The 57671-nt window shown below is 70.8% G+C and carries 50 protein-coding genes (1 of these 50 only partly in view); 36 read left to right on the forward strand and 14 right to left on the reverse strand.

What is annotated here, in order from left to right; genetic code table 11:
* The 3 genes from RUR_RS09220 to RUR_RS09230 form a co-directional block, all read right to left on the reverse strand.
* Window positions 1-627, reverse strand: a 627-nt coding sequence (locus tag RUR_RS09220) for a phosphopantetheine-binding protein (protein WP_283134527.1), incomplete at its 3' end; no start/stop codon positions are given.
* The gene (locus RUR_RS09225) at window positions 627-2336 is read right to left on the reverse strand and encodes a fatty acyl-AMP ligase (RefSeq protein ID WP_283134528.1); all 1710 of its coding nucleotides are present in this window, start codon (window positions 2334-2336) and stop codon (window positions 627-629) included. The genes RUR_RS09220 and RUR_RS09225, both read right to left, overlap by 1 nt.
* Window positions 2337-2350: 14 nt before the next feature.
* Window positions 2351-3571 carry a phytanoyl-CoA dioxygenase family protein gene (locus RUR_RS09230; protein ID WP_283134529.1) on the reverse strand — a complete coding sequence of 407 codons (1221 nt, stop codon included), beginning with the start codon at window positions 3569-3571 and terminating at the stop codon, window positions 2351-2353.
* 697 nt (window positions 3572-4268) lie between these two features.
* On the opposite strand from RUR_RS09230, the gene RUR_RS09235 reads away from it, so the two are divergent.
* The 4 genes from RUR_RS09235 (at window position 4269) to darG (ending at window position 11282) form a co-directional block, all read left to right on the forward strand.
* Complete coding sequence (locus RUR_RS09235) at window positions 4269-7223, forward strand: ATP-binding protein (protein WP_283134530.1); 2955 nt, start codon at window positions 4269-4271, stop codon at window positions 7221-7223.
* Window positions 7224-7438: 215 nt separating this feature from the next.
* Entirely contained in the window at window positions 7439-9118 is a 1680-nt protein-coding gene (locus RUR_RS09240) for a DUF885 domain-containing protein (protein ID WP_283134531.1), read from the forward strand.
* 419 nt (window positions 9119-9537) lie between these two features.
* The gene (darT, locus tag RUR_RS09245; protein ID WP_283134532.1) at window positions 9538-10230 is read left to right on the forward strand and encodes a type II toxin-antitoxin system toxin DNA ADP-ribosyl transferase DarT; all 693 of its coding nucleotides are present in this window, start codon (window positions 9538-9540) and stop codon (window positions 10228-10230) included.
* Window positions 10227-11282, forward strand: a complete 1056-nt coding sequence (darG, locus tag RUR_RS09250; protein ID WP_283134533.1) for a type II toxin-antitoxin system antitoxin DNA ADP-ribosyl glycohydrolase DarG — start codon at window positions 10227-10229, stop codon at window positions 11280-11282. Before darT ends, darG begins: the two co-directional genes overlap by 4 nt.
* A 419-nt stretch (window positions 11283-11701) precedes the next feature.
* Here the strand turns inward: darG and RUR_RS09255 are convergent, their stop codons facing one another.
* Both RUR_RS09255 and RUR_RS09260 read right to left on the reverse strand, forming a co-directional pair.
* Window positions 11702-12247 carry a hypothetical protein gene (locus RUR_RS09255; protein ID WP_283134534.1) on the reverse strand — a complete coding sequence of 182 codons (546 nt, stop codon included), beginning with the start codon at window positions 12245-12247 and terminating at the stop codon, window positions 11702-11704.
* A gap of 340 nt (window positions 12248-12587) precedes the next feature.
* On the reverse strand, window positions 12588-14327 hold the full coding sequence (locus RUR_RS09260) for an IclR family transcriptional regulator domain-containing protein (RefSeq protein ID WP_283134535.1): 1740 nt from the start codon (window positions 14325-14327) through the stop codon (window positions 12588-12590).
* Between the two features lie 97 nt (window positions 14328-14424).
* Between RUR_RS09260 and RUR_RS09265 the strand changes: the two genes are divergently transcribed.
* From RUR_RS09265 to pcaDC, 7 genes are all read left to right on the forward strand, one after another.
* Window positions 14425-15234 (forward strand): CoA transferase subunit A, encoded by an 810-nt coding sequence (locus RUR_RS09265; protein WP_283134536.1) that lies wholly within the window; start codon window positions 14425-14427, stop codon window positions 15232-15234.
* Between the two features lie 23 nt (window positions 15235-15257).
* Window positions 15258-15980 carry a CoA-transferase subunit beta gene (locus RUR_RS09270; RefSeq protein ID WP_283134732.1) on the forward strand — a complete coding sequence of 241 codons (723 nt, stop codon included), beginning with the start codon at window positions 15258-15260 and terminating at the stop codon, window positions 15978-15980.
* Window positions 15981-16352: 372 nt separating this feature from the next.
* Window positions 16353-17534 (forward strand): thiolase family protein, encoded by a 1182-nt coding sequence (locus RUR_RS09275; protein ID WP_283134537.1) that lies wholly within the window; start codon window positions 16353-16355, stop codon window positions 17532-17534.
* A 17-nt stretch (window positions 17535-17551) separates the two neighbouring features.
* Complete coding sequence (pcaH, locus tag RUR_RS09280) at window positions 17552-18295, forward strand: protocatechuate 3,4-dioxygenase subunit beta (RefSeq protein ID WP_428846984.1); 744 nt, start codon at window positions 17552-17554, stop codon at window positions 18293-18295.
* Window positions 18292-18846, forward strand: coding sequence for a protocatechuate 3,4-dioxygenase subunit alpha (pcaG, locus tag RUR_RS09285; RefSeq protein ID WP_283134538.1), 555 nt, complete (start codon window positions 18292-18294; stop codon window positions 18844-18846). The genes pcaH and pcaG overlap by 4 nt, the downstream gene beginning before the upstream one ends.
* A gap of 329 nt (window positions 18847-19175) precedes the next feature.
* Window positions 19176-20594, forward strand: a complete 1419-nt coding sequence (pcaB, locus tag RUR_RS09290) for a 3-carboxy-cis,cis-muconate cycloisomerase (protein WP_283134539.1) — start codon at window positions 19176-19178, stop codon at window positions 20592-20594.
* A 25-nt stretch (window positions 20595-20619) separates the two neighbouring features.
* Window positions 20620-21864, forward strand: a complete 1245-nt coding sequence (gene pcaDC, locus RUR_RS09295; RefSeq protein WP_428846985.1) for a bifunctional 3-oxoadipate enol-lactonase/4-carboxymuconolactone decarboxylase PcaDC — start codon at window positions 20620-20622, stop codon at window positions 21862-21864.
* A gap of 472 nt (window positions 21865-22336) precedes the next feature.
* Here pcaDC and RUR_RS09300 read toward each other — a convergent pair whose 3' ends face one another.
* The 3 genes from RUR_RS09300 to RUR_RS09310 are packed head-to-tail and all read right to left on the reverse strand — an operon-like array spanning window position 22337 to window position 24584.
* Complete coding sequence (locus RUR_RS09300) at window positions 22337-23545, reverse strand: MAB_1171c family putative transporter (protein ID WP_283134540.1); 1209 nt, start codon at window positions 23543-23545, stop codon at window positions 22337-22339.
* Window positions 23538-24122 carry a hypothetical protein gene (locus RUR_RS09305; protein WP_283134541.1) on the reverse strand — a complete coding sequence of 195 codons (585 nt, stop codon included), beginning with the start codon at window positions 24120-24122 and terminating at the stop codon, window positions 23538-23540. Before RUR_RS09305 ends, RUR_RS09300 begins: the two co-directional genes overlap by 8 nt.
* 24 nt (window positions 24123-24146) lie before the next feature.
* Window positions 24147-24584: a helix-turn-helix domain-containing protein gene (locus RUR_RS09310; RefSeq protein ID WP_283134542.1), complete on the reverse strand. Its 438-nt coding sequence runs from the start codon at window positions 24582-24584 to the stop codon at window positions 24147-24149.
* A gap of 202 nt (window positions 24585-24786) precedes the next feature.
* Here RUR_RS09310 and RUR_RS09315 point away from each other — a divergent pair, with 202 nt between their 5' ends.
* The 15 genes from RUR_RS09315 to RUR_RS09385 all read left to right on the forward strand — a co-directional run bounded on the left by RUR_RS09315 (window position 24787) and on the right by RUR_RS09385 (window position 41746).
* Window positions 24787-26085 carry a chymotrypsin family serine protease gene (locus RUR_RS09315; RefSeq protein ID WP_283134543.1) on the forward strand — a complete coding sequence of 433 codons (1299 nt, stop codon included), beginning with the start codon at window positions 24787-24789 and terminating at the stop codon, window positions 26083-26085.
* Window positions 26086-26439: 354 nt separating this feature from the next.
* Window positions 26440-27684 carry a chymotrypsin family serine protease gene (locus tag RUR_RS09320; RefSeq protein WP_283134544.1) on the forward strand — a complete coding sequence of 415 codons (1245 nt, stop codon included), beginning with the start codon at window positions 26440-26442 and terminating at the stop codon, window positions 27682-27684.
* A gap of 500 nt (window positions 27685-28184) precedes the next feature.
* Entirely contained in the window at window positions 28185-30314 is a 2130-nt protein-coding gene (locus tag RUR_RS09325) for a hydantoinase/oxoprolinase family protein (RefSeq protein ID WP_283134545.1), read from the forward strand.
* A complete protein-coding gene (locus RUR_RS09330) occupies window positions 30311-32500 on the forward strand; it encodes a hydantoinase B/oxoprolinase family protein (protein ID WP_283134546.1) in 2190 nt (729 codons plus the stop codon). The genes RUR_RS09325 and RUR_RS09330 overlap by 4 nt, the downstream gene beginning before the upstream one ends.
* Window positions 32500-33345 (forward strand): DODA-type extradiol aromatic ring-opening family dioxygenase, encoded by an 846-nt coding sequence (locus RUR_RS09335; protein WP_283134547.1) that lies wholly within the window; start codon window positions 32500-32502, stop codon window positions 33343-33345. The genes RUR_RS09330 and RUR_RS09335 overlap by 1 nt, the downstream gene beginning before the upstream one ends.
* Window positions 33342-33593, forward strand: coding sequence for a hypothetical protein (locus RUR_RS09340; protein ID WP_283134548.1), 252 nt, complete (start codon window positions 33342-33344; stop codon window positions 33591-33593). The genes RUR_RS09335 and RUR_RS09340 overlap by 4 nt, the downstream gene beginning before the upstream one ends.
* Window position 33594: 1 nt before the next feature.
* A complete protein-coding gene (locus RUR_RS09345; protein WP_283134549.1) occupies window positions 33595-34191 on the forward strand; it encodes a MarR family winged helix-turn-helix transcriptional regulator in 597 nt (198 codons plus the stop codon).
* 43 nt (window positions 34192-34234) lie between these two features.
* On the forward strand, window positions 34235-35773 hold the full coding sequence (locus RUR_RS09350; RefSeq protein ID WP_283134550.1) for a sugar ABC transporter ATP-binding protein: 1539 nt from the start codon (window positions 34235-34237) through the stop codon (window positions 35771-35773).
* Complete coding sequence (locus tag RUR_RS09355; protein ID WP_283134551.1) at window positions 35770-36744, forward strand: ABC transporter permease; 975 nt, start codon at window positions 35770-35772, stop codon at window positions 36742-36744. Before RUR_RS09350 ends, RUR_RS09355 begins: the two co-directional genes overlap by 4 nt.
* Before the next feature lie 27 nt (window positions 36745-36771).
* Window positions 36772-37746, forward strand: a complete 975-nt coding sequence (locus RUR_RS09360) for a sugar ABC transporter substrate-binding protein (RefSeq protein WP_283134552.1) — start codon at window positions 36772-36774, stop codon at window positions 37744-37746.
* A 7-nt stretch (window positions 37747-37753) separates the two neighbouring features.
* Window positions 37754-38575, forward strand: coding sequence for an IclR family transcriptional regulator (locus RUR_RS09365; protein WP_283134553.1), 822 nt, complete (start codon window positions 37754-37756; stop codon window positions 38573-38575).
* 4 nt (window positions 38576-38579) lie between these two features.
* Window positions 38580-39326: a dienelactone hydrolase family protein gene (locus RUR_RS09370; RefSeq protein ID WP_283134554.1), complete on the forward strand. Its 747-nt coding sequence runs from the start codon at window positions 38580-38582 to the stop codon at window positions 39324-39326.
* Entirely contained in the window at window positions 39323-40171 is an 849-nt protein-coding gene (locus RUR_RS09375) for an alpha/beta fold hydrolase (protein ID WP_283134555.1), read from the forward strand. The genes RUR_RS09370 and RUR_RS09375 overlap by 4 nt, the downstream gene beginning before the upstream one ends.
* A 10-nt stretch (window positions 40172-40181) precedes the next feature.
* The gene (locus tag RUR_RS09380) at window positions 40182-41063 is read left to right on the forward strand and encodes an alpha/beta fold hydrolase (RefSeq protein ID WP_283134556.1); all 882 of its coding nucleotides are present in this window, start codon (window positions 40182-40184) and stop codon (window positions 41061-41063) included.
* On the forward strand, window positions 41060-41746 hold the full coding sequence (locus RUR_RS09385; RefSeq protein ID WP_283134557.1) for a class II aldolase/adducin family protein: 687 nt from the start codon (window positions 41060-41062) through the stop codon (window positions 41744-41746). The genes RUR_RS09380 and RUR_RS09385 overlap by 4 nt, the downstream gene beginning before the upstream one ends.
* Window positions 41747-42017: 271 nt before the next feature.
* Here the strand turns inward: RUR_RS09385 and RUR_RS09390 are convergent, their stop codons facing one another.
* From RUR_RS09390 to RUR_RS09400, 3 genes are all read right to left on the reverse strand, one after another.
* Entirely contained in the window at window positions 42018-42272 is a 255-nt protein-coding gene (locus tag RUR_RS09390; RefSeq protein ID WP_283134558.1) for a hypothetical protein, read from the reverse strand.
* A 211-nt stretch (window positions 42273-42483) separates the two neighbouring features.
* Window positions 42484-42861 carry a hypothetical protein gene (locus tag RUR_RS09395; protein WP_283134559.1) on the reverse strand — a complete coding sequence of 126 codons (378 nt, stop codon included), beginning with the start codon at window positions 42859-42861 and terminating at the stop codon, window positions 42484-42486.
* Complete coding sequence (locus tag RUR_RS09400) at window positions 42858-43433, reverse strand: PadR family transcriptional regulator (RefSeq protein ID WP_283134560.1); 576 nt, start codon at window positions 43431-43433, stop codon at window positions 42858-42860. The genes RUR_RS09395 and RUR_RS09400 overlap by 4 nt, the downstream gene beginning before the upstream one ends.
* Window positions 43434-43588: 155 nt before the next feature.
* Here RUR_RS09400 and RUR_RS09405 point away from each other — a divergent pair, with 155 nt between their 5' ends.
* The 6 genes from RUR_RS09405 to RUR_RS09430 all read left to right on the forward strand — a co-directional run bounded on the left by RUR_RS09405 (window position 43589) and on the right by RUR_RS09430 (window position 51553).
* On the forward strand, window positions 43589-44833 hold the full coding sequence (locus RUR_RS09405; RefSeq protein WP_283134561.1) for an ROK family transcriptional regulator: 1245 nt from the start codon (window positions 43589-43591) through the stop codon (window positions 44831-44833).
* A 229-nt stretch (window positions 44834-45062) separates the two neighbouring features.
* The gene (locus RUR_RS09410; RefSeq protein ID WP_283134562.1) at window positions 45063-46001 is read left to right on the forward strand and encodes a carbohydrate ABC transporter permease; all 939 of its coding nucleotides are present in this window, start codon (window positions 45063-45065) and stop codon (window positions 45999-46001) included.
* Window positions 45994-46800 (forward strand): carbohydrate ABC transporter permease, encoded by an 807-nt coding sequence (locus RUR_RS09415; RefSeq protein ID WP_283134563.1) that lies wholly within the window; start codon window positions 45994-45996, stop codon window positions 46798-46800. The genes RUR_RS09410 and RUR_RS09415 overlap by 8 nt, the downstream gene beginning before the upstream one ends.
* A 12-nt stretch (window positions 46801-46812) precedes the next feature.
* Window positions 46813-48078 carry an ABC transporter substrate-binding protein gene (locus RUR_RS09420; RefSeq protein WP_283134564.1) on the forward strand — a complete coding sequence of 422 codons (1266 nt, stop codon included), beginning with the start codon at window positions 46813-46815 and terminating at the stop codon, window positions 48076-48078.
* A 23-nt stretch (window positions 48079-48101) separates the two neighbouring features.
* Window positions 48102-49310 (forward strand): glycoside hydrolase family 15 protein, encoded by a 1209-nt coding sequence (locus RUR_RS09425; RefSeq protein ID WP_283134565.1) that lies wholly within the window; start codon window positions 48102-48104, stop codon window positions 49308-49310.
* Entirely contained in the window at window positions 49307-51553 is a 2247-nt protein-coding gene (locus RUR_RS09430) for a glycoside hydrolase family 31 protein (protein ID WP_283134566.1), read from the forward strand. Before RUR_RS09425 ends, RUR_RS09430 begins: the two co-directional genes overlap by 4 nt.
* A gap of 60 nt (window positions 51554-51613) precedes the next feature.
* Here RUR_RS09430 and RUR_RS09435 read toward each other — a convergent pair whose 3' ends face one another.
* Together RUR_RS09435 and RUR_RS09440 are read right to left on the reverse strand one after the other, a co-directional pair.
* Complete coding sequence (locus RUR_RS09435; RefSeq protein WP_283134567.1) at window positions 51614-52261, reverse strand: response regulator transcription factor; 648 nt, start codon at window positions 52259-52261, stop codon at window positions 51614-51616.
* Window positions 52249-53511 (reverse strand): sensor histidine kinase, encoded by a 1263-nt coding sequence (locus tag RUR_RS09440; protein WP_283134568.1) that lies wholly within the window; start codon window positions 53509-53511, stop codon window positions 52249-52251. Before RUR_RS09440 ends, RUR_RS09435 begins: the two co-directional genes overlap by 13 nt.
* A 219-nt stretch (window positions 53512-53730) precedes the next feature.
* Here RUR_RS09440 and RUR_RS09445 point away from each other — a divergent pair, with 219 nt between their 5' ends.
* The 3 genes from RUR_RS09445 (at window position 53731) to RUR_RS09455 (ending at window position 56186) form a co-directional block, all read left to right on the forward strand.
* Complete coding sequence (locus tag RUR_RS09445) at window positions 53731-55194, forward strand: alpha/beta hydrolase (protein ID WP_283134569.1); 1464 nt, start codon at window positions 53731-53733, stop codon at window positions 55192-55194.
* 112 nt (window positions 55195-55306) lie between these two features.
* Window positions 55307-55621 carry a hypothetical protein gene (locus RUR_RS09450; protein WP_283134570.1) on the forward strand — a complete coding sequence of 105 codons (315 nt, stop codon included), beginning with the start codon at window positions 55307-55309 and terminating at the stop codon, window positions 55619-55621.
* Window positions 55614-56186: a TetR/AcrR family transcriptional regulator gene (locus RUR_RS09455; protein WP_283134571.1), complete on the forward strand. Its 573-nt coding sequence runs from the start codon at window positions 55614-55616 to the stop codon at window positions 56184-56186. The genes RUR_RS09450 and RUR_RS09455 overlap by 8 nt, the downstream gene beginning before the upstream one ends.
* On the opposite strand, the gene RUR_RS36765 is transcribed toward RUR_RS09455, so the two are convergent.
* Window positions 56174-56959 carry a GbsR/MarR family transcriptional regulator gene (locus RUR_RS36765; protein WP_428846986.1) on the reverse strand — a complete coding sequence of 262 codons (786 nt, stop codon included), beginning with the start codon at window positions 56957-56959 and terminating at the stop codon, window positions 56174-56176. The genes RUR_RS09455 and RUR_RS36765 overlap by 13 nt on opposite strands.
* 462 nt (window positions 56960-57421) lie before the next feature.
* Between RUR_RS36765 and RUR_RS09470 the strand changes: the two genes are divergently transcribed.
* A protein-coding gene (locus RUR_RS09470) for a cytochrome P450 (protein WP_283134572.1) crosses the window boundary here: on the forward strand, window positions 57422-57671 show its start. It continues 941 nt past the right edge of the window; only the first 250 of its 1191 coding nucleotides appear in the window; the start codon lies at window positions 57422-57424; its stop codon lies off the right edge, out of view.

The raw sequence follows: 57671 nt of genomic DNA on the forward strand, positions 1-57671 counted from the left end.
TTGCTCCAGCCGGGCCGTGATCTCGTCGGTGGGCGCGGATGCGCCGGCGGTGAGGTCGGTGTGGGGGAGCGGATGGGGCCCGGGTGGGTGGATGCGCCGGTAGGGGCCTTGGTCGTCGGCGGGGTAGTCGGTGCGCAGGGTTTCGTGGCGGGTGACGACGTCGGTGAGGGCGGCGGTGAGGGCGCCGGTGTCGAGGTCGCCGGTGAGGGTGATGCGGCCGGCGAGGGTGTAGGCGGTGGTGCCGGGGGTGAGCTGGTCGAGGAACCAGAGTCGTCTCTCGGTGGAGGAGAGGGGGATCCGGTCGGGGTGTTCGCCGGTCCAGACGGGTTCGGCGGTGTCGCGGGCGGGGTCCCGGTCCGCCGAACGGCCGGAGTCGGCCAGCGTGTGCGCGAGGGTGGAGATCGTCGCGTCGGCGAGCAGGTCGGCGATCGAGATCGACAGGCCGAGGGCGGATTCCACGCGGTGCTGGAGGTTGACGGCCGCCAGGGAGTCGAGGCCCAGGCTGATCAGGGGAACGTTCGGGTCGACTCGGTGCGGCGCGATCTCCAGCAGCTCGCCTACGGCCGTACACAGCTCTCGCTCGATGTCGGCGAGCGGGGTCCCGCCGGGGACGATGTCGGCGTTCATCAGGCGGCGCCCTCCTCGGGCTCGTCCGTGGGGAGTACCGGCAGTTCGCCCGCGAGATACATCCGGCGGCACAATCCGCGCTGGAGCTTCCCGTTGGAGGTCTTCGGTACGGATCGGCTCCGGACCAGCGCGACGGCGTGCGGCCGCAGGCCGTGCTGCTCCGCGACGGCCTGCCGGATCGCCGCACGCACGTGTTCGATCTGCGCCGGGTCGCAGCGGGGGGAGAGCTCGGCCACCACGGCCAGTTGCTCGCCGCCGTCCACCTCGACGGTGAACGCGGCGACCCCGCGGGGGCGTAGCATCGGGTGCGCCGACTCGACGGAGCCCTCGATGTCCTGCGGATAGTGGTTGCGTCCCCTGATGATGAGCACGTCCTTGGACCGGCCGGTGATGAACAGCTGGCCGTCCCGGAGGAACCCGAGGTCGCCGGTCCGGAGGAACTCGCCGTCGGCACCGTGGACGCGGGTGTGGAGGTCCGCCTGGCTGCCGGCGTTCCAGTAGCCGCGGGTCACGCTCTCGCCCGCGACGACGATCTCGCCGATGTGCCCGTCGGGCACCGGCTTCGCGGTGGTCGCGTCGACGACCCGCACATCCAGCTCGGGCGGCGTCTCACCGCATCCGACGAGCCACACCTCGCCGGTGTCGGACGGCCGGAAGACGTCCTCCTCCAGCGACCGGGCGGAGGTGCGCACCTCGACCGGGTGGGCCTGCGGGGGACCGCCGGAGACGAACAGCGTCGCCTCGGCCAGCCCGTAGCAGGGGTACCAGGCCCGCCGGCGGAAGCCTGACGGTGCGAATCGCTCGGTGAAACGGTCCAGAGTCCGCTTTCTGATCGGCTCGGAACCGGAGAACGCCACCGACCAGGTGCTCAGGTCGAGCGGTTCGCCGGCTCCTTCGCGGTACCGGGACACGCACAACTCGAAGGCGAAGTCGGGTCCGCCGCTCACCGTCCCGCCGTACCGCGAGATCGCTTCGAGCCATCCGAGCGGACGCTGGAGAAAGTCCAGCGGAGACATGAGTACGGCGGGGAAACCCAGGTAGAGCGGTTGCAGGATCCCGCCGACCAACCCCATGTCGTGGTACGGGGGCAGCCAGCTCACGCAGACCGACTCCGGGGTAAGCCCCATGCTTGCGGCGATGACGGCGGAGTTGTGCATCAGGTTGCCGTGTGTGACGACGACGCCTTTGGGGTCTCCGGTCGAGCCGGAGGTGTATTGGAGGAAGGCGATGTCGTCCGGGCGGGGCGGCGGGCCGGGAAGGTCCTCGTCGCCGGGGGCGATCTCGTCGGCGGCGATCCGGGGTATCCGGCTCAGCGGGCCCTCTCCGGCCTGCGCGGCGACGAGGGCGAGCACCGGGCCGTCGGCGATCAAGGCGCTCGGCCGGGCGTCGCCGACGATGCCGAGCAGCCGGGTCAGGCTTCGCTCGTTGGTGGGCGGATAGACGGGTACGGCGATGACCCCGGCCTGCAGCGACGCGGCGAACGCCGTGATGTAGTGCGGGCCGGGCGAACACATGATGAGGACCCGGTCACCGGGCCGCGCCACCTGCCGGAGTCTGATCGCCATGGTGCGGGCGGAACGTTCCAGGTGGGAGTAGGTCAGTTCCGGCGATCGGGCGTCGAAGGGGAATGTGTAGGCCGCGCGGCCGCCGTGCTCGCTCGCCCGGGTGCGGATGACGTCGACCAGGGTGCCGGGCCGGGAAATGCGCATCGTGACATCAACACCTAGTCTCTAAACCATTCCGTCTGCTGAAGGGCCACCGTGAAGTCACCGTCGATGACGAGGGCTCCCCGGCCGAACGCGTCGATCGGATCCGCCTTGCCGCCGGTGATCATCAGGTAGTCGTGGAGGGTCGAGGTGATGGTGACGCTGGCGTCCTCGTCGCCGCCCGGCACCGCGAGGCAGCGGCTGCCGGAGACCTGGACCTGCCAGCGGTGGTTTCCGGATTCGGAGACGATGCGGTATTCGATCACCGCGTTCTCCCCGACCGCCTTTTCCGGCCGGAAGGAGTCCTGCATGTTGTTGAAGATTCCGGCCAGGACGGTGTGCTCCCGGTCGTAGGGCTCCTGGGGCGGGATCCGGACGAACGGGGAGGCGGGGAAATCGGGGAGTTCGCCGCCGGTGCGTTCGGTCGTGCGCAGGCCGGGCGGGGTCTTGATCCAGTCGGTGGAGGACCAGTCCCGGGAGAGTTCGTCCCAGCCGGGCACCGGCCCGTGCAGATGGGGGAGCAGCGCGTCGGCGGGGATCTCCTGTGCGGACGACTGCCAGCGGTAGTCCCCCGACAGCCGCAGTCGTTCGGTCGTGTTCGGCAGCGCGGCGTGCGCGGTGAGGCAATGGAAGATCAGGACGTCGCCGACCCGGTAGTCCGTCGTCGCCCAGGCGTCGTCGCCGGGATCCACCCGGTGCAGCCGGGGGACGACACCTTCGTTCTGCGAGCCGGTGAGGATGGCGAGCCCGCCGAGCTCACGTGGGCAGTCCACGAAGGGGATCCACGACGTGAACATGTCGGGAACGCCTTCGACCACGAAGTCCTGATGGGCGTAGATGCCGGGTGTCGTGCCGAGACGGGTCGGCCAGACGATCCTGCCGATCTTACGCGGATGGGGGAACACGTCGGACCCGAAGAGGTTCCGCATCACCGTGGTGAGCGCCGGCTGGTGGATGAGCGCGTGAAAGTACTCAAGCCGCTGCAGGGCGATGTATCCGCCGAAGAAGTTGCTGTTCTTGAAGTCTCGGGCCGGCGGTTCGAGCGGGGCCTCGTCCGGGGGATGGCCGTCGCGCAGCCAGCCTTCCGCCTGCAGCGCGGTGAGCGTGTCGAACGCGAGTCTGCGTATGGGCGCGGGATCGAGCAGCCCGCGGAGGAAGATGTAGCCGTCCTCCGCGATCCTTCTCCTGATCTCCTGAGGGTCGTGGACGACGGCCGATGATTCTCTCAGGTCACGCATCGGATTCCTCAGCTACTCGGCTGACATTGGCGAATTGCATGATTTCCGCAATTGAATCGATGGAGTCGGGCCGGTTGTTCCGCATTAATAATTGGCGGAGTCGGGCCGCTGCATATATCGGATTTCCACTATGCGCCTGCACTGTCGCCAGCCTAGCGGGGACCCTTTACGGCGAGTAGTTAGGGAAATCCCTTACAGATGTGCCTAAGATCATAGGGTCGGCTGTTGCGAGATCGAACGTGGGATTGTAAGGTTACTTTGTGTAATTTTACCTGTTCAAACTCCTGGGGCTTTGGCGGCGGGCGCCGCCCACATAACTCATTGTTACCACTCGTGCTGGAACGGCTATCGTTCGGAGGTCTTACCTGAGTGTCATTGACAGTCGTGGCGACTTCATGCACGCTCACTAGTGGTTGAACCGGGCTATGCTGATCAATTTCGGCCTGGCCGCGCACGGGGGGTGATTCAACTATATAATTTGCTGGTCGGAGCGTGATTCGGTGTTGGCGCTCGATTGGTCGTTACGTCATCACCGCGGCTGAGGTCGTGTTTTGTGTAAGAGTTTTGAAGCGACCCCCGTCTAGCGGCCGTCGGTGATCACCGGAGTGGGAAGACGAGCCGGCAGTTGGGGGAAGCATTCGTGGTCGTTTGGCACAGATACGGACCATCGCTCGATCCAAGAAGCGAGGGATCTTGGATGACGCGAGGTGCGGGGGCACGGGACGACGGGGAGCCGATGACCCACGGCAGGTCCCCGGTGGCCGGCAGACCTCTTGTCGGCCGTAAGAAGGAACTCGGTGTCCTCACCCGCGCGCTCGACACGCTGAGGGAAGGGGAGCCGAAGATCGTGGAGATCGTCGGTGACCCGGGGATAGGGAAGACCTCGCTGCTGGCCGAGTTCGCCAGGGGGGCGGGGATCCGTGGTCACGTCGTGCTCAGCTGCCGTCCGGGCATGCGCGAGCGCGCCAAGCCGTTCGGTATCGTCCTCGGGGCCGTCGACGGTCATCTGCGGTGCACGAAGGCGAGTACGCAGAGATGGATCGGGTCCGATTTCTCGGATCTCCTCGCGCGGCTCCTGCCCAGGTCGATCGCCTCGGCGGGGCGATCGCTCACGGAGACGCAGTGGCTGAGCCTGTTCCGCACCGTCCGGTCGTTCCTGGAGGAGCTGGCCGAACCCGACGGCCTGGTCGTGATCTTCGACGACCTGCACCTGGTCGACCCGATGTCGGAGCAGCTCGTGGCCGAACTGCTGCGACGTCCGCCGCGCGGCCCGGTGCTCCTCACCCTGGCCTACCGTCCCCGGCAGATGCCCACGTTGCTGCGGACCGCGCTGGCCACCGCCGCCATCGAGCGGCGGGTCTCCTCGCTGGGTCTGGCCCCCCTGGGCGAGGAGGAGGTCGACGAGCTCCTCGGCCCGACGTGGAGCCGCACCCATCGGAGGATGCTGTACCAGGCCAGCGGCGGAGTCCCCTTCTACCTTGAGGGGCTTGCGACGGATCACGCGGATCCGGGCCGCGACCCGTCTGGCGGTGCCTTCCGCGAAGGTTTTGGCACGCTCCCACGCGGCACGTACGCCACGGTGCACGGGGAACTCGCCGAACTCTCCCCGGAGCATCTGCTGGTGGCCCAGGCCGCGGCCGTGGCGGGCGACTCGTTCAGCGTCACCCTCGTCGCCGAGCTCGCCGACCTGCCCCCGGCGGAGGTGCGGGAGGCGATCGGCAGCCTGCTCCGGCATGACCTGATCCGCAGGGTCGGCGGCTCCGCCAGGTACTCCTACCGGCATCAGCTCATCCGCCAGGTGGTGTACGAGACTACGAGCCTGGAGTGGCGGCTCGCCGCGCACGCCAAGGCCGCCGACGCGCTGCTCGACGGGGACGCCCCGGTGGCGACCCGCGCCGGGCATCTGGCCCTGGTGGCCAGGACCGGGGACGAACGGGCCATCTCCACGCTGGTGGAGGCCGCGAGCAGGACGGTGGCCCGGGCCCCGGCCGAGGCGGTCCGCTGGTTGCGGAGCGCGTTGCGGCTGCTCCCCGACACCGGGGAGGTCGGTTCCCGGCGGCTCGATCTGATGATCGCCTTGGCGAAGGCGCTCGCCGCCGGCGGCTGGCTGGACGAGAGCGGCGACATGCTGCAAGAGGTGGTACGGCGCCTGTCGCGGGACAGGACCGGACGCCGGACGCAGGCGGTCGCCCTCTGGGCGATGACGGAGCGGCTGCTCGGACGGCATCTGAAGGTGCGCGCCTTCCTGCTCAGGGAGCTTGAGGAACTCCACGGCAAACGGGCTGCGGAGGCGGTCGTGCTCAAGCTGGAGCTCGCCGCCACGACCTTGCTCGGGGACGCGGGCGGCATCGGCAGGTCTCAGCTGAAGGAACTGGTGACCGCGGCGGAGGAACAGCCCGACCCGGTCCTGCGGGTCGCGGCGCTCGGCCTCGCGGTCCTGTCCGACTGCGCCGCCGGGCCGATGGACGAGACCGACGCGGTGCTGTCGCGGGCGGCCAGGCTCGCCGACGAGCTTACCGACGATCAGCTGAGCCGCCGGATCGACGGCATCGTCTGGGTGGGGTGGGGGGAGATCTACCACGATCGGTACACCAGGGCGATGCGCCATATCGGCCGCGGGCTTGAGCTGGCCAGGATGTCCGGCCACGGTTCGGGTCTGCCCCGGCTGGCGGTCGCCATGGCCAGGCTCCTCACGATCCAGGGGCGTCTGTCGGAGGCGGTCCAGTTCGTGGACGAGGCCCTGGAGGTCGCCGAGCACTCGGGCAGCGACGAACTGCTGACGATGGCGCTGACCGCGCAGTGCCATACGGCGAACGCGCGAGGTGATCTGGAAACGGCGCTGCGGGCCGGTATCCGGGCCACGGAGACCGGCGGCTGGGTGAAGGGACGCTGGTGGCGGGTGGCCTGGGTGGCGCTCGCGGAGGCCCGGCTGCTGGCGGGCGACCCCGAGGGCTGCATCGAGGCGGTCGAGGTCGTAGGAGGCGGCCCCGAGTTGCCCGCGTTGTACGCGGTGTCCCGGTCCGAGGTCTTCGAGCTGCTCACCCGGGCCGAACTCGCCGCCGGGCGGCCCGAGCGGGCGAAGGCCCGGGCGTACGGCGCCGAGCTGGCGGCGGAGGGCGGTATGTCGAGCGCCCGGGCGTTCGCCCTGCTGGCCATGGCGCAGTCGCTGAGCGGGTTCGCCCCGGCCGTGGCGGTGGAGAAGGCCGGGGAGGCCGCGGCGATCTTCGCCAGGCTGGGCCGGAAGACGGAGGCGGGGCGTGCGCGCCTGGTCGCGGGCATGGCGCACACGGCGTCCGGCCATCCGGCGCAGGCGGGGGCCGAACTCGGCCAGGCGGAGACCCTGTTCGAGCAGTCGGGCGCGCGGTTGCTGCTGGAACGGGTCCGCCAGGGGCAGCGGCGGATCATCGAGCGCACGATCGGGCGGCCGCGCCGGGGGAGCGGACTCGACCTGCTGACCAAGCGGGAGAGCCAGGTCGCCGTGCTGGTGAGCGAGGGGCACACCAACCGGCAGATCGCCCAGCGGCTGGGGGTGTCCGACAAGACGGTGGAGGCCCACCTGGCACGGGTCTTCGGCAAACTCGGCGTCGACTCACGCGCCTCGGTGGCCGTCCTGGTCGCTCGGTCGGGCCAACCGGTCGAACTCCCGGCCTAGGTGACATGACCTGGTGATCGCTTCGGTGCGCGCTCCCCGCGGGGGTGCGGATCAGGCGACCTTGGGTTGGGTACGGGCCGCGCCGGGTTGTCGCCGGAGGCGTGGTCCGGTGCCCGGGTCGCAGGCGGCCGTACGACCGTGAATCTCTCGCACAGCTGTCAAGGTATGCCGGTTCGCGTCACGTGCGGTCGCCGGTCGCCACCCGAAGGGATGCCATGGAAGACCTGCACAGGTCGCCGGAGCACCGGCCGACCGACGACATCTACCACGAATTTCATCAGGAGCAGTGCCGGCTCGATCCCGTGCGCGCGACCCTGTCGGGGGTGGCCGGGTTCGACGACGGGCTGCCCGACTATTCCCCGGAGGGCTGGGAGCGGCGGCTGGAGCTGTACCGGGTGACGAGGTCGCGGCTCGACGCCGTACCCGGCCTGGGCGGGAGGGACGCGGTGACCGCGGGGATCCTGCGGGAGCGGCTTGAGGCGGAGGCCGGCTACCTCGCCGGCGGCCTGGCCGCGTCCCTCAACACCGTCGTGAGCCCCCCCATGCTGATCAGGGAGGCGATCGGCCAGGCCGACACCGCGAGCGAGGCCGGTGCCCGGGCGCTGGAGCGGCGGCTGCGGGCGGTACCCGGCGCGCTCTCCGGCTATCTGCGGACCGTCGCGGGCCGGCCGGCCGCGGGTCGGCCGCCGGTCCGGGCGCAGGCGGAGGTCGTCGCCTTGATCGCGCGGATGTGGTCGGACGACCCGATGTTCTCCGACCTCGCCGCGGACGCCGCCGCCCGTGGCGCCGCCGGGGCTCCGGCTCTCGGGCGTGAGCTCGCCGCCGCGGCGGACGCGGCGAAGCTCGCCTACGCCGACTTCGCGACGGGGCTGGAGCGCGAGGTGCTCCCCCACGTCCGGGAGGACGGCGCGGCGGGGCCGGAGGCGTACGGGCTTGCGGCCCGCCACGCCCTCGGCGTCGACCTGGACCTGGCGGAGACCTACGCGTGGCTCGCGGACCGGCTGCGCGCCGTGGCGGAGGAGACGCGGGCGCTGGCCGGGGAGATCAAGCCGGGGGCGGGCGTCCCGGAGGTCTGCGCGGGCCTGGACGCGGATCCGGCCTGGTGTGTGGAGACGGTCCGGCTGGAAGGCTGGCTGAAGGACCGGCTCGGGCTGGCGTTCGACCTGGTCCGCAAAGGGCTCTTCGACGTCCCGCAGGAGCTGGGCACCCTTGAGGCCGTCGTGTCGGCCTCCGGCGGCGGGCCGGTCCGGTACCTTCCGCCCGCGTCCGATCTGTCGCGGCCGGGACGGGTGATCTGGCCGGTGGGGGACGAGCCGGTCACCCCGGTGTGGAGCGGGGTGACGGCGGTCCACCACGAAGGGGTGCCGGGCCACCACCTGCAGATGGGCACGGCGGTGCTCGATTCCGGGCTCCCGCTCTGGCAGCGGCATCTGACCGTTCCCGGTCACGCGGAGGGCTGGGCGGTGTACGCGGAGGGCCTCATGACCGGGCTCGGCGGACTGGACGGCCCGCCGGGACTCGGCTATCTCATGGGTCTGCGGGCGAACCTCGCGGTGGCCCTCGCGGATCTCGGCGGGCACGCGGGCTTTCCCATGCCGGCGGTGCCGGGTGCCGTCGCGGGCGAGCCGTGGACGCGGGAGCACACCCTGGCCTTTCTCCGGGAGAACTCCACGATCGCCGAGCCGATGCTGGGGTTCACGCTGCTGCGGAGTGAGGCGTGGCCGGCTCAGGCCCTCACCTACGCCTGCGGAGCCAGGGTGTGGCAGGACGCCCGAGACCTGGCTCGGCGTCGCCTCGGCCCGGATTTCGATCCGCGGACTTTCCACACCCGGATGCTCGCCCTCGGCCCGTGCGGCCTGTCAGCGGTGACCGAGGCCGCTGCAGCGCACGCCTAGCGTTCCGCGCTTTGAGTTCGCATGCGGTTCAGCCGGCGCCGCGCTACCACGCCGAGTTCGGTACGGCCTGCGGCGGCCGAGCCGAGAACCCCGCCGGGCGGGGTACGGGCTGCGCCGGGGCCGGCCCTGCTGATTGCCGGCTGGACCCACCTCGGCGCCGGATTCGGCATGAGCTCCATCCTGGAAGGTCCCGAAGTAGTGGAGCCGCGCGAACACCTTCACAACATCATCAATGGCGGCCACTTCGACGAGGCGGAACCATCCAGGCCAACGCGGACGGGGATTCCGCGGCTCGACTACCAGCGCCCATTGGTTTCTTCTTCGAAGGTAGGCCACTCGACCCGGAATGTGGCGCGACTGATTCGATCCCGCTTCACTTCGAGGAAACCTGATCACCACTACAGCTATGCTGCTGGTCGATGATGGACGTGCAAGATCCGTGGTTGTTGCACTTCACCCACGTGGACAATCTGGGCGCCATAGCTCAGAACGGCTTGGTGGCCGACAACCGCCGACCGCCGTTGACGGTGGAGTGCGCCGATCAAAGGATCAAGGCGAATCGGCGAGAGCGCGCTGTGTCAGTCGGCTCAGCCGGTGTAGTGGCAGACTACGTACCTTTCTACTTCGCGCCGCGATCTCCCATGCTCTACCGCATCTGCAAGGGCGGCGTGACGAGCTACGGCCAAGGACAGGGTCCGCTGATCTACCTGGTGACTCGGCTCTCCGCCATGACCGAACGCGACCTCGCCTGGGTTGCGAGCGATCGGAACGCCGCCACCGCCACGGCCCGATTCACCATCACCCGGAGCGATCTGGCCAAACACATCGACTGGGCCCTCATGGAGGAGGAGTACTGGGCCGACACCGAGGATGACGGGTCACGGGTGCAACGACGTATAGCCGAAATGCTGGTCCACGAGCGTGTGCCGTGGGAGGCCTTCACACACGTGTACACGCACAACGATGCCGTGGCCGCTGCTTGTCACGCGATCATCGCCTCGTTGGAACAGCGCCCATCGGTGGCAGTGCGGGCGCATTGGTATTTCGACAACCCGGTTTCGAAAACATATTCGATCAAGGATAATAGGGTGCGAGGGGGTGAACTGAAGTGATCAGAGAGGTCAACGGCAATCTGCTGCGTGACGATGCCCAAGCGCTCGTCAACACCGTCAACCTCGTCGGTGTGATGGGCAAAGGTATCGCGCTTCAGTTCAAGCGCGCCTTCCCTGAGGTTTTCGCTGCATACGCGGAGGCGTGCGGACGCGGTGAACTCCGGCCGGGAAAGGTCTTCCCTGTACAGATCGCCGGAACTGATCGCTGGGTCCTCAACTTCCCAACCAAGCGCCACTGGCGACAGGGCTCACGGCTCGACGACATCATCGACGGCCTTGACCATCTGGCCGAGGTCCTGGTCGATCTCAAGATCCGCAGCGTTGCCGTTCCTCCGTTGGGCTGTGGAAACGGTGGGCTGGACTGGTCTGTCGTACGGCCACTGATCCTGGAGAAGCTGGGGAACCTCGACCTGGACGTCCGGGTCTATCGCTCAGGCACACCTCAGCCGAAAGACATGGTGGCGAGCGCCGAACCGCCTGACCTCACCCTTCAGCGAAACAGGCTGATCGCGGCCCTGTCCAGGTACGTGACGCTGGCCTTCGAATCGGGCATGTCGGTGTTGCCCCGGCTGTCACTGTTGGAGGCCCACAAGGTCCCCTACCTGATGCAGTGCGCCGGCCTGGATCTGGCCTTGCCATTCACGCGACACATCTACGGTCCGTTCTCCGCCCGACTGAACCAGGAACTGGCCGCCATGGAAGGCCACTACTTCCTCGGCTACGGCGACGGCACCCAAGGTGCCAGAGCTGTACTTCGGGTGTGGGAGAAGGCCGCCGCTGCCGCGGAATCGGCGGTCGCCGAGGATGTCGCGTTCGAGCAGGCCTGGCAGGCGGTGAGTCGCGCGGTGGCCGGCTATGAGTATCCCGAGGGAATGGAACTACTTGCGTCGGTCCAGTACCTGGCCGCGAGGTCAGGTAGCGCCGTCGACCCCAGCTCCCTCGCTGAACAGATGTCCGCATGGAGTCCACGCAAGCGGCGTCTCTTCAACCCCGACGACGTCAGGGGTGCTTTTGACCGGTTGTGCGAGTCAGGACTGCTGACGAGCCGGTAGTGCCGATTTCTAGTATGAGATGCATTCAGGAATTCCAGGCTCGGCGGAAACACGATGAGGGGTTCGGGTCGACGCGAACCATTCACGGTTGAGGAAGCGTCCAGTGATTCGCCCAACCATGCAGAGATAGAGGTGGAGTTCCTGGGCGCGGAACATGCCACCCTCCAGCTCTGGTCATCGCTTCGGTGAAGCCGCACTCCACGCGTGAGCCCGGATTCACCCGCAGTCGTCGCGCCAGCTCCTCCGGGTCGTCGCTCTCGACCCATATCCTGACGAACCAACTGCTCAACTCCGAATTCCCATATGAGTTCCCACTGATTCTCCGAGGGCAGCGGACCGACCATGTCGCCATCACATTCTCCGCCGATTCGACGAGTGCCTTGAGGTGGGGAACGTGTGATCACCGGCCAGGTTCCGGGTCAGGGGATCCTGCATAGCAGCCCCTTTGATGAAAACCATTCCCGGTCGTAGAATCGCCCGGTGATTCTTCCCATGATGAGCAGGTACTGTTCCAGGAGTTCTGCTGTCGGCGTCAGGGGAGTGGATTCGAGGTCCTCGCTGTACGAGTCGTATTCGCGAGCGCCGAAGACGTCTCCAGAGCATATCCCATCGTACGTGTAGAATAATGGATATATACGGTCAATACCCCCGATGTGTACGAGGTCGAAGACGTGCAGACGTTCGAGGCTGAGGATCTCCGAGTCCGGTGTCGTTCCACTCAAGGTGAGTACATGGGACCAGCCAGGTGCATGGCGGGTAATCCAGACCAGCCGAATGATAGAGGTTGGTTCATATGGGCGTATAGCGGTCTGGAAGTCGCATGTCATAGCTGATTCTGGTGCGACTTGGAGGCGCCTAGCCACTTCATTGATGTCTTCAGTACTGACCCAGTGCGCAGCAAAGGATCCGTAGAGCCCGTGCTCAACCAGGAGGTCTTTCTGCCGCTCGGCAGGGAAACTTTTCATAGGAGAAGATCGATTCAATTCAGTTCTTGTGCGACGGAGGGAGGGGCAGGAATCGTAGTATACGATTCCTGCCCCTCCACTTGTAATACGTATCCTAGTCGACTCAGGATTCGATGAGCACCCAGAACGTGTTTCCTGCTCCGACGTGGAAGTCCGCGTAGAACATGCCGAGCGCGTTTCCATGGGTTATGTTGTGCCTTCCGGTTACCGCCATGATGGAATAATTCCCTTGGGCATAGCTGGCGCCTTGCACTGTGGAAGCGAACGGGCGGGAGCACGCGGCGGCGCTGGACGGGAGACCGGATTGGGCCGGTGTTCGGCCTGGTGCGCTGAGACGGGTTCAGTCGGTGCGGATCGCGGTGAAGCGCCGGGCGACGCCCAGGTCGGCCGTGATCCGCCGCGCCGCTTCGCGGAGGTGGGGGAGGATCGACGCGCGCAGGTGGCCGAGGGGGTGCCGTCCGGCGTGGGTGGAGACGTTGACGGCGGCGACCACCCGGCCGGTACGGTCGTGGACGGGGACGGCGATGGACCGCAGGCCCACCTCCAGCTCCTCGTCGACCAGGGAGTGGCCCTCCTTCGCCACCTCGTCGAGCAGGGCGGCCAACGCGTCGCGCGAGGTGACGGTGTGCGGCGTCAGCCGTACCGGCTCGATCTCGCGAAGGATCGCGGCCCGCTCGTGCTCGGGCAGGTCCGCGAGCAGGACCCGGCCCATCGAGGTCGCGTACGCGGGAAACCGGGTGCCGAGGGTGATGTCGACGCTCATGATCCGTACGGTGGGCACGCGGGCGACGTAGCGGATGTCGGTTCCGTCGAGTACGGCCATGGACGCCGAGTCATGCACCTGGTCGACGAGGGTCGTCAGGTGCGGCTGGGCGATCTGGGGGAGGGGCAGCGTGGAGAGGCAGGCGAAGCCGAGCTCCAGCACGCGAGGGGTCGGCAGGAACCCCCGGCCCGCTTCGGAGGCGTAGCCGAGGTGAACCAGCGTGATCAGCGCGCGGCGTACGGTGGCACGACTCAAGCCGGTGGCCTGGGCCACCTCGCTCAGGGTCAGCCCGGTCTCAAGACCGGCGGGAGACGGGGGTTCCGGGTCTCGATCAGGGCGCTTCCCAGGTGGCAGGTCGTTCGCGGACGCGTTGTCCGAGGTGGATGTCACGCCTGGCCTCGACGCGTATGACGCGTGGCCCGAGCCCAATGCGATCAGGACGCTCAGGCCGCGGGCGAGTGACTCCACGAACTCGGGCCCCAGCTCCTCCTTCGACGCCCGCGCCCACGTTGCGATCGGGTCCGAGGGATTCTTCCGGGGAACAGGGGACTCTGTCAGCGCCGACTCCATCTTGGAGATCGTTCTCCGCAGGCGTGGCAGGACCAGGTCTCGGAGGGACTCGGCGCTTTGCCTGCCGGCGTGGCTGACCACGCTCACCGCGCACACGACGTGCCCGGAGGCGTCCCGTACGGGCATCGCGACGGCGACCAGGCCGGGCTCGATCAGCTGATCGTCGAGTGACCAGCCGTCCCGCCGGGCCCTGGCGACCCGTTCGGCGAAGGTCTCGGCTCCGCCGTCCGTGTTCGCCGGGAGCGCGGGGAAGCCGGTGGGGGACGGCGACGGATCTTCGGTACGGCCCGCGGCGAGGACGGCCCCCGCGGCGAGGCGTTCCCCGGGGAGCAGGTCGCCGACCCGGAAGGTGACGCTCATCGCCCGGCGCCGGGTCGCCTGGTGGACGAAGCGGACGCCGCCCTGGTCCGCGACGGCGATCGAGACGGATTCGTCGAGTTCGTCGGCGAGCCGGTCGGCCTGCGGGCCGAGCAGGTGGGGGAACCGGCTCGCCGCGAGGTAGGCGTTGCCGAATTCCATCGCCCGTGGGGTGAGCACCGCGTCCCGGCCGTCGAGGCGGATGTGGCCGAGGCGTTCCAGGGTGCTGAGCACGCGGTCGATTGTCGAGCGGGCGAGCCCGGTGTCGCGCACCAGATCGCCCGGGCTGCGCCGGCCTTCGGCCTCGGCGAGCCGGCGCAGCACGGTCAGTCCCCTGATCAGCGGGCCCACCGCCTCCGGGGGCGGGGTGTTCACAAGCGCGTCCTCCACCGGGAAACCGTATCGGCCTTGACAACACCGACATCAAACAAGGAAACTCTCCAACCACAATAATGAACCAAAGTTCACTAGGCGAACAAGAGGCGATATGGCGGAATTGGCAACACTGCGGGAGGCGGTGGCGGAGCTGATCCACGACGGGGACGTCGTCGCCATGGAGGGGTTCACCCATCTCATCCCGTTCGCCGCCGCCCACGAGGTCATCCGGCAGGGCCTCGCCGATCTCACCCTGGTCCGGATGACCCCCGACGTCGTCTACGACCAGCTGATCGGCGCCGGAGCCGCCCGCAAGCTGGTCTTCTCCTGGGGCGGGAACCCGGGCGTGGGCTCGCTCCACCGGTTCCGCGACGCCGTGGAGAACGGCTGGCCGCACCCGCTGGAGGTCGACGAGCACAGCCACGCCGGGATGGCCAACCGGTACGTCGCGGGCGCCTCCGGGCTGCCGTTCGCGGTCGTGCGCGCCTACCGGGGCACCGACCTCGCCTCGCGGACCTCGACCGTGTCCACGGTGACCTGCCCGTTCACCGGAGAGAAGCTGGCCGCCGTGGCCGCGCTCAACCCCGACGTGACCGTGATCCACGCCCAGCAGGCCGACCGCGCCGGCAACGTGCAGCTGTGGGGCCTGACCGGGGTGCAGAAGGAGGCGGCGCTCGCCGCGCGCAGGGTGCTCGTCACCGTGGAGGAGATCGTCGACCGGCTGACACCCCGGCCCGGCGGTGTCGTCCTGCCCGGCTGGGCGATCACCGCGGTCGCCGAGGTGCCCGGCGGCGCCCACCCCTCCTACGCCGCGGGTTACTCGGTCCGCGACAACGGCTTCTACCAGGCCTGGGACGCCGTCTCCCGCGACCGCGACACCTTCACCGCCTGGATTCGCGACAACATCCTGGAGCGCCCGTGACCGGATGGACCCCCGACGAGCTGATGACCGTCAACGCGGCCCGGGCCCTCGCCGGCGCCCGGACCTGCTTCGTCGGCATCGGCCTGCCCAGCGCCGCCGCCAACCTCGCCCGCCGGACCGCGCAGCCCGAGCTGGTCCTCGTCTACGAGTCGGGGGCCCTCGGCGCCAAACCGAGCAGGCTGCCGCTCTCCATCGGCGACGGCGAGCTCGCCGACACCGCCGACGCGGTGGTCTCCGTACCGGAGATGTTCAACTACTGGCTCCAGGCCGGGCGGATCGACGTCGGCTTCCTCGGCGCGGCGCAGCTCGACCGGTACGCCAACATCAACACCACCGCGGTCGACCGCGGCCCGGACCGCCCCGAAGGCCGGCTGCCCGGCGCCGGGGGAGCACCGGAGATCGCCGCCTCCTGCGGCGCGGTCCTCATCGTGCTCCGCCATTCGACCAGGAACATGGTGGACCGCCTGGACTTCGTCACCTCGGTCGGCCACGGCTCGGGGCCGCGCGACCGTTCCCGGCTCGGCCTGCTCGGCAAGGGCCCGGTCGCGGTCATCACCGACCTCGGCATCCTCCGCCCGGATCCCGGCACCGCCGAGCTGACCCTCACCGAGGTGCACCCCGGCGTCACCGTCGAGCAGGTCCGCGCCGCCACCGGCTGGCCGCTCAAGATCGCCGGCACCGTCGCCGTCACCGGGCCGCCGACCCCCGCCGAACTGGCCGCGCTCCGCGCCATGAAAGCCGCCTGACATGAGGTGCACGGTACGGCGCCTCGCCGGCGCTCAGGTCTGGTACGGCCTGCGGCGGGCCACCCGCGGGGGTTCCTCCTCGCAAGCCTGCGGTAAGCGGTATCGGGGGATCCGGCCTCGTCCGTCCGGCATCGGAGGGTTCGCCGGCACCTCGGGGGCCACGCCCGGTACCGCCTGCGGCCTGCCCGTCGCCTGTTTCCAGGGGACGCCTGGTCTTGCCGAACCGCCGGGGGTGGGCGACGTCATCGCGGCGAGTGGCATGGAAGGAGCCCGCGTGATCCGCACGGGACCGGTCTGGTCCGGTACGGCCTGCGGCGGGCCGAAGCCGGGCGAAGGGGCCGACGTGGTCCGTACAGAACAAAGGAGATCGTGGTGAACGACGTCTACATCGTGGACGCGGTCCGGACGCCGTTCGGCCGGTACGGCGGGGCGCTGTCGGGGGCCCGCCCCGACGATCTCGCCGCCCACGTGGTCCGGGCGCTCGCCGATCGGGCGCCCGAGCTGGATCCGGCGCGGATCGACGACGTGTACCTCGGCAACGCCAACGGCGCGGGGGAGGAGAACCGGGACGTCGCCCGGATGGCGGTCCTGCTGGCCGGGCTTCCGGTGACCGTGCCCGGCGCCACCGTGAACCGGCTCTGCGGCTCGGGTCTGGAGGCCGTGGTGCAGGGGGCGCGGGCCATCGCGGTGGGCGAGGCGTCCGTGGTGATCGCGGGCGGGGTGGAGTCGATGACCCGGGCGCCCTGGGTCCTGCCCAAACCCGAGCGCGCGTTCCCCGCCGGGCCGCAGACACTGCACTCGACCACGCTCGGCTGGCGGTTGACGAACCCGGCGATGCCGGCGGAGTGGACCGTCGCGCTCGGCGAAGGCGCCGAGCTGATCGCCGGCAAGTACGGCGTCACCCGGGAGACGCAGGACGCGTTCGCCCTGGCCAGCCATCGGAAAGCGGCTCAAGCCTGGGCGGACGGGGTCTATGCGGACGAGGTCGTCCCCTATCCGGGGGTGGAACTCGGCCGGGACGAGTCGATCCGCGATGACACGTCCCTGGAGTCCCTCGCCAGGTTGAAGCCCGCGTTCCGGAAGGAGGGCGGCACCGTCACCGCGGGGAACTCCTCCCCTCTCAACGACGGCGCGGCAGCCGTACTGCTCTGCGACGAAGAAGGGCTGAGAGCGACCGGCCGGGAGCCCCTCGCCCGGATCCGCGCCTGCGCCGTCGCCGGAGTCGAACCCCAGTTCTTCGGGCTCGGACCGGTGGACGCGGTACGGCGTGCGCTGGGCAGGGCTGGGAAGGACTTTTCGGATTTGTCGGTCTTCGAACTGAACGAGGCGTTCGCCGCGCAGGCGCTTGGCTGCCTCGCCGAATGGCCCGAGCTCGACCCGGAGATCGTCAACCAGCGCGGTGGGGCCATCGCCGTCGGCCATCCGCTCGGCGCGTCCGGCGCCCGGCTCGCCGGAGCGGTCGCCCGGCGGCTCGCCGCACGGGGATCCGGGACCGGGCTCGCGGCGCTCTGCATCGGCGTGGGGCAGGGCATCGCCGTGGTCCTGGAGCGGTAGAGGAGCAAGGAGACCCAGTGGAGAGCACCCAGACGGACATCGACGCCGAGATCGCCGCGGCCGACGCGGTCGCCCTGCCCGGCCGGATCCATCCGGATCGGGACTACCCGCCCTACCGGAGCACCGTGCTCCGCCATCCGAAGCAATCGCTTGTCGTCGTCCGCGACCCCGAGGCGGTCGAGCTGAGCGGGCCGGTCTTCGGCGTCACCGACGTCCTCGGCCACGACGCCGACCTCACCCGGCAGCACCGGGGCGAACCCCTCGGCGAGCGGATCACCGTCACCGGGCGGGTCCTGGACCGCGACGGCCACCCGATCCGCGGCCAGCTCGTCGAGGTGTGGCAGGCCAACGCCGCGGGCCGGTACGCCCACGGCGGCGACCGGCATCCGGCCCCGCTCGACCCGAACTTCACCGGCGCCGGTCGCTGCCTCACCGACGACGAGGGCCGCTACACCTTCACCACGATGAGACCGGGCGCCTACCCGTGGCGGAACCACCGCAACGCCTGGCGGCCCGCGCACATCCACTTCTCCCTGTTCGGGACCGCCTTCACCCAGCGGCTCGTCACCCAGATGTACTTCCCCGGCGACCCGCTGCACGCCCGCGACCCGATCCTGCGGGCGGTCGCCGACGAGAAGGCCCGGCGGCGACTGATCGCCGACTACGACCACGACCTGTCCGTCCCCGAATGGTCCCTCGGCTACCGGTGGGACATCGTGCTGGACGGACCCGCCGCCACCTGGATCGAGGAGGGCCGGTGACCGTCACCCCGTCCCAGACCGTCGGGCCGTTCTACGGCTACGCCCTGCCCTTCCCCGGCGGCGCCGACCTCGCCCCCGGCCACCCCGGTGCGATCACGGTGCACGGATACGTGTACGACGGGGCCGGGGCTCCCGTACCCGACGCGCTGCTGGAGTTCTGGCAGGCCGGACCGGACGGCTCGCGGGCCGGGGCCACCGGCTCCATGCGCCGCGACCCCGTCACCGGTGCGGTGGCCGGGCGGGACGGTGTCGCCTTCACCGGGTTCGGCCGGGTCGCCACCGACCCCGACGGGCACTACACCCTGCGCACCCTGCCGCCCGGCGGGACGCCGTACCTCGGCGTCTGCGTCTTCGCCCGCGGGCTCCTGCACCACCTGTACACCCGGGTCTACCTGGAATCCTCTCCCGGGGATCCGGTGCTCTCCGGCTTGACCGCCGAACGGGCCGCCACGCTGATCGCCACTCCCGAACGCCCGGGGGTGCTTCGTTTTGACGTTCGGCTCCAGTACGACGGAACCCATGAGGAGACGGTCTTCCTTGCCTTCGAGTAAACGGAGGGCGCTACATCCGATATGTCTGGCTGGTAGGGGCGTATCGCGGCGTGCTTTTGCCGGGGTGTGTCGCCGGATTCGGCACCCGGAAACCCGGGGGAGTAGCGGCATGCCGTCCGGTCGGAACGCGGGCAGGCCGTCGATGTTCGTCAGGACGGCGATGTGACGCGCAACCCGATAGGCGTGACCCCCTCTTCGCGCGGGTCCTGCTTTCCGTGTGACGGACATCCGCCGCTTCGAGCAGCCGGGCGCGATCCCCGGGCTTCGTGGCGGGGAACCCGGGCGGACCGCCTCGGCTCCTGCCCAAGTCACCAAAGGGGACGGATCCGTTGACCGATCGGCCGGTGGACGCCGGGCTGCTCAACCCTGACTGGGCCGGGACCGCGGTCGAGCTCGCCACGGACGACGCCGCCTACGTTCGGGCGATGCTCGACGCCGAGACGGCGCTGGCGCGCGCCCAGGCCGCGCTGGGGCTCGCGCCCGCGGCGGCGGCCTCCGCCGTGGCCGCCGTGGCCGCCGGGCTCAAGCCCGACATGTCCGCGCTCGCACAGCGTGCCCGTACCGGCGGCAACCCGGTCATCCCGCTGGTGGCGGATCTGACCGCCGCGGTGGCCGAACGGGACCCGGGTGCGGCGCCGTACGTGCACCGGGGCGCCACCAGCCAGGACATCCTGGACACCGCCACCATGCTCATCGCCTTCCGGGCGTTGAGCCGCGTCCTGGACGACCTGGACCGTACGGCGGACGCCCTCGCCCGGCTGGCCGCCGCCCACCGAGACACCCCGATGGCGGGCCGTACCCTCACCCAGCACGCCGTGCCCACCACGTTCGGCCTGAAAGCCGCAGGGTGGCGCAGCCTCGTTTGCGCCGCGCGGGACCGCCTGGCCGCGGTACGGGCCGCGCTCCCCGCCCAGCTCGGCGGGGCGGCCGGCACCCTCGCCGCCTTCCACGCCTTCGCCGCCGCCGAACCCGGTGCGGGGACGGGCCCGGCATCCGGCGCGGGCGACGGCTCCGCCGGTGACCTGGGACTACGGCTGGTCGCCCGGTACGCCGCCGAGGTCGGGCTCGCCGAGCCCGCGCTGCCGTGGCACACGCTCCGGGCCCCGGTCGCCGACCTCGCCGCGGGATTGGCTTTCGCCGCGGGCGCCCTGGGCAAACTCGCGGCCGACGTCCTGACGCTGTCCCGTACCGAGATCGGGGAGGTCGCCGAGGGGAGCGGCGGCGGCTCCTCGGCGATGCCGCACAAGGCGAACCCGGTACGGGCGACGCTCGTCGCCGCCGCGGCCCGGCAGGTTCCGGCGCTCGCGTCCGTCCTGTTCGGCTCCCTCGCCGCCGAAGACGAACGTCCCGCCGGCGCCTGGCACGCCGAGTGGCAGCCGCTGCGGCAGGCGCTGCGCCTGGTCGGCGGCGCGGCCGCGGACACGGCCGAGCTCACCGCGGGGCTCCGCGTCCGTCCGGGCCGGATGCGGGCCAACCTCGGCCTGACCGGCGGCCTGATCGTCTCCGAGCGCCTGGCCGCGGAACTCGCCCCGCTGATCGGGCGGGCCGAGGCCAAGCGTGCCCTGACCGAGGCCGCCCGCCGCGCCGCGGAGGAGGGCACAGGCCTGGCGGAGGCGCTGCGGGCCGACCCGGCCGTCACGCACGCCCTGCCCCAGGCGAAGCTGCGCGAACTGTTGGATCCGGCCGGATACCTGGGCTCCGCCCCCGCGCTCGTCGACCGTGCTCTGGGTCGGACGGAGAGATCATGACGGATTCCACGGCACAGGAGGGGCTTTGACCGGCATCGCGGTACCGCATCACCGGATCGACGGGGCGGAGTTCGCGCCCCCGCTGATCCTCGGCCCGTCGCTCGGCACCTCGCTCACCGTCTGGGGGCCGCAGGTGTCCGGGCTCGCCCGCCACCACCGGGTGATCCGCTGGGATCTGCCGGGGCACGGCGGCTCGCCGGCCGGGCTGCTGCCGGACACCGCGCCGGGGGCGACCACGGTCGCCGACCTCGGACGATCGGTGCTGAACCTGGCGGACTCCCTGGGCGTGGAGCATTTCGCCTACGCGGGGATCTCCCTGGGCGGCGCGGTCGGGACCTGGCTCGCCCTCCACCACCCCGAACGGGTCACCCGGCTCGTCCTGGTCTGCTCGTCGGCCCGGTTCGGCGATCCGCAGATGTGGCGGGAACGGGCGGAGCTGGTACGCGCCGAAGGCACCGACCCCGTCGCCGACACGGCCGCCTCCCGCTGGTTCACCCCGGCCTTCGCCGGTTCCCCGCCGGCCACGTCGCTGGTGGCGGACATGCGCGCGGCCGACCGGGACGCCTTCGCCGCCTGCTGCGACGCGCTGGCCGTCTGGGACGCCCGCGCCGAGCTCCCGCGGGTCACGGCGCCCACCCTGGTGATCGCGGGGCGGGACGACCCGGCCACCCCGCCCGCGCACGCCCGGGAACTGGCCGACGGGATTCCCGGGGCGAGCCTGGTCGAGGTGGCCCGCTCGGCCCACCTGGTGGGCGTGGAGCGGCCCGCCCCCGTCCTGGCGGCGATACTGGACCACCTGGTGCCGGGCGTCTTCCCGCACGGCGTTTCCCCGGTTTCCCCGGTGACGCGGCCGGAGCCGGCTCGTCCGGAGCCCGGCCACACCACCCTGGACGACGGCTCCCGGTACACCGCCGGGATGGCGGTACGGCGCGCGGTCCTCGGCGACGGACATGTGGACGGGGCCGTCGCCCGGACCACCGAGTTCACCGCACCGTTCCAGGACCTGATCACCCGGTACGCCTGGGGCGAGATCTGGACCCGGCCCGGTCTGGACCGCCGGACCCGCAGCTGTGTCACGCTCACCGCGCTGGTCGCCCACGGACACCACGAGGAGCTGGCCATGCACGTCCGCGCCGCGCTCCGCAACGGCCTCACCCCCGCCGAGATCGGCGAGGTCCTGCTCCAGACCGCGGTCTACTGCGGCGTACCCGCCGCGAACAGCGCGTTCGCGGTGGCCGACCGGGTCCTCCGCGAGGAGCCCGAGCCCTGATCACCGCATACCGGCTGGGCCTCCCATTCCGCGTGCACCCACTCGTCGAGCCGCCTGCGGCCGTACCGGATCCGCCTTCACCGGGGTTGTTCTGGTCTGTCCCACGCAGGCCGAGGCGCCGTGATCACCGGAAGGAATGTCCGGTAGGGCCGCGCGGGGCACTCCTGTCGCGTGGTCGGCGCTCAAGCCGCCTGTGGCCGTACCCGATCCGCCGGTCCCGGACACCGGCCGATCGCAGTGGATCCTCCGTCGTGGGGGACGGCCGGGCACGACTCCGGTACGGCGGGAGCGTGGCCCGGCGGCGAACCCGGTTCGCCGCCGACGTGCCCGCCGACCTGCGGTCCCACCTCATCACGCTGCGCAGGGACGTCCTCAACTCTCGGAGACCCAGCAACCCGGACCCCGTCCGGGCGCACGCCGCCCGGCTGACCGACCGGGCGTGTTTCGCCGTACCGGCCTGGGCGACCGGGTCTCAGCGATGTGCGGACGCGTGTGCGCCGCGTGAGGACGGGCCGCGGGAGAACCGGCGGAAGTGGCGGGCGATCTGTTCGAGGTGACGGACCTCGTCGAGGAATCCGGCCTCCTGGGTCACGGGTGCGAGGTGAGCCGTGGCGGGACGGGTGCGGCCTTCGGCCGGGTCGGCGCGCAGGGCCAGGTGAATGGTCGCGGCCTCAAGGGCGGCGCGGGATCCGTCTGGGGCGGTCAACGCGCGGGCGCGGGTGAGGACGTCGTCGTCGATGTGGGGGCGCAGGGCGAGCTGGCCGTCACGGATCTCGATGACCGTCCGATACAGGTAGAAGCGCAGGCGGCGGAAGCGCCGGGACCTGCCGGCGGCGGAGGCCTCGGGCAGCAGGGTGATCGTCGGATCGGCCGCGTAGAGGGCCTGCCAGAGCGGAAAGAGCCGCCGGTAGGCCCGGTAGAGCCGCAGCCACTCCGCCGCTTTCCCCGTGTGCCGGGCCAGTGGGGGCATCATCAGGCCGACGAGCCCGAACAGGACGGTCAGCAGGTAGAGGACGCTCCCGGCGGCGTACTCGAACTCGCCGACCCCGTCGAGGAGGAAGTACCCGGCCGTCAGCGCGCCCGCCTTCACCGCGCAGTAGAGCACCCCGAACACCGAGCTGACCGTGAGCATGCGCAGGCCCGCGCGCAGCGCGGTCCGATCCGCGAGGCGGGCGTACCGCCAGGTCACGATGCCGACCTTGACCTCGATGAACGCCACGTACCCGGCGTAGACGTACACGTAAGGCGAGGAGTAGAGCACGTGGACGGGACGGGCGTCCACGCCGAGCGACGCCGCCGGTTGCGGGGGCGTCAGGGCGAACAGGACCGTCGCGGAGACCAGTGCCACGGCGAGTCCGGTCAGCTGCCACCGGGTCGTCAGCGGTGTCCCGGCCTCGTCGTGGCTGCGGAGCAGCAGGAAACCGTAGCCGCCGCCGAGCGCGACCATCGTGGCGGCGTTGCCCAGGAATCGGCCCAGGTTCGCGATGCCGGTGACCCCGTCGATCCACGGGGCGGCGAACTGCGCGCTCATCGCCACGGCGAGCATGCCGAGGGTCAGGCAGAGGACTCTCAGCGACGGATTGCCGGGATCGCGCCGGAGCAGCACCAGCTTGTGCCCGAACGCCGCCCAGGACCCGAGGATCAACGCGCCGACGACGACGATTCGCGGCAGGTCATCCATGGGCGGGTGACCGGGGGGAGTCGACGCCGCGTTCGAATCGCATGAGGCCCGAACGGGTGGCCGGATCCGTCGGGAGCTCCCGCGCGGGTGCCCACTCGGCCTGCTGCAGGATCAGCGACGCGATCATTTCCGCTTCCCGCTCCTCTTCGGTGGAGTACCTGGTCCGGGCCAGAAGCCGCCCGACGACCGCCGGATCAAGATGCGGAAACAGCACCCGCGCGTGCGCGGCGTCCATGGCCGGCGGCTGCGGTGGGCCCGGCGGCCCTTGGGCGCCGCGCGGGTCGGGCCGGCTCCGGGAGGCCTCGTGGCGGCAGATCATGTGGCCGATCTCGTGCAGCACGATGTGTTCCTGGTGGAAGCGGCTGGTGGCCTGCTCGTGGAAGATGTAGTCGGTGGTGTCGCCCGCGATCCACAGACCTCCGGGGCCCGGGGAGGGGAACTCCATGGGCGCGACGATCAGCGGGCGGCCGCGCCGCCGGGCCAGCTCGACGCAGAGCTTCGTCAGATCGAAGGGGCGCGGGATGAAGACCTCTTTGAGGCGTCGGCGGCACCGGCGTTCGAGTGCGCTGAGTTCCACTTACGTGATCTCCTCCGCCGAAGTTCAGCCGTCCTGCCTGGGTGGGAGTCCTTCGAGCTCGCGGACCCGCGCGACGACCTCGCGGAGCGAGTCGAGGCTGGCCGCCGACAGCCCGTCGGCCCGCAGCGCGAGGTCCCGCACCCGTGCGTCCCGCATCGCCGCCACCAGTGCCAGCTCGGATTCGACCTGTACGGCGACCGCTTCGTCGAAGAAGTAGGCGACCGGTACGCCGAAGAACCGCGCGAGCGCCGTGATGTGCTTGAGCGTCGGGTTGTCGCGTTGCCCGGTCCGCAGGTACCAGAGGTAGGAGGCCGAGATCGTGACCTCCTGGTCGCGGCCCACGGCTGAGGCGACCTCGTCGTTGCTGTACTCCCGGCGGCCGCTCTCCCGGACCGTCGCGAACAGGTAGTTCAGCCGGTCGGCCAGCGTGCGGCCGGTAGTGGACGCCTCATCGGGATCCATCTGCGCCCCTTTACGCCGGACGGCTTGTGACTGAGGTGGAGATTCTACCCGAAGTTTTGATCTTGACTGATGTTAATTCTCTGGCTCATGAGAATCGACATCAGTTGACGATGTTCATGGCCGAAACTAGCATTCCAGTTTGACAGACATGTAGAAAAGATCTTTATCCTTCATTTCAGTCAAACCTCCCGAAGGGGCTGTCATGCGGATACGTCGTTCGCGCACCGCAGTGGTCATCGGGGTGGCGATACTCTCCCTGATGGGGACTCCTGCCACCCACACCCACGCCGCCCCGATTGAACCCGCCCCTCTGCCGGCGCGGGGTGTCGACCGGGTTCTCCTCGTCAACCAGGCCAGGATCACGAAGGTCTCCGAACGGATCCTGAAGGCGGCCGAGGCGCTGCCGGGTGACTCCGGGTTCGCCGGCAGCAGCACCGATCAGGCGAGGTCCCGGCTCACGCTGTACTGGCACGGGAAGGTCCCCGCCGGCGTGCGGAGCGCGGCGGACTCCGACCCGGGTGTCCAGGTGACGGTTGTGCCCGCCGCGTTCAGCCTGAAGACACTGAAGAAAGCCCAGCAGGCGGTGGCGGACCAGAACCCGCCCGGCAAGCGCGTGAACGGGCTGCCGTCGATCGTCTCGGCGGCCCCGGCCGTGGACGGCAGCGGGCTCGAGGTGGAGGTCGAGACCGTCAAGGGTCTGACCACGCCTGGTTCACCGGTTCGGGCGAAGGAGCGGTTCAGGACGGTCACCGGCGAGGTCCCGGTGACCGTCACCGAGACGACACGGCCGACCTTCGCCCGTCACAACGGTCAGGCCTACGGCGGCGCGCAGTACTTCGTCTACGGAGGTACCTGTTCCCAGGGGTTCTCCCTGTGGGCGTGGGGCTCATGGAGTTACATGCTGACGGCAGGGCACTGCGGTACCGACGGTTCGTGGGCCTACCCGCCGCAGGGCTCAACCCCGTATGCGCATGTCGTCCAGCGGGATGTCAATCACGACACCGCGCTGCTGATGCCGAGCCACGGCTCCAGCCAGAGCCACTTCAGGAACCAGATCTGGTGGGGCGGCCCCGACGAGCATTCACTGCGTGCCAACGTCACGGGTGTGGCGCCCCCGGTGAGCAGCAATGACCTGGTGTGCCCCTCCGGAGGTTTTTCCGGATCCTACTGCGACGTTCTCGTCGGCAATCCCAATACGTTTATCGACATGGAGAACCCGTTGCCCCCCTACCAGATGATCCGAATTTGGGACGTTGCCACCGTCATCGCCTTCCACGGCTATAACCCGGTCTGGGGCCAAGGCGACAGTGGCGGTCCGGTCGTCACCTATGACGGTAACCCTGCGGGTAACGTCGCCGCCGTCGGGACCATCATCTCCTCGTACGGTGAGCTGTCGCCCTGCCGCGGCTTCTTTTACCGGACCTGCATGAATCGTGGCGTCTACGCCCGCCTCGACCGCTTCCTGGCCCGCAATCCTTCCTTCCAGCTTCGCACCTGGTGACATTCGGGGGCGCCCTCACCGCCACGACCTCTTCCTTTCATGTTCGGGGCCGGTCGGGGAATCGGGTCAAACTCTGATCCGGCCGCAGTACCTATCCACATGCCCCTTTGTGCCGAACCATTCGTGACTGAGGTGGAGATTGTATCGGGCGGTTTCGACTTTGACTTGAATAAAGACGATCGGTTGCTAAGTTCCATTTCCGTTGGCCATTGTCGTTGTCGGAATTAGCATTTTGGCTTTGGCGGGAATGTAGGAAATGTCTTTCAAGTCGTCATGTCGGTCAAAGAAGGGACTGCTATGCGGTCACGTCGTTCGCGCACCGTAACGGTCATCGGGGTGGTGATGCTTTCTCTGGTGGGGACTTCCGCCACCCACGCCCACGCCGCCCCGCTCGACCCGGGATCCCTGCCGACACCCGGCATCGACGACCGGTCCGTCCTCGTCAAGCAGGCAAGGGTCACGAAGGTCGCCGAACGGATCGTGAAGGCGGCGGAGGCGCTGCCCGGCGACTCCGGGTATTCGGGCATTCGCACCGACCCGGCGAATTCCCGGTTCACGCTGTACTGGCACGGGAAGGTCCCCGCCGGTGTGCGGGAGGCAGCGGAATCCGACCCGGGCGTGGAGGTGTCGGTGATGTCGGCCGCGTTCAGCCTGAGGACGCTGAAGAAAGCCCAGAAGGCGGTGTCGGACCAGAACCCGCCCGGTCGGCGCGTGAACGGGCTCTCGCCGATCGTCTCGGTGGCTCCGGCCGTGGACGGCAGCGGGCTCGAAGTGGCAATCGAGGCCGTCAAGGGTGTGACCACACCCCAGTCGCTGGTTGAGACACAGCGGTGGTTCGGAACCGTCACCGGCGAGGTCCCGGTGACCGTCACCGAGACGACTCGGCCGGTCGCCACCGGCCGCCACGACGGCCAGGCCCACGGCGGTGCGCGGTTCGTCGTATCCGGACGCACCTGTACCCAAGGGTTCTCCCTCTGGGCGTGGGGCTCATGGAGCTACATGCTGACGGCCGGGCACTGCGCCGCTGAGGGCTGGACGGCCACCCAGCCGCAGCCCTCGGCGCCGTACGCGCATGTCGTGCAGCGGGAGGTCAACTACGACACCGAGCTGCTGATGCCGAGCCATGGCACCAGCCAGAGCTTCTTCACGAGGCAGATCTGGTGGGGCGGCCCTTACGAGCATTCGCTGCGCGCCAACGTCGCGGGTACGGCGGCCCATCGCTCGGGTGACCGGGTCTGCGCCTCCGGAGGCTTCAGCGGAGTCCATTGCGACGTGATCATCGACAACCCCGATGCCTTCATGGACTTCGAGAACCCGTTGCCACCGTTTGGACGTACCCGAGTATGGGATGTCGCCATCGTCATGGCCTCCGGCCCCGACAACCCGGTCTGGGGCGAGGGCGACAGCGGCAGTCCGGTCGTCACCTATGACGGCAACACCGCGGGCAACGTCTACGCCAACGGGATCATCAGCATCGCCTTCGGCAACATAGTGGACTGCCGGGGCATCCGTGGCCGGAAATGCTGGAACCGCGGAGCCTACGCCCGCCTTGACCGCTACCTGGCCCGCAATCCCTCCTTCCAGCTCCGCACCTGGTGATCCGGTGGGGCGGTCTCGCCGCCCCACCTTCCGTTTCCCCACGCCCCGGCCAACCGGTTGGGATTCCCTCAAGCCCCGCACCGAACGTCAGGCCGATGCTCCTCATGGTGGGGAGATCAGCTCGATCCACGGGGCGTCCGAGGCGGTGTCGTGATCACCTGGAGTGGTGTCCGGTACGGGCTCCGCTCGGCCTCCCTGGACTGCGCCCGCCGACCCCGGTCCTGCACCCGCTGAGCATGTGTCCTGGATGGAAGCCGGAAATCGGGGGAACGGGTCAGGTTCTGAGCTTGCCCCGGTACCAGCCGTAGCACTGGCACTCAGGTCCCCTCACCGGCATTCCTCAGGATGAACATGGGGTGCCGGTCCGCTGTGCGGACTGGTCCATTGCCCGGATGTTCCAGTGACTACAGAGTTGGCGAAACCGCGCCGCGATTAACGCATAGTCGCCGTTTGCCTGACATATCCGCCCATAGGGGCGTCAACTCTGTAGGGAGATCAGTGTGGGAAGTACGACGGACGCCGCTGAGCGGTTCTTCGTCGGCACCGACGTCGGGGGGACCTTCACCGACCTCGTCGTCCTGCAGGACGGCCGGCCGCCGCGCCTGTTCAAGGCGCCGACCACCCCGCACGACCGGTCCGAGGGCGTGGTCGCTGCGCTGTCCCTGGCCGCCGCCTCGTACGGGATGGACCTGAACGCCTTCTGCGGGTCCATCGTGTACTTCGCGCACGGCACCACCGCCGCGACCAACGCCCTGATCGAGCGGAAGGGCACCCCCACGGCGCTGCTGACCACGCACGGGTTCACCGACACCATGCTGATCCAGCGCTCGATGACCTCCTGGGTCGGCCTCGGCGCCGCCACCGGCCACTACAGCAGGCGGCGCAACCCCGCGCCGATCGTGGCCCGCGACCGCATCGCCGGGGTCACCGAGCGGATCGACGCCACCGGTACCGAGGTGGTCGCCCTCGACGAGCAGGAGGTACGCGGACTGCTCCGGCGGCTGCGCGCCGAAGGCGTCCAGGCCCTCGCGGTCGCGTTCCTCTGGTCGTTCGTCAACGGGGCACACGAGACCGCGGTGGAACGCATCGTGGCGGAGGAGTGGCCGGAGGCGTATCTGACCCTCTCCCACCAGGTCGCCCCGGTGATCGGCGAGTACGAGCGGTCCGCCACCACCGTGGTCAACAGCTACCTCGGCCCGGTCATCCGCGACTACGTGGCGAACCTGGAGGGACGGCTGCGCGCGAACGGCTTCGACGGCGACTTCTCGATCATGGACTCGGGCGGCGGGGTGATGCGGGCCGAGGACGCGGCGCGGCGTGCGGCGTCGATGCTCACCTCAGGTCCCGCCGGAGGTGTCCTGGCCTCCGTCTCGCTCGCCCGCAGACTCGGCCACACCGAGGTCATCACCTCCGACATGGGCGGCACCAGCTTCGACGTCGGCCTGATCATCGGCGGGCAGCCCCTGGTGGAGCGGGTCGGAGAGGTCGGCGACCTGCACCTCGCGCTACCCCGGATCAAGGTGACCGCGATCGGGGCGGGCGGCGGCTCCGTCGCCCGGGTGGACGAGGCGGGTGTGCTCGTCGTCGGCCCGGAGAGCGCGGGCTCGGTCCCCGGCCCCGCCTGCTACGGCCGCGGCGGCGACCGGCCGACCGTGACCGACGCCGACGTCGTGCTCGGCATCATCGACCCGGCGCGTTTCCTGGGCGGGCGGATGCCGTTGGAGCGTTCCCTGGCGGAGAAGGCCATCCTCGTCCATGTGGCCGGTCCGCTCGGGCTGAGCGTGGAGGAGGCCGCGGCCGGGATCCGCCGGGTCGCCGACAACCAGATGGCGGACCTGCTCCGCAAGGTCACCGTCGAACAGGGCCATGACCCCCGGGACTTCACCGTCTACGCGTACGGCGGCGCGGGCCCCACCCACGCCTACGCCTACACCGAGGCCGCGGGGATCTCCACCCTGGTCGTGCCGCCCACCTCGACCGTGCACTCCGCGTACGGCACGGTCACCTCCGACCGCTACCGCGCCGTCCAGACCACCGACGTACAGCGGACCCCGCCCGGTGCGCCCGACCCGGCCGTCCACCTGGACACGGCACGGATCAACGCGACGCTCGGCGAGCTGACCCGCCGCTGCCGCGCCGACCTCGACGACGACCCGCGGGTACGGCTGACGCGCATCGCCTACCTGAAGTTCCGGCGCCAGTCCCACGAGCTCCCGCTCCCCGTGCCGGACGGCGAGGTCACCGCCGGTGTGCTGCGTGAGCTGATCGAGGAGTTCCGGGACGCCTACGAACGGGTGTACGGCGCGGGGACCGCGCTGCTCGCGGCCGGGGTCGAACTGCACACCCTGCGGGTGGAGGGCCGGGTCCGGGTCACCGACGTGACGGAGGGGGCGTACCCGGGCTCCGCCGACCCGGCCGAGTCGCTGCTCGGCTCACGCCAGGTGCACTTCCCCGAGACCGGCCGGGTCGCCACCGCCGTGTACCGGGGGGACGGACTCGGCGCGGGGGCCGAGCTGCGCGGCCCCGCGATCCTGGAGTTCCCCGGCACCACCGTCGTGATCGGCCCCGGTCAGCTGCTCACCGTCGACCGGTACAGCAACCTCGTCATCGACTGCAAGGGGGACTCGTGACCGCCACGGCCATCGACCCGGTGACCTTCGAGGTCATCCGCCACCGCCTGCTCGCCATCACCGACGAGCAGGGCGCCACCCTCGCCGCCATCTCCGGCTCGACCCACGTGGTGGAGGCGAGCGACTACAACGTGGGGCTCTACCTGCCGGACGGCTCGGTGGCCGCGATGGGTCGTACGATCCTCTCGCACTCCTCGTCCATGGCGGCGATCACCCGGTCGGTGATCGAGGACTGTGCCGAGGACCCCGGCATCAACCCGGGCGACATGTTCATCGTCAACGACCCGTGGAAGGGCACGGTCCACGCCCAGGACGTCGGCCTGATCGCGCCGATCTTCCACGAGGGGGAGCTGCTCGCCTGGACCGGCGCCATGTGCCACATGGTGGACGTGGGCGGAATGACCCCGGGCAGCTTCTGCATCGACGCGACCGACTCCTACCAGGAGGGCCTGCAGATGCCGCCGACGAAACTGGTCGACGGCGGGAAGGTCCGCACCGACGTCTGGAACCTGATCCTCGCGCACACCCGGATGCCGGCCACCGTCAACCTGGACCTGCGTGCCCTGGTCGGGGCGAACAACACCGCGATCCGGGCGATGACCGCGCTCGCCGCCAAGTACGGCGCCGGCGTGGTCCGGACCGTGATGGGCAACCTCATCGAGCTCTCGGAGCGGCGGCTCCGCAACCGCCTGGCCCGGCTCCCCGACGCCCGGTTGCACTCCCGGGCGTTCCTCGACAACGACGGCGGCCTCGCCGGATCCGCGGAGAACGCCGTCCACGAGGTGGATCTGGTCCTCACCAAGCGCGGGGACACCCTGCACTTCGACTACTCGGGTTCGTCGCCGCAGGTGAAGGGATACGTCAACTGCGCGTACTCCGGGATGATGGCCGGGATCGCGGCGGCGCTGCTGCCCACCCTCGCCTACGACGCGCCCTGGAACGAAGGCCTGTTCAAGCCGGTCCGGGTGGACTGCCCGGAGGGGCTGATCTGCAACGCGGTCCGCCCGGCCGCCGTGAGCGGCGGGGCGCTGGAGGCCGGCTGGCTGGTGGAGATGACCGCCGTGGAGTGCCTGTCCAAGCTGGCGGCCTGCTCGGACGAGCTGCTGGGGGAGGCCCAGGCCGTCCCGGCGGGCGGTCCCGACAAGTTCGTGCTGACCGGCGCGGGGGAGAACGGCGCCCGCCAGACCTACGTGATCATGGACTGCCTCGCCACCGGAGGGGCCGCCTACGCCCACCGCGACGGGGTCTGGACCCAGGGCCAGCACAACATCGAACGGCAGAAGATCTCCAACGTGGAGGCCGTCGAGATGGACTCGCCCCTGCTCTACCTGTGGCGCGGCCTGGTCCCCGACTCCGGCGGAGCCGGGCGCACCCGCGGCGGCCTGAGCATGGGCGCCGTCTACACCGTGCACGGCGGCCGGGACGTCAGCGCGCTCAACTCGGCGCACGGCTGGGCGGTGCCCAACTCGACCGGGATCTTCGGCGGGTACCCCGGCGCGCAGAACACCCGGACCGTGGTGCACGACAGTGACGTCAAAGCCCGGCTTGCCGCCGGGCACCTCCCCTCCGTGGCGGAGCTCTCCGGGGAACGGCCGGTCATGCGCGGACGGCAGGGGCTTTACCGGCTCGGCGACGACGACGTCCTGGCGACCGTGCCCCAGGCGGGCGGCGGCTGGGGCGACCCGCTGGAGCGTCCCGCCGATCATGTCCAGGCCGACCTGGACTTCGGCGCGGTAACCCCCGGCGCGTCGGAACGGATCTACCGGGTGGTGCTCGACCCCGAGGGCCGGGTCGACCAGGCAGCCACCGAGAGTCTGCGGGCCGGAGTCCGCGCCGAGCGGCGCGACTGGCCGGCCGAAAAGGCGCCGCCGGACCGTCCGGCGGGCCCGCTCACCCGGATCCATCCGCTGGGCGACGCGCTGGAGGTCGTCGAGGCAGACGGTGCCCGCTGGACGGCCTGCACCTGCGGGTTCGCCTTCGCCCCCGTGCAGGAGCCGTGGCGGCCGTACGCCGGGCTCCGCGCCGTACAGGACATCCGCGAACTCAGCCACGCCACCCGACTGGACGAGGACCTGGAGCTGCGCTGCTACGCCTGCCCCGGCTGCGGGCGGCTGCACGCCGTGGACGTGGTACGGCGCGGCGCGGACCACCTGGACGACCTCCGGCTGCTCGGCGGGGAGGCGTGATGGGCCGCCTCGTCCTGGCCGCCGCCACCTCCCACGTCGGCGCCATCGTCAGAAACCCCGGAGCCGACCCGGCGCGCTCGGACGTCCTGCACCGGGCGTGGGAGACGCTCGACGCCGAGCTCGCCGCCCTGAAGCCGGACGCCGTGGTGCTCGTCGCCACCGACCACTACGAGACCTTCGGCCTGGAGAACTATCCGACCTTCTGCCTGGGCATGGCCGACGTCCACGAGGCGTGGGGGGAGTTCGGCAACCCCGGCGGAACCGTGCCCGGCCGGCCGGAACTCGCCAAAGAACTTTTGCACGGCCTGCACCGCCGCGGCTTCGACCTGGCCCGTTCGCACACCATGGCCTTGGACCACAGCTTCATGGTGCCGCTGGCCAAGCTCCCTGCCGCAGCGTCCGCCGGGGTCGTCCCGCTCTTCGTCAACTGCAACACCCCGCCGCTGCCGACCCTGGCCCGCTGCGCCGAGCTCGGACGGGCCCTGGCCGACACGATCGCCGAGCTCCCGGGGGGCGCCCGGGTCGCGGTGATCGGAACCGGGGGGCTGTCGCACTGGGTCGGCCTGCCGCGGTTCGGCGACATCAACGAGGCGTTCGACCGGAAGGTGCTGGACCTGCTGGAGCGGGGACGGCTGCCCGAGGTCCTGGCCTGGAGCGACGAGCGGATCGAGTCCGAGGCGGGCAACGGCGCGCTGGAGCTCCGCACCTGGGTGATCGCCGCGGCGGCCGCGGGCGGGCGGTGCCGCACCCTCGCCTACCAGCCGATGTACCCGTGGACCGTCGGCATCGGCATCGCCGCCTTCGACGTCGTGCGCCCCGACGCCGGGCTTGGGGTGGTGCTGTGAGCATCGTCGGCCTCAACCGGCTCGCCCGGGAGCTGGAGCACACCCCCGGCCTGCGCGAACGCTACGAGTCCGAGCCCGGCGAGGTGCTCGGCCGGTTTCCCCTCGATCCGGAGGAGCGGGACGCGGTACGGCGCCGCGACGCGGCCTGGCTGCTCGCCGCCGGGATGAACCCGGTGGCCCTGCGCAACCTCATGGTCGTCCTCGGGGTCGCCCATCAGGACATGTACCGCTCGCGGGAGGGCGACTGAGATGGGGACCACCCGGTTCATCGCGGGCGGCCCCGACGGGCACCGCGATCAGGCGCATGTGGAGATGGCGGCCGGCGAGCACCGGCGGCTGCCCGCGATAGACCCGCTGGAGATGGAGCTGCGCCTGGCGTTCTTCGCGGCCACGGCGGCGATGGAGGCCGCGGTCGACGCCGAGCTCGCCGAGTACGGGCTCAGCCATCCGCGCTTCAACATCCTCATGGTGCTGCGCAGCACCGATCCGATCGGCGCGGGGATCCCGATGGGCACGCTCGCCACCCATGTGATGACGACGGCCCGCAACGCCACCGGCCTGGTGGACCTGCTGGAGCGGCGGGGCCTGGTGAGCCGGGCGTCCGACCCCGCCGACCGGCGGCTGGTCCTGGTCCGCCGTACCCGGGAAGCCGACGAGCTGCTGGATGAGCTGCTGCCGCGTTTCGCCGCCCGGATGTCGGCCGCGCTGACCGGTTACAGCGAGGCGGAGAAGCGGCTGTTCGTGGATCAGCTCAACCGGCTCCGGCTCGGGCTGACCGCCATCACGCCGGAGACCGCCGCGCCGGAACCGGAATCCGGCACCCCCGCGGCAGCCGTACCCCGGTGAGACCGGCACAACCATGAACCGTCAAACGCCCAGGGGAGGGTCTGTGGACCTCACACTCCGGGGACGGGCCGAACCGGCCCAGCCCCCGGCGCACACCTCGGTCGCGCTGGAGCTCCGCGGCGTGCGCAAGTCCTTCGGCGGCGCCGTCGCGCTGCGCGACGTCGGCTTCACCCTGCTCGCCGGGGAGGTGCACGCGCTGGTCGGGATGAACGGCGCCGGCAAGTCCACCCTCGTCAAGATCATCTCAGGTGCCTATCCGCCGGACGGCGGGGAGCTGCTGATCGCCGGGCGGCGGCACGGCGCCCTCACCCCGCGCCGTGCCCGCGCGCTCGGGGTGAGCATCGTGCACCAGCAGCGGATGCTGGTTCCCGAGCTCACCGTGGGGGAGAACCTGTTCCTCGGGCGGATGCCCCTCCGCCTCGGCCGGGTCGACTGGAACCGGGTGCACACCGACGCGGCCCGTCTCCTGGCCGAGCTCGGCGTCGAGGTGGCGTCCCGGACCACCGCCGGTGAGCTCGGTCCCGCCGAGCAGACCCTCGTCGAGATCGCCAGGGAGACCCACGCCGGTGGGGAGGTCCTCATCCTGGACGAACCCACCGCGACCCTCGGCGGCTCCGACGCGGCCCGGGTGCACCGGCTGGTCCGCACCCTCGGCGCGCGCGGCGTCGCCGTCGTCTACATCTCCCACCACCTGGACGAGGTCCTCGACCTGGCGGACCGGGTCACCGTGCTCCGCGACGGACGGCACGTCACCACGGTGCCCACCGATCGGATGGACCTGCCGGAACTGGTCCGGGCCATGACCGGGGACCGGCTCCCGCAGGGGCGGCCGGACACCGGCCGGACGCTCGGTGAGGTCGTCCTGGAGCTGGACGACCTCACCGCGGGCACCCGCCTGGACGGCATGGACGTGACGGTCCGGGCCGGCGAGGTGGTGGCCGTGCTCGGCTGTGCCGGGGACGGGCAGTCCCAGCTCTTCCCGCTGCTGTCCGGGCTGCGACGGCCCACCCGGGGCCGGATCAAGGTCGCGGGACGCGAGGTACGGCCGGGCAGCGTCACCGCCGCGCTCGGCGCCGGGCTGCGCTGCGTCACCGGGGAACGGCTCGTCCACGGGCTCGTCCCCGAGCTCGGCGTCGACGAGAACCTCGCCCTGACCGAGCGGGGTCTGCACCGGCCCTGGCTGGTGCGCTGGGGGCGGCTGCACCGGGCTGGCGGCGCCGCCCGTACCCGCTTCGGGGTCGTCACCATCCAGGCCGACCCGCCGGTCTCCACTCTCTCCGGCGGCAACCAGCAGAAGGTGCTGCTGGCCCGATGGCTCGACTCGGGAGCCGTCGCCTGCCTGCTGGAGGAGCCCACCAACGGGGTGGACATCGCCGCCAAAGCCGACATCCACCGGCTCGTCGACGACCTGGCGGCCCGGGGCACCGCGGTGCTGCTCGCCTCCGCCGACGTCGACGAGGTGCTGCGGCTGGCCGGGCGGGTCGTCGTGGTGCGGGCCGGGCGCACCGTGGCCGACCTGCCGACCGGCCAAGTCTCCCGCGACGAGCTCGTCGCATTGAGCGTAGGAGGAACCCCCTCGTGACCACCGCCGTCGAACCACGCCGCCGCCTCGGCGTCACGGTACACCCCGGGCTGGTCCGGCACGGGGGCGTGCTCGCCGTGCTCCTGATCATCGGCACCTTCACCGCGCTGCGCAGCGACGTCTTCCTCACCGGCCCCAACCTGCTCAACGTCTCCCGGCAGATCGCCGTGGTCGCGGTGCTCGCCGCCGGGCTGACCCTCCTGATGACCGCGGGCGGGATCGACTTCTCGCTCGGCGCCATCGCCGCGGTCACCCACGGGGTCACGGCTCAGCTGATCACGGCGGGGGCGGCCGACTGGCTCGCCGTGACCCTGGCCGTCGGCTTGGGGGCGTTGATCGGGCTGGTCAACGGGACCGTGGTCACCCTCTTCCGGGTGACGCCGTTCGTGGCGACCCTGGCGAGCTCCACGATCCTCAGCGGGGCCGCACTGCTGATCATCGAGGGGCAGAGCATCTCGATCGGCGAGCATCTGGCCGGGCTCGGCTTTGGGGAGGTGTTCGGCGTGATTCCCGCGCTGGTCGTCATCGCCGTCGTGGTCTGCCTAGCCATCGGGTGCGTCATGCGCTGGACGGCGTTCGGCCGGAACGCCTTCGCCATCGGGGGCAACGAGCGGGCCGCCCGGCTGTCCGGCATCCCCGTCGTCCGCACCAAACTCCTCCTCTACACCCTCGGCGGGCTGCTCGCCGGGCTCGGCGGTGTCATGCTCGTCGCCCGGCTGGGCGCGGCGAGCCCCGGCACCGGCGGGCTCCACCTCGAACTAACGGTGGTCGCCGCCGTCGTCATCGGCGGCACGGCGCTGCACGGCGGCAGCGGAACCCTGGTCGGCACGATCCTCGGCGTCCTCCTGCTGGGTGTCGTCGCCAACTCCCTCAACCTTCTCCAGATCAACCCCTACTACCAGGACATCGCTCTCGGAGCCGTCCTCATGGTGGCCGCCGTGGCCAACCATCTGCGATCCCGGCGGCATTGACCACCGCCGGTTTGGAAAGGACCGCCCATGTCCGCCTTCGGAACTCGCCGAACCCGCTCCCTGCTGGCCGTGGCCCTGCTCGCCGTGGTCACGGCCGGGTGCTCGGTCGAGAAAACCCCCGCGGGCTCCGCGTCGGCCTCCGCCGACCCCGCGCGTCAGCTCACCCTCGGCTTCGTCAACGGCAACACCATCGAGTTCCACACCTGCCTGCAGCGGTCGATCGAGGCGCGGACCACGAGCGCCGGGGTGGAGCTGCTCACCGCCAACTCGGCCATGGACCCGGCCAAGGAGCTCGCCAACATCGACGACATGATCTCCAAGCAGGTCGACGCGATCATCGTGCAGACGGTCAACATCGACTCGCTGGAGGGCGGAATCGCCCGGGCCAACCGGGCGAACATCCCGATCTTCCTCACCTCGGTCGCCTCGGTCGACCAGTCGAAGATCCTCGGCGCGGTGATCACCGACGTGAAGAAGGTCGGCCGAGAGCTGGGCGAATGGCTGATCAAGGACGACGCCGGCGGGAAGTCGAGCGTCGCCGTGGTCGGCGGCGCGCCCGGCGCGGCGGCCGACCTGATGAACAACGCCTTCAAGGAGGCCGTCGGCGGTCAGGTGAAGCTGGTCTTCGACCAGCCGGCGTTCTGGCAGCGGGCCAAGGCGCAGGAGGTCGCCGAGAACCTGCTGCAGGCGCACCCCACGGTGAAGTACGTCTTCGTCCACAACGAGGACATGGCGCTGGGCGTCCTCGCCGCGTTCAAAGCGGCGAACCGGAGCGACATCAAGATCCTGACCAACGGCGGCAGCCCGGCGGGGGTCAAGGCCGTCGTCTCCGGCGAGTTCGCCGTCACCGTCAGCAACACCCCGCGCAGCGTCGGGGAGCTCGCCATCGACAACGTCGTCGGCCTGCTCCGGGGCAAGACCGGGGTGAAGAAGATCGACACCGTAAAGGACATCCTTATCACCAGGGACAACGCCGACCAGGCGCCGCCGTACTGCGCGTGAGGATGCCATGAACAACGACCTCGGACACCACACCCCCGACGACGAGGGTGCCCGCCGCCGCGGAGTCCGCGCCGTGGACCGGGCGCTGGACGTGCTCTGCGCCTTCAGCGCCGCCCACCCCCGGTTCCAGCTCACCGAGCTGGCCAAGGCGGCCGGGGTGCCCAAGACCAGCACCCACCGCATCGCGGTGAGCCTGGTCGAACGCGGATTCCTCCGGCAGGACGAGGACGGGGCCTACGCGCTCGGGTCCAGGTTGCTCGAACTGGGCAGCCTGGTCTCGGCCACCGCTCCGCTCGCCCACCTCACCCGGGGCGTCGCCGAGGAGCTCGCCCGCACCACCGGGGAGACGGTGCTGGTGGCCGAGGTCGACTGGCGGGACCGCACCCTGGTGATCACCGCCAGGGGCGAGAGCCCGAACGCCGGCGAGGGGCTCTCCCCCGTGGGGCGGCGTTCGGTGCTGGCCAACGGAGGCATCAGCCGCGCCATCCTCAGCGGGCTGCCCGCCAAGGAGGCCGAGAGCCTGATCCCCCACCTGAAACTGGCCCGCCGGACGCCGTCCAGCATCACCGACCCCGCGCGGTTCCTCCGCGAGGTCGAGGCGTGCCGGAACCGGGGACACGCCATCGAGATCGAGGAGTACATCCCCGGGATCGCCGCGGTCGCCGTCCCCGTCCTGGTCGCCGGACGGCCCGTGGGCGCCATCGCGATCTGCGGTCCCACCGCCCGGCTGCCCCGCCGCCGCCTGCACGGCCTCGCCGCCCAGATCCACCAGCTGCTCGCCCGGATCCCCGCACCGCCGGCCCCGGCGAGAGCCCTACCGGAAGGATGACACCGTGAACCACCCGACCCGCGCCGACTGGGTGACCTTTCCCAGCGGAGCGGACGAGATCCGCGGATACCTCGCACTGCCCGAAGGGGTCGACCGGCCCCCCGTCGTGATCATGGCGCATGAGAACCTCGGAGTCACCGCGCACCGCAGAGCCGTCACCGAACGCCTCGCCGCCGAAGGCTTCGCCTGCCTCACGGTCGACCTGTTCAGCCGGATCGGCGGCGAGCCGCCGAAGGACCACACCACCCCCGAGGAGCGGCGGGCCAAGGCGTTCCTGGCCGCCCGCGACGAGCAGGCCGTGCCCGACTGCGAGGCCGCGCTGGACTACCTTTCCGGCCGCGGCGACGTGGACGTCTCCCGCGCCGGCGCCATCGGCTTCTGCCTCGGGGGCGGGCTGGTCCTCGCCTGGGCCACCCGGACCGACCGGCTGGCCTGCGTCGTCCCGCTGTACGGGCTGCCTGAGCTGCCCCCCGCCTACAGCCCCACCGGCCGGGTCCGCTCCCGCATCGCCGCCGCCGATCAAGTCCGCTGCCCTGTCCAGGCCCATTTCGGCGGGGCCGACACCGTCATCCCGCTCGACCAGGTCACCCGGCTCGGCGACACGCTGAAACTCAGCGGACACCACGTCGAGGTGCACGTACACGAGGGGGCCGGGCACGCCTACCACGACGACACCCATCCCCACTACCACCCGCAAGCGGCCCAGACCACCTGGGAGCACTCCGTCGCCTTCCTTCGGGCACACCTGTGAGCGCGCCGAGTCTGTGGACCGGTCTGCTCGGGGCCGAGGTCCGCCACATCCCCGCCGGAGGCGTCGTCACCCGGGTGGTCTCGCTGGGCGAGGGCGATCCGGTCGTGCTCCTGCACGGCCGGGGAGGCCACGTCGAGACCTTCGCCCGAACCCTCCCCGCGCTCGCCGCATCCGGTCGGCGGGCGATCGCCTTCGACCTGCTCGGGCACGGGCTCACCGGCCGCTCACCCGGCGGTTACGGCGTCGAACGGCTCGCCGACCACGCCGCGTCCGTCCTCGACGCCCTCGGCCTGGACCGGCCCGACCTCGTCGGGCAGTCCCTCGGCGCCTGGGTGGCGGTGCTGCTCGCGCTCCGCGACCCCGGCCGGGTGGGCAGGCTCGCGCTCATCGAACCCGCCGGGCTCCAACCGGAATCCGAACGGCTCGCCGACGACAGGATCCGTACCGCCTACGAGCGGGGCGGGCAGGCGTACCGGGAGCCGACCCCCGAGGCCGTACAAGTCCGGCTCGCCGGGCTGCTCCACGCTCCCGAGACCGTCGATCCCGAGCTGGTTCAGGTCCGCACCGCCCTCTACGCCCCCGAACAGGCGCGGGAAGTCCATCGCCTGGTCCGGGCCGCCGACAACGACGCCGCGGTGCTCACCCCCGAGCGGCTCGCGCGCCTCGCCGTACCCGTCCTGTTCATCCGCGGCGAGCACGGGCACACCCCGCCCGCCGTCGTGCACACCGCCGCCGCGGCCGTACCCGGCGCACGGGTCGTCACCGTGCCGGACGCCAAGCAGTGGCCGCAGTACGAGCAGCCCGCCGTCGTCGGCGAGGCGCTCGCCGAATTCCTGACCCGCTAAAGGAGAACCCTTGAACAGCACATTCTGGACCGAAGCCCTCGGTGCCGAGATCCGTTTCCGCGACGCGGGCGGATGGCGTACCCGATCCGTCGAGGCCGGGGACGGCGACGCGGTGATCCTCCTGGGCGGCCTGACCGGGCACGCCGAGGCGTTCCTGCGCAACGTCCTGCCCCTCGCCGAGCGCGGCCTGCGGGTCCACGCGATCGACGCCATCGGCCACGGCCTCAGCGCCAGGCCGGTCGACGTCACCTACCACGCCCCGCTCTTCACCGAACACCTGCTCCGCTTTCTGGACGCCATCGAGGTGGACAAGGCCCACCTCGTCGGGCAGTCCCTGGGCGGCTGGACCGCGCTGTACACCGCGCTCACCCACCCCGACCGGGTGGACCGGGTCGTCTCCGTCACCGGAGCGGGGCTCCTGCTGTCCGGCAAGGACCGCCGGGAGGAGAGCGAACGGGTCCACGCCCAGGTCAAAGCCGTCACCGCCAAGGCGGCCGCGGCCCCGACCAGGGAGAGCGTACGGGCGCGCCTGGAATGGCTGATGCTCGACCCGTCCGTCGTCACCGACGAGCTCGTCGAATGCCGATACCGCTACTACACGCTCCCCGGAGCCCAGGAGGCCCAGGCCAAGCTGGTCGCGGAGCAGCCCGGCGAGGGCAACCGGGCCTACATGCTCGGCGAGGACGAACTCGCCCGGATTCCGCACGAGACCCTCGTCGTCTGGACCGACCACAACCCCACCACCCCCGCCGAGGTGGGCCACCGGGCGAGCGAGATCCTGCCGCGCGGCTCCTACGACACGATCACCGGCGCGGGGCACTGGCCCATGTTCGAGCAGCCGGAGCAGTTCAACCGGATCGTCGGCGACTTCCTCGTCAAGGGGACCCCGTGACCGATCCGGCGGCCCAGGTGGCGCTCGGCTGCCGGGTGCTGGCGGCGAACGGGCACACCGACATGGTCTGGGGGCACCTGTCGCAGCGTGACCCGGACGGGCGGGACGTCTGGCTGAAGGGCGCCGGATACGGATACCAGGAGGTCACCCCCGACCGGGTCGTCCGGATCGACCGGGACGGCAGACGGCTCGCCGGGACGGGGCGGGTGCATCTGGAGTTCCCCATCCACACCGAGATCATGGCCGTCCGGCCCGACGTCGGGGCGGTCGTGCACAGCCACGCCGAAGCGGCGGTCGTCTTCGCCGCGACCGGTCTGCCGCTCCTCCCGATCGGCCATGAGGGCACCCTCTTCCAGCCGCCCGACGTCGCGCGGTTCACCGAGACCGGGGACCTGATCCACACCCGGGACCTGGGGGAACGGCTTGCCGCGGCGCTGGGCGACCGCAACGCCGTCCTGCTGCACCGGCACGGCCTGGTCACCGTGGGCCCCGACGTGCCCACCGCGGTGCTGACCGCGATCTTCCTGGAGAAGGCGTGCCGCATGCAGCTGGCCGCCGCGGCCACCGGGGCGGACTACAGCTGGTCCGACCCGGCGGAGGCGCTGGCCAAAAGGGACCGCTGCTACGGCCCCCGGCAGCTCGCCGACGCCTGGGACCACCTGGTCCGTACCCTGCCGTCCTGACCCGGCGTGCGGTTCCCCGCCCGATGGGCGACACGGGTTCCACGGTGGCTGAGGACGTGGACGGATCGCGCCGCGCGGCCCGTACGGCCGTCGGCTCCGGGCCGGTCCCGTGGGGCGGGATCGCCGTCGGAGTGCCGCCCGCTGCGGTGTCCGGCGGAAAGGGGATCCCGCTCGCCGCGGCGTGGTCCGAGTGCCCCGGGAAACCACGTTTGGATCGTCACTCGGTGAGTCTGAGGTCCTCAGCTCGCGGAACGCCGATTCAGGCCCCCGGTCAGACCCTGATTCTGCCCCAGTAGTAGCCGTTGCCCTGCCCCTCGGGGTTGCCCCACCGGCAGGGGATGTAGTGGACGCCGGGCTGCCAGCCCGAGGAGTTGCGGGTGTAGTCGTCCTGGCAGTACTGCAGGGTGTTGTACGGGCCGTAGTAGGTGAGCTCGATCGCGGCGGCGGGGGTGGCCGTCAGGGTCAGCCCGGTGACGAGGGCGGCGCCGACGGCGAGGGCTCTGGTCGTTCTGAGCGGAGCACGCATGACGATCTCCCGTTGTCGCAGGGGCGCGAGGCTCGGACCCGTTCCCGAGGTGACGGGGGATCCGACCGGTGTCGAAGGTGATTGTCAGCCGGGCCCATGCGCAGTGCAACGGGGAGATTTCTCCAGATTTGTCGGGACAAAGCCAGGGCCTGGCGGCACCCGCGTGGACGGGCGCGACGCCGAATCCCGTGGGTGCCGCGCCCCGCGTCGGCTAACCGACGGCCACGATCAGGGAGAGTACGGCCAGCAGTGAGGCGACGGGCGCCATGAGGGACCGCTCCCACCTGCTCGGTGAGGCGAGGTTTCCGATGGCGCTCACCGCCATGGCGACGGTCACCCCCCAGGTGGCCCAGCGGGCGGACGCGGCGGGGAGCCAGGCGTCCACCACCCGGGCGCGCTCCAGCACGATCAGCGCCGCGATCGTCAGCACCAGCGCGGAGAACGCGCTCGCCACCCGGAGCCGGGCCGGTAGCCGGCTGTGCCCGCCACCCCAGGCCGCGCGCCCCCACGGCGCGCCCGCCGCGAGCGCCACCTGGAAGAGCGCCACCAGGGTGAATCCGGTCGCCGCCAGGAGTGCCGCCGCCGTCACCGTCCCGCCTCGATCCGGTCGAGGATCCGCCGCATCCCCGTGTCCGGGTCGGTCACGTCCACGCGAAGCGCCTCCAGCCATTCGATCTCGACCTCGATGTGCCGGATCCCGTTCTCCACGGTCGCCAGGCGGAGCAGCCGGTCGAGGCGCGGGGGTGCGTCCCGGTGCGCGGCGGCGACGGCCCGGAGTGCCGAAAGCCGCTCCCGGGCTTGCCCGATCCGGTCGTCCAGCATGGTGCGGAGCTCCTCGGCCGTGAGGTGGGCGCCGAAGAAGACCTTGATCAGGAACGCCTCCCGCACGGGGGGTTCCGCCGTCGGGCCGCTGAGCCAGTCGCGCAGCGCCGCCTGGCCCGCGGCCGTGAGGCGGTGCTCCTTGCGGGCGGGTCTGCCGTCCTGGGGGACGACCGACACGTCGGCCAGTCCTTCGGCGCCGAGCTGGACCAGGGTGCGGTAGATCTGCGCCTGATCCGCGGTCCAGAAGTGGCGCACGGTGCCGTCGAAGAGTTTCTTCAGGTCGTAGCCGGTCAGCGGGCGGAGGGAGAGAAATCCCAGCAGGGCGTGTCGAAGCGACATTCCACTGAATATATGACAAGTCTCATATAAGACTCAACATCTATTCCATGGAAATATCCGGATTGGTGGCTGAGCCAGGCTATTGACAGATATGCGGAGATCGCTCCATATTCTTCACTACTAACTTTAGTTCCGAAGAAAGTCGGTCCCCCCCAATGGCTGTACCGCGTTCCGGCACAGATCGCGGCGACCTCACCCGGACGGCGATCCTCGCGCTGCTCGGCACGGTCGGCCCGCTGAGCCGCACCGAGATCGCCGCGCGGCTGGACCTCAGCCTCGCGTCGGTCACCGGGCTCACCAAGGAACTCCTGGGCAACGGCATGCTGGAGGAACTCGATCTGCGGCCGTCCCGGGGCGGCAGGCCCGCCCAGCGGCTCGGCCTGGTCGGCGGCGCCGGACGCGCCCTCGGCATCAAGGTCGCCGCGGACCGCCTGGTCATCGTGGACGTACGGCTCGACGGCGAAGTCCTCGGCTCCTGGGAGCGGCCCTTCGACCCGGCCGCCCCGGACGCCCTCGCCGACCTGTGCGACGCGGTCGAGGACGTCGTCGCCCAGGCCACCCGGACACCCCCGCTCCTCGGGATCGGGGTCGGCGTCCCCGGCGGCGTCGACGACCAGGCCGTCGGCACCGTCAACGCGCCCACCCTCGGCTGGCAGGCGATGCCGGTCGGGGAACGGCTCCGCCGCCGCCTCCGCCTGCCGGTCCTGGTGGAGAACGACGTCAACGCGCTCGCCGCCGCCGAACGCCTGTACGGCAAGGGGCGCACCCACCGGGACTTCCTCGTCCTCACCATCGGCCGGGGCGTCGGCGCGGCGATCGTCACCGACGGCCGGGTCTACCGGGGTGCCCGAGGCGGAGCCGGAGAGTTCGGGCACGTCCCGATCGACCCCGGCGGCCCGGTCTGCGGCTGCGGGGCCGCCGGCTGTCTGGAGGCGTTCGTCGGCGCGGCCGGTCTGCTCGCCGCCGCCGGCGCGAAAGGGTTGACGATCCCCGCGGACGACCCGTCCGGAGCCGGCGGGGCGCGGCGCGGCCCGGTGGCCGCGCTCGGCCGGGCCGCCGCCGACGGCGAGCACGCCGCACGGGCGGTCTTCGCCGAAGCCGGGGCGATCCTCGGCCGGGCCGTCGCAGGATTGATCAACATCGTCGACCCCGAGGTCGTCGTGGTCCTCGGCGAGGGCACGGCCGACTGGCCGCACTGGCGCACCGGCTTCGACCCGGCGGTACGCGCCCAGCTCCTGCCCGGCCGTCGCGACATCGAGATCGAGGTGGAGAGCTGGGACGACACCAGCTGGGCCCAGGGGGCCGCGGCCCTCGTGCTCGCCACCCCGTTCGACGCGGCGGGCACCGCGGGGGAGCAGGGCCGCCTGGTCCGCGCCCGCCTCATCGGAGCCACCCCGTGACCGCCCGGCCCGCCCAAGGCCGTCCCGGATGGGGACGTCGTACGGCCGGATCGGCGGCTTCCGCCGGCTTCGCGCACCGGATCCGGTGCCCCCGTGCCGGGTTCGCCGTGGCCGCCTTGATCCGTTGCGGGGACCTGGTCGCCGGACCGGCCACAGGCCGTACGGGATCCGCAGGCCGTATCGCCTATGCGGTGTCGGCGGCGCGCGGCCGTCGCCGGGGTGTGCGGGTATGACCGCGGTCAAGACGAAAGCCGGGCCGAAGGCAGGCGCCACGGCCGGGCCGAAGGCGCAGGGACGGCGGCGGCTGCGGTACGCGGGGACGGTCGCGTTGTTCCTGCTGCCCAGCGCGATCCCGCTGACCCTGTTCACCCTTGTCCCGATGGCGGCTTCGCTCTGGACCAGCCTGCACGAGTGGAACCTGATCCAGCCGATGACGTGGGTGGGTTTGGGGAACTACGCCGAACTGCTCGGCGACGCGGAGACCCGCGCGGCGTTCTGGCACACCCTGTACTTCATCGCCGGGTATCTGCCGCTGGTCTACGCGGGCGGGCTCGGGCTGGCCGTGCTGCTCAACCGGGCGATGAAGGGCCGCGACCTGTTCCGGGCGATCTACTTCCTACCGGTGATCACGAGCTGGGTGGTCGTCGCGCTGATGTGGAAGTGGCTGCTCAACCCGGCGACCGGGCTGGTGAACCAGGCGCTGAGCCTGATCGGCGTGGCCGGGCCCGGCTGGTGGACCGACCCGGTGTGGGCGATGCCGTCGGTCATCCTCGCCTCGGCGTGGAAGGACCTCGGCTTCGTCATGATCATTCTGCTTGCGGGACTCCAGGCGATCCCGAAGGAGTACCACGAGGCGGCGCGGGTCGACGGGGCCGGCGGTCTCCGGCGGTTCCGGTACGTCACGCTGCCGCTGCTCTCCCCGTCCACGTTCTTCGTCATCGTGATCTCTTTGATCAACGGCTTTCAGGTGTTCGACCAGGTCCACGTGATGACCGGCGGCGGTCCGGCCGGGGCCACCCAGGTCGTGGTGGAGCAGATCTACGATCTGACCTTCCGGTACGGCCGGGCGGGCATGGCCTCGGCGCTCTCCTGGCTGCTCTTCGCCGTCGTCCTGATCGTCACCGTGGTCCAGGTCCGGGCCCAGCGGCGGTGGGTGAACTATGGGTAAGGTCGTGCGGTACGCCCTGGTCGTCCTGGGCGCGCTGGTGATGCTCTTCCCGTTCGCCTGGGCGGTGATCACCTCGGTCACGCCCGACGGGGCGGTGCTTGCCACCCCGCCGGACCTCACCCCGGACGACCCCACCCTGGACGCCTACGGCCGGCTCCTGGAGGCCATGCCGTTCTGGCGGATCGTGCTGAACAGCGCCTGGATCGGCGCCGCCTCCACGATCCTGCAGCTGGTCACCGGCGCGATGGCCGCCTACGCCTTCGCCCGGCTGCCGTTCCCCGGCCGGGGGGTGCTGTTCGCGGTCTACCTGACCACGCTGATGGTGCCGATGCAGGTGCTGGTGGTGCCGCTCTTCATCGAGATGCGCATGTTCAACCTGGTGGACACCTACTTCGCGCTCCTGGCCCCCTCCATCGCCTCGGCGTTCGGGGTGTTCCTGCTGCGGCAGGCCGTCGCCCAGGTGCCCAAGGAGTTCGACGAGGCGGCGGTGCTGGACGGCGCGGGACATCTGCGGATCTTCGTCTCCGTGATCCTCCCGCTGATCAGGCCCGCGCTCGCCACCTTCGCGATCTTCGGCTTCATGGCGAGCTGGAACAGCTACCTCTGGCCGTTGATCATCATCAGGTCGCCGGAGTTCCGGACCATCCCGCTGGGCCTGGCCGAGCTGCACGGCCAGTTCACCACCGAGTGGAACGTCGTCATGGCCGGGTCCGTGGTCAGCGTCGTCCCCATCCTCATCCTCTACGTCTTCGCGCAGCGACACGTCATCGCCAGCGTCGCCCAGTCCGGTCTGAAGTAAAGGAAAGACCCCATGACCAGAACCGCAAAAGCCGCCGCGGCGGCCTTGGTCGTCGGCCTGCTCGCCTCGGCCTGCTCCCAGGGTTCGGCCACCCGGAGCGCCGAGAGCACCCCCGGAGGCAAGGTGACGCTGCGCTACCTCACCTTCTCGGCGGCGCCCGATCATGTGAAGGACCTCGACAAGATCGTCACGGCTTTCGAGGCGGAGAACAAGAACATCGACGTGGTGGTGGAGACCGCGCCCTACGACGAGTACTTCACCAAACTGCAGACGAGCATCGCGGGCGGCACCGCGCCGGACACCTTCGAGCTGAACTACGAGAACTTCGTCACCTACGCGGCCGCCGGGTCGCTGCTCGACCTCGGCACCGTCGCGGGCGACGCCGATCCGTCGGTCTACGCGGCCGAGTCGCTGGCGGCGTTCAAGCACGACGGCAAGCAGTACGCGCTGCCCGCCTCCTTCTCCACGGTCGTGCTCTTCTACAACAAGGAGCTGTTCAAGAAGGCCGGGGTGCCCGAGCCCACCGCCGACTGGACCTGGAAGGACGAGCAGGCCGCGGCGGAGAGGCTCACCGACCGCAAGGCCAAGGTGTACGGCGACTACCAGCCGGTCCAGTTCTTCGAGTTCTACAAGACGCTGAAGCAGGCGGGCGGGGAGTTTCTCTCCGCCGACGGCAAGAAGTCCGCGTTCAACGGCCCCGCCGGGATCAAGGCGGCGAAATGGCTGGTGGGCAAGGTCGGCAAGGTCATGCCGACCGAGGCCGAGATCGGCGGGACCGCCGACTACGACACCAACCTCTTCAAATCCGGGAAACTCGCGATGTGGCACAACGGGATCTGGCAGTTCGCCGGACTGAAGGACGTGCCGTTCGAGTGGGACGTGGTGGTCGAGCCGGGCGACGCGACCAAGGCGAGCGCGGTCTTCCACAACGCGGTGGCCGCCTCGGCCGGCACCAAACACGGCAAGGAGGCCTTCGCCTGGGCGCGGTTCCTCTCCTCCTCGGGCACGGCGGCGACCACCCGCATCGAGTCGTCCTGGGAACTGCCGCCCGTCGCCGACCGGTCGGTGCTCGCCGGATACCTCAAGGCTCCCAAGCCAGCCAACCGTCAGGCCGTCTTCGACTCGCTCACGTCCATCGCCCTGCCTCCGGTGATCAAGCGTCAACAGGAGATGCAGGACACGGTGACCGAGGAGCTGGCAAACGCCGCCGCAGGCCGTAAAACCGTGGAGGAAGCCCTCACCGCCGCGGCCGCCGCGGTCGACAAGCTGCTCGGCTGATTCCCAACAGGAGAAATACCCACGTGAGCGTAGGAAGCACGCCGACTCTGGCCGAACTCGCCAGGCTCGTGTCCCGCAGTGTCGATGTGATCAAATCACATCAGTCGCCGTCAGGTGCCTACCCGGCGAGTCCCGATTTTTCGGCGTATCGCGGATATTCGTGGCTGCGGGACGGCGCGTTCATCGCGGAAGGCATGAGCCGCAGCGGAGACGCGGCCGGAGCGGGCGCGTTCCACACCTGGTGCGCGCGGGTGATCGGCGCCCGCGCCGGCCGGGTCGAATCCCTCGTCGAACGGGCCGCCCGCGGCGAAGCCGTACCTGCGGAGGAGATGCTGCCCACCCGGTTCACCCTCGACGGAGCCGACGGCGCCGACGACTGGTGGAACCACCAGCTGGACGGCTACGGCACCTGGCTCTGGGCGCTCGACCGGCATCTGAACCGGCACGGCGCGGACCTGCCCGATGCCGTGGGCGCCGCGCGGATCGCCGCCCGCTACCTGACCGCGTTCTGGCGGCAGCCCTGCTACGACTGGTGGGAGGAGCACCTGGACCGTCGGCACGTGTCGACCCTGGGCGCGATCCACGCCGGACTTCGGGCCGCGATCCGGCTCGGCGCGGCGGGCGACGAGGCGCGGACGGCCGTCGCCGGCATCGAGCGCCTGATCGCCGCCGAAGGCGTCGCCGGCGGCCCGGTCGACGGCCTCGGGCCTTCCGGCCCGGTTCCCCCGGAGGAGGGTACGGCGCCCGGCGCGGCCACAGGCGCCCGGCCGGGTGAGGCGGGACCGGTCCGGCACCTCACCAAATGGCTCGGCACCGACGCGGTGGACGCGAGCCTGCTCGCCTGCGTCGAACCGTTCGGCCTGGTCGCCGCGGACCACCCGATCGGAGTGGCCACGGTGACCGAGGTCGAGCGGCGACTGGCCCGGGACGGCGGGGTGCACCGCTATCTCGCCGACACCTTCTACGGCGGCGGCCGGTGGATCCTGCTCGCCGGGTTCCTCGGCTGGAACCACGCCCGGGCCGGGCGGCCGGGCGACGCCCTGCGGTACCTGCGGTGGATGGCCGGTCAGGCGACCCCGGCCGGGGAACTGCCGGAACAGGTCTCCGGCGTGCTGCTCGCCCCCGACCGCCACGCGGAGTGGGTGAAACGGTGGGGCACCGTGGCCACTCCGCTGCTCTGGTCGCACGGCATGTACCTGATCCTCGCCGACGAACTGGGGATCCGCCCGTGATCCGGCATCGCCCGTTCGGATCCGGGCACCCGTACGCGACCGCCGAGGACCAGCGGGTGCCCGCGCGCCCCGAGGCGGGGCAGACGGTCGAGCTGCGGGTCAGGGCATCCGCCCGGGTGGCCGCGGTGGTCGCCGAGTGGGTCGTGGACGGCGGGGAACCGGCCTTGCTGGACCTCGTCCCGGCCGTCTCCGGCGAACCGGGCGAAGCCGCGGAATCGGGGCAGGGTACCGTCGACGGCGGCCATCTCGCCGCCGCGCAGAGCCGGGCCGCCCGGGCCGCCGCCGGATCGTGGACCGCGACCAGCCCGGTCCTGCACGCCGGACACCGGTACCGGTACCGGTTCCGCGCGACCGGCGCGGACGGCGGCGGCCGTACCACTCGCTGGTTCGAGGTGAGCGCCGCGAGCTGGCGAACGGACGGCGGCACGCTGACCGTGGAAGGCGCCGACCGGGTGATCCCGGGAAGTGTGCGCTGGCTCGCGGACGCCGACGGCCCGCTCCGGGTCCGGTTCGACCTGCCGCTCTCCGACGGCGAGCACGTGGTCGGCTTCGGCGAGCGGTTCGACGCGGTCGACCAGCGCGGGCGCGCCCTCGACGCGGTCGTGTTCGAGCAGTACAAGGCGCAGGGCACGCACGGCCGCACCTACCTGCCGATGCCGTTCGCCCTGGTCGTCGGCGGGGTCGGCAGCTGGGGTCTGCACGTGGACACCTCGGCCAGGACCTGGTACGACGTCGGCGCCGCCCAGCCCGGACGGCTCCGGGTGGAGGCGGAGGCGCCCTCCGGCGACCTGACCCTGCGGCTGCTCGACGGCGCCGCCCCGGCCGACGTGCTGGACGCGTTCCTGGACCGGGTGGGGCGGCCGGTCGAACTGCCCTCCTGGGTGTTCCGGCTCTGGGCCAGCGGCAACGAGTGGAACACCCAGGCCAGGGTGCTCCGGGAGATGGACCGCCACCGCGACCTGGACATCCCGGTCGGTGCCCTGGTCATCGAGGCGTGGAGTGACGAGTCCACGTTCACCGCCTTCCGCGGCGCCGAGTACGAGCCCGGCGAGGAGCCGCATCGGCTCGCCGACTACCGGTTCCCGCCCGACGGGCCGTGGCCCGACCCCAAGGGGCTCGTCGACGAGCTCCACGACCGCGGGATCAAGGTCCTGCTGTGGCAGATCCCGCTGCAGAAGACGCGCCCGCACCCGATCGGCCAGGCCGCGCTCGACGCCGGGCAGCTCGTCGAGCGCGGGTACGGCGTCCGCGAGGCCGACGGACGTCCGTACCGGAATCGGGGTTGGTGGTTTCCGCTGGCGCTCATGCCCGACCTGTCCTCCCGGGAGGTCCGCGACTGGTGGACGGCGAAACGCCGCTACCTCGTCGAGGAGGTCGGTGTCGACGGCTTCAAGACCGACGGCGGCGAGCACGCCTGGGGCCACGACCTGCGGTACGCCGACGGCCGCCGGGGCGCCGACGGCAACGGGCTGTTCCCCGTGCACTACGCCCGCGCGTTCGGGGACCTGCTGCGCGACTGCGGCAAGGCGCCGGTGACGTTCAGCCGGGCCGGGTTCGCCGGGTCGCAGCCGCACGGGGTGTTCTGGGCGGGCGACGAGGACTCCACCTGGGAGGCCTTCCGATCCTCGATCCGGGCCGGGATCACCGCGTCGGCCTGCGGAATCGTGTACTGGGGCTGGGACCTGGCCGGGTTCTCCGGGGAGATCCCCGGCGCCGAACTCTACCTGCGGGCGGCCGGGACCTCCGTCTTCATGCCGATCATGCAGTACCACTCCGAGTTCAACCGTCACCGCGCCCCGTCCCGCGACCGGACGCCGTGGAACATCGCCGAACGTACCGGTGACGCCCGGGTGCTGCCGGTGTTCCGGGCGTTCGCGCGGCTGCGGGAACGACTCGTGCCCTACCTCGCCGAAGAGGCCCGGCGGACCGTCGCCGGGGGAGCCCCGCTCATGCGCGGCCTCTTCTTCGACCACCCGGACGATCCGCTGATCTGGCGTTACCCGCTCCAGTACCGGCTCGGCGACGCCCTGCTCGTCGTCCCGGTGACCGAACCGTCGGCCGAGAGCGTCGCCGCGTACCTTCCGGCGGGGCGATGGGTCGACGTCTGGACCGGGGCCGAGTACGGCGGCGCCCGCGAGCTCGTCCTGCCCGCCCCCCTCGACCGCCCGCCGGTCCTCTGCCAGGCGGAGCACTGGCCCGGCCTCTCACCCGCGTTCTCCGCTTCCGGGATCCGCTCCGATTGAGGGGCCGTACATTCGCGCGGCGTGGCTTCGCCGAAACCCTCGGCCGATGCGGGTGTTGCGTCAGGCGCGCAGGTAGGTGAGGACGGCGCGGACCCGGCGGTGGTCGTCGGTGTTGGTGGGCGGCAGGTCCAGCTTGGTGAAGATCGAGTTGATGTGCTTGCCGACCACCTTCTCGCTGATCGTCAGCTCCTTGACGATCGCGGCGTTGGAGCGGCCCTCGGCCATGAGGGCGAGGACTTCGCGTTCCCGCGGGCTGAGCCGGGTCAGGGGGTCCTGGCGCCTGGTCAGCAGATGGCGTACGACCTCGGGGTCGACGACGCAGCCTCCGGCGGCGACCCGCTCGACGCCGTCGACGAATTCACGCACCCGCAGGATCCGGTCTTTGAGCAGGTAGCCGACACCTCTGGAGTCGGTGCACGCCAGGAGTTCGGCGACGTAGGCCGTGGCCGTGTACTGGCTGAGGACGAGTACCGGCAGCCCGGGGTGTTCCCGGCGCAGGGCGACGGCGGTGCGCAAACCCTCGTCGGTGAAGGTCGGCGGCATGCGCACGTCGGTGACCACGACGTCGGGCCGATGCCCGGCGACGGCGGCGGCCAGCGCGTCCGGCTCGTCCGCGGCGGCCACGACCTGGTGGCCGAAGCGGGCGAGCAGCGCGACGAGCCCCTCCCGCAGCAGCGTGGCGTCGTCGGCGAGGACTATCCGGAGCACGGCAACTCCAAGCCCAAGGTGGTCGGTCCACCGCGAGGGCTGGTCAGGGTGAGGACGCCGTCGAGGGCGTCGACACGGTCGGCGAGACCGGCCAGGCCGGTTCCGGACGCCGGATCGGCCCCGCCACGCCCGTCGTCGCGGACCTCGACGACCAGGGTTTCCCCGGTGGCCGCGCCCGTCACCCGGACGCGGGTCGCCCGAGCGTGCTTGGCCGCGTTGGCCAGCGCTTCGGCGACGACGAAGTACGCGGCGGATTCGACGGAGGGCGGAAGACGCCGGGGCACCCGCAGGTCCACGGTCACCGGCACGGGGGATCGGTCGGCCAGCTCGGCGACGGCCGCGGGCAGACCCAGGTCGGTGAGCACCTGCGGATGGATGCCGCGGACCAGTTCGCGGAGCTCGACCAGGACCGCCCCGGCCTCCTCGGTGGCCTGCCTGATCAGCGGTTTGGCGGCTTCCGGATCGTGGTCGAGCTCCAGTTGGGCGGTGACCAGGGTCATGCCGAGCCGGAGCAGCCGCTGCTGGGCGCCGTCGTGCAGATCCCGCTCGATGCGCCGCCGCTCCACCTCGAAGGCGTCGATCAGGCGGGCCCGCGAGCGCGTCAGCGTCCGCACCCGCACCTCGTCGCCGGGGGAGAGCAGCAGCCGGGCGACTTCCCGGTGGGCGAGCGCGGCAAGGGTCGTGGTGTAGCAGAGGAGCACGAGCGTGGCCGCCACGGCGAACGCCGCCCCCGCGGTGACGTGCACTCCCACGCCGCTCTCGACCGGCCCCGGCGCGGCCCCCGCCGGGGCCGTGCCCGGTTCCGACGCCAGGAAGGTCGTCACGCCGCTGAGGAAGACGAGCATCGGGGTGAGCCCGGCCACCAGCGCGAGGAGATCCGACAGCAGCAGAACACCGCCGTGCAGTACCAGGTAGGCCAGCTCCCGCCAGGTGGCTGCTTCGGCGTACCGCGAGCGGAGCCATGCGGCGACCCCCTGCCGGTCCGGTCTTCGGTGGGTGTCCGGGAGTATCGGGTCACCGAGGATCGCCGCCCGCCGCCGCTCGATCTCCACCAGCGGGCGGATGAGCAACGGCGTCAGGACGACCACGCCGCACACCAGGGCCACCGGGAGCCAGACCACGGTCATCAGGCCGGTCACGATGCCGGAGAGCTGGAAGGCGAGCGCCCTCAGCGGCCAGACCGACAGCACGAAACCCAGCGGGTTACCGCGGAGCGCCGCTGCGGCGTGGGTCGTGCCGTTCGCCGTCATGGCCGTCACTGTACGAGCTGGGACCGCCGCGCGAAGGGGTGCGAGCCCCCATTTCCCGATGGGGGTGAGGGCTCCTGTGGCGGCACGCCGTACCCGGCTTGCATGGCTTCGTGAACGTGATCACGGGAGCCAAGCCGGGCTCCCGGTCTTCGCCCTGATTTCCGGCGCTGCGATGTCCGGCGGTGGGCGAGGCATATCCGCGAAGGAGACGAGGAATCCATGACACGACGTGTTGGGGCGCTGGGCGCCGTGGTGGTGAGCGCCGTGCTCACCCTCTCGGTGGGTCCGGCGCACGCCGCGACCGGGAAACCGGCGATCGACTGGAAGCCGTGTGCCGGCGAGAAGACCGCCGAATGCGGCACGGTCCGGGTACCGATCGACTGGGCCAAGCCGAACGGCCCGGCGTTCGACCTCGCGGTGGCCCGGCGCAAGGCCGGGGACCCGGCCCGGCGGATCGGGGTGCTCTTCGTCGACCCCGGGGGCGGGCCCGTCTCCGAATACATCCAGCGGGGGGCCGCCGACTACTTCAGCCCGGAGATCCTGGCCAGGTTCGACCTCGTCGGCGTCGACCCGCGCGGTGTCGGAAGCAGTAACCCGGTGCGCTGCTCGACCGATCTGATGAGGAAAGATCCCTGGCCGCCGACCCCGGGCAGCCAAGCCGAGTTCGACCGGATGGCCGCCTACTACGCCGAGGTCGCGGCGGATTGCCGCCGCCGTACCGGACCGGTGATCGACCACCTCGACTCACGGACCGTCGCCCGCGACCTGGACGCGGTCAGGGTCGCCCTCGGCGAGCGCACCATCTCCTACCACGGGGTTTCGGCCGGTACGGCCGTCGGCCAGCGGTACGCCGAGCTGTTCGGGCGGAACCTCCGGGCCATGTCGCTGGACAGCAACGTCGACCGCAGCCTGGACACCGAAGGGTTGCTGGTCGGCGGAGCCAAGAACGTCGAGGACTCGTTCCGCACGTTCGTCCGCTGGTGTGATCGCGAAACGGCGTGCGCGTTGCACGGTCGGAATGTGCCGCGTGTCTGGGACGAGGTACTCGACCGGGCGGACCGGGGTGAACTGCGGGACCCCAACGAGGCCGGCCGGGTGCTGAAGACGTTCGAGGTCCTCTCCGAAGCCCACCTCGGCGGGTTCATGGGCCCCGATTTCAGCTGGCTGGCCAAGCGGCTCTCCGCGCTGGCGACCGGCAAGCCCGGGCCCGAGGCGCCTCGGCGAGGCCTGCCGCCCGACGCTCCGGAGACGATGGAACACCCCGCCCCCGCGGCCTGCCAGGACTTGCGGACAACGATCCCGAACCATCGGCGGTTCGCCCGCTTGGTCGAACGGGCGCGCCGGGCCGCTCCGCACATGCGAACCCACCCGGACCTGCAGCCGGGCATACTGACCTGCGCCCTCTGGCCGGACAAGGCCAACACCCCGCAACGCCCGTTGAAGGTCCGTGAGTCGCCCAGGCTCCTGCTGATCAACGCCCGGCACGACCCGGCGACCGGACACGACGGGGCGGTCAACGTCCGCCGGCAGCTTGGCCGCAAGGCGGTGCTGGTGACCTACGAGGGCGCCGGCCACGGTGTCTACCACCGGACCTCCTGCACCAGGAACGCGGTCGACCGGTACCTGCTGCACCTGCGCGTACCGGCGGACGGAACCCGCTGCCCGGCGGCGACCGACCGCTGATCGCGCGGGTCTGAAATTTCCTGAGTTGTCAGGGTGGCTCTCTTGCTAGCTAACAGCGTTAGCCTTAGAGTGAGGCTAACGTTGTTAGCTAGGCAAGCCCAAGGAGCTCCCCGTGAACGCATCCCTTGCCGCCACCCCTGACGTCGGCCCGGCCCGCAGGATCGCCTGGGGCGTCTTCGCCGTCTTCCTCGCCGCGTTCGCGGTCTTCGAGGCGGTGAAGTACGGCCTGCCCACCACGGCCGCGGCCCTCGTCTCCCTCGCGGTGCCGTTCACCTTCCGGACCAGCCGGATCGCACAGTCCGCCCTGCTGCCGCTGGCCGTCCTGCTTTTCTACACCTTCGGGCCGATCGTGTTCCCCCCGCTGTTCACCGCCGGGCTCGGCTGGCTGACCGGTGTCGCGATCCTGCGGGCCGTCCGCCGTGGGTGACCGCCCGGCCCAGATCGTCGCCGCCGCCAGGGAGCTGCTGGAGTGCGGGGGCCCCGAGGCGGTGACCATGCGGGCCATCGCCGACCGGCTCGGCATCCGGGCCCCCTCGCTGTACAAGCACCTGCCCGACAAGGCGGCGGTGGAGGCGGCGCTGCAGGCCGAAGGACTGGCGGTGCTCGCGGACATGCTGGAGGAGGCGGAAGCCGGCCTCGGCGGCGAGCCGCCGCTGCCCGTACTCGCCGAGGTCTTCCGGCGGTTCGCGCTGGAGAACCCCCACCTGTACCGGATCACCGGGCGGCCGCTCGCCCGGGAGAGCCTCCCGGAGGGTTTGGAGGCCCGCGCCGCCATGCCGCTGGTGCGCGCGGTGGGCGGAGATCCCGACCTGGCCCGCGCGGTGTGGGCGTTCGCGCACGGGATGGTGATTCTGGAGCTCGACAGCCGGTTCCCGCCGGGCGCGGACCTGGCCGGGGCCTGGCGGGCGGGCTGTACGGCGTTCGCCGCATACGCCGTAGGCGGCGCGTCCGGCTCAGGTGCGACTCTGCGGGCCCGAGCTCAATCTACGTAGACGTAGTCGCATTTATCGCACGTCACCGGGGGTGTGGCCTTGTCATCCTCGTATGCTGCCTTCCGCGGGGTGAAGGCCGTCTCATGCCAGCGTTCGGCCGCATGGGTCATGTCGTGGCCGATGTGTGCGTGGATCCGGGCCGCGTGCGCCAGTCGCGCTCCGGCGGGTGTGGCTACGCCGAGGACTTCGGCTCCGTGCCGGGCGATCCGGACGAGCGCTTCGTTCACCTGGACGCTCCCCAGCCAGGCCTGGAGCCAGACGTCCTCGCCGACGATGTAGCTGTCGCGCCTTCCACGAGGGTCTGGTTCGCGTCGGAGCAGGCCCACCCCTTCGAGATCGCGGACGGCTTTGGAGATAGACGCGGGGCTGACCCGGAGCCGCCGGACCAGCTCGGCGGCGGTGAGCCTGCCGTCGTCGGTGAGGTAGAGACAGACGAGCACCTTGGCCGTCATCCGTGGGAATCCAGACTTGATCATGAGCGTGACAAGCCGGTCCTCGAACTCCCGCACCGCTTCGGGGTCGCGTCCACCCGGATCGACGACGGATGTCCGTGCCGGTGCCGGAGCGGGTTTGCGTCGGCGGGCGCGGCGTTGCGCGGCCTGGTGCGCCTGGTCGGCCCGGTAGCCGCCGGAGCCGCCGTTGCGGATCACCTCCCGGCTGACGGTCGATGTCGGCCGCCCCAATCGCCTGGCGATCTCCGCGTAGCCGAGCCCTCCGGCCAGTCCCGCCGCGATGTTCCGCCGATCTTCGTGGGTGAGCCTGCCTCCTGGCATGGTCTTGCCCCTCCCCGTCGCTCAGGGTCCTCGTCCGCGGTGTCCGACCGGATTTCCCTCCACAATATTGCGTTTATCGGCATCTCGCTGCAATTTCCGAACCATCCATCGTTGCATTTGATGGCATGTCTATTGCAATTATTGGTTGATATACCTGGATAAACGGGGAATGTGCTGTTTGGTAGATTGACAGATATTGTGAACGCAACGTAGCTTTTGTTTGGCGGTGAACGCGGGATTTCGCGGCTGGGTGGCCGTTCTTATCTGGGATTTGGTGGGAACACCTGGTCCGGGGCGGTGTATCCCAGGCGTTGTCGGGCAGGGCCATTCATTTGTCTTACTTCAAAACTGACTTACTGTCATATTCACGGTTATTATTCCTAGTGGCGCCGAGGTGACGCGACGACAGCGGGCGGACGCCGGGAGGCACACCGGGCTGACGTCGAGACGGAAGGGTGGGTCATGACCACGATCGCCGACAACTGGAAGGTCCACGCGGATCATTTCTGGCTGCGAGGCCGGCGGCCGGAGCGGCCGGTGGCCTTCAACGAGGCCACCGGGATTTGGGACGTCTTCGGCTACGCCGAAGCCCTCCAGGTGGTCAACGATCACAAGACGTTCTCCTCCGACACGACCCGCGTGGTTCCGGAGCAGGGTGAGTTCACCGACGGAAATCTCGTGCAGATGGACCCACCCCACCATGGCAAGCTGC

It is taken from the genome of Rhizohabitans arisaemae, from assembly GCF_025996515.1.
GTDB lineage: Bacteria > Actinomycetota > Actinomycetes > Streptosporangiales > Streptosporangiaceae > Rhizohabitans > Rhizohabitans arisaemae.

Bases quoted from the DNA above. Each gene is read 5' to 3' on its own strand.
- RUR_RS09225 (WP_283134528.1), bottom strand. From the start codon at position 2,336: ATGCGCATTTCCCGGCCCGGCACCCTGGTCGACGTCATCCGCACCCGG.
- RUR_RS09230 (WP_283134529.1), bottom strand. From the start codon at position 3,571: ATGCGTGACCTGAGAGAATCATCGGCCGTCGTCCACGACCCTCAGGAG.
- RUR_RS09235 (WP_283134530.1), top strand. From the start codon at position 4,269: ATGACGCGAGGTGCGGGGGCACGGGACGACGGGGAGCCGATGACCCAC.
- RUR_RS09240 (WP_283134531.1), top strand. From the start codon at position 7,439: ATGGAAGACCTGCACAGGTCGCCGGAGCACCGGCCGACCGACGACATC.
- darT (WP_283134532.1), top strand. From the start codon at position 9,538: ATGATGGACGTGCAAGATCCGTGGTTGTTGCACTTCACCCACGTGGAC.
- RUR_RS09255 (WP_283134534.1), bottom strand. From the start codon at position 12,247: ATGAAAAGTTTCCCTGCCGAGCGGCAGAAAGACCTCCTGGTTGAGCAC.
- RUR_RS09265 (WP_283134536.1), top strand. From the start codon at position 14,425: ATGGCGGAATTGGCAACACTGCGGGAGGCGGTGGCGGAGCTGATCCAC.
- RUR_RS09270 (WP_283134732.1), top strand. From the start codon at position 15,258: ATGACCGTCAACGCGGCCCGGGCCCTCGCCGGCGCCCGGACCTGCTTC.
- RUR_RS09300 (WP_283134540.1), bottom strand. From the start codon at position 23,545: ATGGATGACCTGCCGCGAATCGTCGTCGTCGGCGCGTTGATCCTCGGG.
- RUR_RS09310 (WP_283134542.1), bottom strand. From the start codon at position 24,584: ATGGATCCCGATGAGGCGTCCACTACCGGCCGCACGCTGGCCGACCGG.
- RUR_RS09315 (WP_283134543.1), top strand. From the start codon at position 24,787: ATGCGGATACGTCGTTCGCGCACCGCAGTGGTCATCGGGGTGGCGATA.
- RUR_RS09335 (WP_283134547.1), top strand. From the start codon at position 32,500: ATGGGCCGCCTCGTCCTGGCCGCCGCCACCTCCCACGTCGGCGCCATC.
- RUR_RS09345 (WP_283134549.1), top strand. From the start codon at position 33,595: ATGGGGACCACCCGGTTCATCGCGGGCGGCCCCGACGGGCACCGCGAT.
- RUR_RS09360 (WP_283134552.1), top strand. From the start codon at position 36,772: ATGTCCGCCTTCGGAACTCGCCGAACCCGCTCCCTGCTGGCCGTGGCC.
- RUR_RS09365 (WP_283134553.1), top strand. From the start codon at position 37,754: ATGAACAACGACCTCGGACACCACACCCCCGACGACGAGGGTGCCCGC.
- RUR_RS09390 (WP_283134558.1), bottom strand. From the start codon at position 42,272: ATGCGTGCTCCGCTCAGAACGACCAGAGCCCTCGCCGTCGGCGCCGCC.
- RUR_RS09400 (WP_283134560.1), bottom strand. From the start codon at position 43,433: ATGTCGCTTCGACACGCCCTGCTGGGATTTCTCTCCCTCCGCCCGCTG.
- RUR_RS09405 (WP_283134561.1), top strand. From the start codon at position 43,589: ATGGCTGTACCGCGTTCCGGCACAGATCGCGGCGACCTCACCCGGACG.
- RUR_RS09410 (WP_283134562.1), top strand. From the start codon at position 45,063: ATGACCGCGGTCAAGACGAAAGCCGGGCCGAAGGCAGGCGCCACGGCC.
- RUR_RS09415 (WP_283134563.1), top strand. From the start codon at position 45,994: ATGGGTAAGGTCGTGCGGTACGCCCTGGTCGTCCTGGGCGCGCTGGTG.
- RUR_RS09420 (WP_283134564.1), top strand. From the start codon at position 46,813: ATGACCAGAACCGCAAAAGCCGCCGCGGCGGCCTTGGTCGTCGGCCTG.
- RUR_RS09440 (WP_283134568.1), bottom strand. From the start codon at position 53,511: ATGACGGCGAACGGCACGACCCACGCCGCAGCGGCGCTCCGCGGTAAC.
- RUR_RS09445 (WP_283134569.1), top strand. From the start codon at position 53,731: ATGACACGACGTGTTGGGGCGCTGGGCGCCGTGGTGGTGAGCGCCGTG.
- RUR_RS36765 (WP_428846986.1), bottom strand. From the start codon at position 56,959: ATGCCAGGAGGCAGGCTCACCCACGAAGATCGGCGGAACATCGCGGCG.